The organism is Flavobacterium notoginsengisoli, from assembly GCF_014207905.1.
Classification (GTDB): Bacteria; Bacteroidota; Bacteroidia; order Flavobacteriales; family Flavobacteriaceae; genus Flavobacterium; species Flavobacterium notoginsengisoli_A.
The window spans coordinates 634,386-692,056 of sequence record NZ_JACHLB010000001.1 but is presented as its reverse complement, the minus strand read 5'-3'; the positions used below and the strand labels follow the sequence as shown (position 1 = coordinate 692,056).

Below are 57,671 nucleotides of genomic sequence, written 5' to 3'. Positions count from 1 at the left end.
TGAAAAAAATTATTTTTTCTTTCCTTTTGCAGGAGCTTTTGCAGCTTTTGCAGCCTCTTGAGCAGCTTTCATTGCAGCACGAGAGATTCTCACTTGACAAACAACAGTGTTGTCTGGGTGCATAATTTTGTATTCTGGTTTTCCAACTTTAGTAACGTATAATTTGTTACCCATTTCAAGTGGAGTGATGTCAGCTTCAACAAAATCAGGAAGATTTGATGGCAAAGCTTTAACTTTTAATTTACGTTGGTTCAAACGTAAAACACCTCCTGCAAGAACACCTTTAGATGTACCAACAATTTTCACAGGAACTTCCATTGTGATTTCTTTATCATCAAATAATTGGAAGAAGTCAATGTGTAAAATTTTGTCAGTAACTGGGTGAACTTGGATATCTTGCAAAATTGCATTGAATGATTTTCCTTTTCCAAGCTCAATCACAACTGTGTGTGCATTTGGAGTGTAAACCAAGTTTTTGAACGCTGCAGCGTCTGCTGAGAAGTGTACTGCCTGATTTCCTCCGTATAACACGCAAGGAACCGCTCCAGCATTACGTAAGGCTTTAGTTGCCACTTTGCCCACGCTTTCTCTTTCTGATCCTTTAATTGTAATCGATTTCATTGTAAAAAAAATATAGTTATTAATATAAATATTCTTAATTTGCTTTAAGCTTTAGGCCATAGGCTCTAAGCTTTTTTTAAAATGAGAAACAAAGCTTACGGCCTAAAGCCTACAGCTTCTACATTATAAATTTTCCACTGATGGAATTGTTGTGGTGAACCATTTGCATTACCTCAGCAAATAGAGGCGCACAGCTTACCACTTTTATTTTCTTTGATTCTCGCTTTAACGGAATAGAATCTGTTACGATCAATTCTGTTAATTTCGAATTTTCAATTTTTTCGTATGCTCCGCCAGATAAAATAGCGTGCGTACAAATTGCTCTTACACTTAGCGCTCCTTTTTCGATCATAAGGTCTGCCGCTTTTGCTAAAGTTCCTCCAGTATCGATCATGTCATCTACTAAGATTACGTTACGTCCTTTTACTTCACCAATTAGCTCCATAGTATCGATAACGTTGGCTGCTTTTCTTTGTTTGTAACAGATTACTACATCTGATTCTAAAAACTTAGAGTAAGCATATGCTCTTTTTGAACCTCCCATATCTGGAGATGCAATAGTCAGATTTTCTAAATTTAAACTTTCTACGTATGGTAAAAAGATTGTAGATGCAAATAAATGATCTACTGGTTTTTCAAAGAATCCTTGAATTTGATCTGCGTGCAAATCCATTGTCATGATTCTTGTTGCTCCTGCAGCTGTTAGTAAATTCGCTACTAACTTTGCTCCAATCGGAACTCTTGGTTTGTCTTTTCTATCTTGTCTTGCCCAACCAAAATAAGGCATTACAGCTGTAATGTGTCTTGCTGATGCACGTTTTGCTGCATCAATCATTAACAACAATTCCATCAGATTATCTGCACTTGGAAAAGTTGAACATACGATAAATACTCGTAAACCTCTAATTGACTCTTCGTAAGATGGCTGAAATTCTCCATCGCTATACGTTGACATCGTTACTTTTCCTAACGGAATTCCGTAGTCTTTTGCAATTTTTTCTGCAAGATAAACACTTTGTGAACAAGCAAAAATTTTAGCTTCTGGTTCTAGGTGCGACATTATATTGTTGTTTTTGCTTCGCTACATTTATCTAATTTTATTTTTATTATTTCTAATAAAGAGAAAACCTTATAAATGCCTCGAATGTAGTTAGTTGTGTGTGCTTCGTTTTAACGAGGTGCAAATTTATAAAATTTATTGGACACTGAAAGGAAAAATTTAAGTATTTTTAGTAGTTGGTTTAATTTTATTTTTTACATTTGCACCGTGTTAAAGGAATGACGCCATTTATGACTTCATTCTATTGCGTTAAAATAGTCTTTTATGATTATTTTTTCGTCTGCTACGCCCGGATGGCGGAATTGGTAGACGCGCTGGTCTCAAACACCTGTGGGAAACCGTGCCGGTTCGACTCCGGCTCCGGGTACATAAAAACCTCTTCTTAACGGAAGAGGTTTTTTTTATGCTTTTTTTTTCACCATATAATTTATATAAGTTCATTTAATTGGAGCGTTTTCATTCCAACATTAATATTTACTTATGTAACTTATATGTTTAAACCTCACAACTCGCGTCATGCAAAACAGGAAAATTGCAAGAATTAGCAATAAAACACAATTTATTTGCTTTTTGATGCAGTTCTAAAGCTAATCCAATTTGATCTGAATTTGAGATTTTGACTTTTGGATATAATCGAACTTGTGTAAAACGTCCGCTTCCATCTGGATTTACTTCTAAAGTTGCTTCTGCATTGTCTGAATATTCGAGAACTTCTATTCCGTTTTGAGAGCAGACATATAAGTATGACATCATGTGGCAGGAAACTAAACTACTCAATAATAAATCTTCAGGATTATATAATGACGGATCGCCTTTGAAGGCTTTTGCTGCAGAAATATCTAAAATTGGTTTTCCCTCGATTTGAATCTGATGAGTTTTATTATAAATTTTTGAGGATGAATCTTCTTTTTTTGAAGTCCAGTTTAATACTGCTTTGAATAGATGTTTGAATGCCATAATTTCTTTAGCCACGAATTCACGAATTTATATAAATTGAAATATACATAAAGTATAATTTCACAAATTTTCAAAATCTAAAATTCGTGAATTCGTAACGAAAAACAAATAAAAAACCTCGAAAGTAATGCTTTCGAGGTTTTTCGGAATTAAAATTAATTAACAAATTCTAAAAAATTACTTTTTTACAGAAAACTTAAAAGTTGTTTTCGTTTTATAATTTTCTCCTGGGTTTAAAACCGTCGTCGGGAAGTTTTTCTGATTTGGAGAATCTGGATAATGTTCTGTTTCTAAACATAATCCTGTTCTGTGTGCATAAGTTTTTCCATCACGTGTTGGCAAAGTTCCGTCTAAGAAATTTCCAGAATAGAACTGGATTCCAGGTTCGTCTGTTGTCATTTCTAAAACTCTTCCGCTTGCTGCGTGGTATACTTTTGCAATGATTGTTTTTCCTTTTTCAGGATTGTTCAAAACCCAGCAGTGATCGTAACCTTTTCCTTTTTCCAACTGATCATTTTTAGCATTGATGTCTTTTCCAATTAATTTTGGCGTTCTGAAATCGAAAGGCGTTCCTGCAACATCTTCTAATTTTCCTGTTGGAATTAAAGTTGCATCAACTGGAACTAATTTATCAGCATTTAAAGTCAATTCGTGATCTAAAATTGTTTTGGTGAAATCTCCTGATAAATTGAAATAAGAATGCTGTGTCAAGTTAACAACCGTTTTTTTGTCTGTTGTTGCTTCGTATAAAACTTCTAACTGATTATCATTTGTTAAAGTGTAAGTCACAAAAACTTTCAAGTTTCCTGGATAACCTTCTTCCATATCTTTGCTTAAATAAGACAATTTTAAAGAAGCTGTATCTCCTGATTTAACCTCATCGGCTTTCCAAACCACATTAAAAAGTCCTTGCGGTCCACCGTGTAAAGCATTTGGTGCATTGTTGATTGCTAATTGATATTCTTTTCCATCTAAAGAAAATTTCCCTTTAGCAATTCGGTTTCCATATCTTCCGATTAAAGCTCCGAAGAAAGGATTCTCTTTTTCATATTGTGCCAAAGAACTAAATCCGATTACGACATTTTCTGAAACACCTTCTTTGTTTGGTACTTTCAAATCTGTAATTCTGCCGCCAAAAGTGATGATGTCAACTTCCATCCCATTTTGGTTTTTCAGTTTATAACTTTCGACATTTTCTCCTTTTGCCGTTTTTCCGTATTCCGATTTTTCGATTGTAACTAAATCTTTTCCTTCAGTTGCAACTTTTTCTGTATCAGCTTTTTTATCGCCTTTACATTGAACTGAAACTATAGCAATACCGAGCATGCTTAGTATGAAAAGAGAGCGTTTTAATACATTCATAAATGATAATTTTTTGGTTTTTAAAAAAAGTAAAATGTTAGATGTTAAAAGTTAAAAGTACAAAAAACTTAGAACCTTAGCATCTCAGAATCTTAGCATCTTTATTTAAAGTCCGTGTTGAAACAAATGAAAATAGGCTTCGTTGGCGTTAATTTTATCTTTAAACTCTCTTACCGTAGTTTTTTCATCAATTACCAATAATTCGATTCCAGCGATATCTGCGAAATCTTCCATATATTCTGTTGTAATTGACTGGCTGTAAACTGTATGGTGCGCTCCACCTGCTAAAATCCAAGCTGTTGCTGCAACTTCTAAGTTTGGTTTACAATCCCAAAGAACGCGTGCAACTGGAAGTTTTGGTAATTCCGCCATTGGTTTAACCGCTTCTACTTCGTTTACAATTAAACGGAAACGCGTTCCCATATCCACCAAAGAAACATTGATTGCATCTCCAGCTGGCGAATTAAATACTAAACGAGCAGGATCTTCTTTTCCTCCAATTCCTAATGGATGAACTTCGCAAGAAGGTTTTCCGTCAGCAATAGATGGACAGATTTCCAACATGTGAGATCCTAAAACATACGATTTTTGTGGTGTGAAATGGTACGTGTAATCTTCCATGAAAGAAGTTCCACCTTCAAGACCAACACACATAACTTTTAAAGCTCTTACCATTGCGGCTGTTTTCCAATCTCCTTCTCCACCAAAACCATAACCATCGGCCATTAATCTTTGTGTTGCGATTCCTGGTAATTGTTTCCAAACCCCAAGGTTTTCAAATGTATCTGTGAAAGCGCCAAATCCTCCTTCTTCAAGGAAAGCTCTTAATCCTAATTCGATTTTTGCAGCTTCAACCAAAGAACTTCTTTGTGCTCCGCCTTCTTTTAAAGAATCAGTTAAGTTATAAGAAGACTCATAAATTGCTAATAAATCAGCTAATTGTTTGTCTGTTACTTTTTCAATATGTTTTGTAACATCTGATGAATCATATCCATTTACTGACATTCCGAAACGAATTTGAGCCTCAACTTTATCGCCTTCTGTAACGGCAACTTCACGCATATTATCTCCAATACGAGCTACTTTTAAGTTTTGAAGTTCGTCCCATCCCAAGACAACTCTTGACCAGATTCCTAGTTGTTTTTGAACTCTTTGATCTTCCCAATGTCCTACAACAACTTTACGTTTTTTACGTAATCTAGACATGATAAAACCAAATTCACGATCTCCGTGAGCCGATTGGTTTAAGTTCATGAAATCCATATCGATGCTTCCCCACGGAATTTCAGCATTATATTGTGTATGCAAATGGCATAATGGTTTTTTAAGGATATTTAATCCGCCAATCCACATTTTTGCTGGTGAGAAAGTATGCATCCAAGCAATAATTCCGATACAGTTTTTAGCTGAGTTTGCCGCCAAACACACATCTAAAATCTGCGAAGGCGATTTTACCACATCTTTGTAAACCACTTTTACAGGAATTGAAGACGAAGCATCTAATCCTTTTGCAATAATTTGTGAATGTTCTGCTACTTTTCTAAGCGTTTCTTCACCATATAATTCTTGGCTTCCTACTACAAACCATACTTCTTTTTGAGATATATCTATCATTTTTGTTGTTTATTTTGTTTCAAGTTTCAGGTTTCACGTTATTGGAATCTGAAAAACTTGAATTGTTATGTTTTTTTGTTTCAAGTTTTCTTTGTTTCAAGTTTCAAGTTCAACGCTCCAACAACTTGAAACAAAAAAAACCTGAAACCTGAAACAAAAATTCTATTGTCCGTAATACGAATCTTTTCCGTGTTTACGGTTGTAATGTTTCTTTATTAATGAATCTTTTAATCTTGGTGCGTTTGGATTTATTTGTAAAGTCAAGTAAGCCATTTCTGCAACTACTTCTAAAACTTTGCTGTTGTAAACCGCTTTTGCAGCATTTTTTCCCCATGCAAACGGACCGTGATTTCCAATTAAAATCATTTCTACTTCTTCGTATGAAAGATTTTTTTCTTTGAAACAATCTAAAATCTGAATTCCGGTATTGTGTTCGTAGTTGCCTTCAATTAAATGATCTGCCATTGGCGGCGCACATGGAATATCTGCTGTTAAATGGTCGGCATGCGTAGTTCCAAAAATTGGAATATCTTGCTGAGATTGTGCCCAAGCTACAGAATAAGTTGCGTGTGTATGCGCAACACCTCCAATATTTGGCCAATGTTTGTATAAATAAGCGTGCGTTTTAGTGTCTGATGACGGACGCAGATTTCCTTCAATAACATTATTATCAAAGTCGACAATTACAATATCTTCTGGTTTTAAATCTTCGTAAGGAACACCGCTTGGCTTAATGGCAAAAACACCATTTTTACGGTCAACGGCACTTACATTTCCAAAAGTGTATACCACCAAATTCAATGCATTTAACTGCATATTGGCTTCGTAACACTCCTGTTTTAAATCTTTATAAAGAGAGCTCATGTTGCGATATTTTAAGGTTTGGATCTGCAAAAGCGCTTAGTTTTTCATAACCTAAAAGCAGTTTATGATACGCTTCTACTTTATCAGTTTGAGGGAAATATTCTCCATCAAAATCACTTCCGATTTTCTGGCTTGCTTCGATTACGTTTGGATAAATTCCTGCTGCTACGGCTGCATAAATTGCTGCCCCTAAAGCAGGAGTTTGGTCTGAAGCTGCGATTTTAATTGGCTTGTTTAAAACGTTAGCCAAAGTCTGCATGATAAAAGGAGATTTACGAGCAACACCGCCAATTCCGATTACACTGTCGATTTTTACGCCTTCTTCTTCAAAACGGTCTACAATTTTTTTCGCTCCAAAACAAATTGCGTTTACTAAAGCTTTGAAAATATGTGGTGCTTTTGTTCCTAAAGAAAGGTTCGAAATAGCACTTTTTAATTCTTGATTTGCATCTGGAGTTCTTCTACCATTAATCCAGTCTAAAGCAATTGGAAGACTTTCTGAAACTGGAATTTTCTCTGCTTCTTTCGTCAATTCTACAATTAACTTATCGCTGAATTCTTCTCTTAATTGTTCTTTTTGAGCATCATTTAAAACAGATGAAGAACCTAGTAAATGTTCTGTTGGCCACATCAATAATTCTTTGTACCAAGCTAATAAATCTCCAAAAGCAGATTGTCCCGCTTCAAGTCCAATATAACCTGGAATTACAGATCCATCAACTTGTCCGCAGATTCCGCGAACGGTTTTTGTTCCCACTTCATCATAAGAACCAACCAGAATATCACAAGTTGAAGTTCCCATAACACGAACTAAAGTGTTTTCTCCAATTTTAGCTCCAACTGCTCCAGAATGCGCATCGAAAGTTCCAACAGCTACAACTGTATCTGTAGAAAGTCCTAGACGATCTGCCCATTCTTGGCTCAATTTTCCGGCAACTAAATCTGATGTATACGTTTCATCATATAAATTTCCGCGAAGCTGTGCTAAATACGGATGTAATTTTTCTAAGAATTCAACTGGCGGCAATCCGTTCCAGTCTTCGTGCCACATTGCTTTGTGTCCTGCTGCGCAACGGCTTCTTTTGAACGTTTTTAAATCTTTATCTTCAATTAACAAATACGTCATTAAATCGCAGTGTTCCATCCAAGTGTGGGCTGCATTTTGAACCGCTTCGTCTTGTCTTGCGATGTGAAGGATTTTTGCCCAGAACCATTCAGAAGAATAAATTCCTCCCACATATTTTGTAACGTCTTCTCCGCCCCAGCTTACTGCCAGTTCGTTGATTTCGTTTGCTTCGTTTATCGAAGTATGGTCTTTCCATAAAACCATCATCGCATTTGGATTTTCTTCAAAACCTTTTGTCAAAGCCAATGGAGTTCCATCTTTTGTAACCGGAACAGGAGAAGATCCTGTTGTATCGATACAGATTCCTTTTACTAATGAAGGATCAACTTTACTTTCTTTAACTACATTTTGAATTGTAATTTCCAATCCTTCGATGTGATCCAAAGGATGCTGACGAAATTGGTTTATAGAGGCATCACAATATTGTTTGTTTTTCCATCTTTTGTAATGAGAAACATTGGATGCCAACTCTTGTCCATTTTCAGCGTCTATTAGCACCGCGCGAACAGAATCTGTTCCGTAGTCCAATCCTATTACATAATTTTTCATTCTATTTCTTTTTTAAATATTGACAAATATAGAGATAATTATTTTATAAGTGTACAAAAAACACTTAATTGAAATTGCATGATTCATTTTTGCTATAAATGCATCAAAACAGCATTTTAGCATTCAATCAAAAAATAAATGTTAACAATACATTTATAACATTGCGATTATTTCAGCTAAATCTTCAAATCGTTATCGAACTGTACTTTAAAATCGTACTGAATTTTATTTTATTTAAAGTTTGTTTCTAATTTTTGCCTCTCGTGATATCTATCGGGACGAAAGAATTTTTCTTCGATTGTCTCCCTGAGCGAAGTCGAAGGGCGCTCCAATTGTACTCGGGCTTCGACTTCGCTCAGCCTGACAAAAACAATAAAGAATCATTTTTATATCTATGAAATCTTGTTTTTACAATCTATTTTCAGTTCTTATAATCCAACCAAACTTTCATTTTTCCAACTCCTCGATTTGACCAAGAATAATATGGAATTGCTTTCAATTTTGAATTCTCAATTACATTCACTCCCTGCAATAAATTGGCTTCTTTTTTCACTTTAAAAGTATCAGAAGCGCTTACATCAATTTTATCGAAGTTGTTTTTGTTATCCATTTCTTCAACCGCATAAACAAGTGGTCCATATTCTAAAGAAACTTTATTTGCATTTGTTAGAACTTTAGAACTGGTTTGCACTTCCTGAACTTCCATCGGAAGATTTAAATTGATTTTATCTCCTTTTTTCCACTTTCTAGAAATATTGAAATAACCATTTTCTGGTTGAATCGCTAAAGTTTCTCCGTTTAAATTAATCGTCACTTTTTGAGCCGAAGCTTTTTTATAACTGTACAAATCTCCAGGTAAAACCTCATTTCTTGCCCAGCCTGGAACACGCAGTTTAATTGTAAACTGACTTTCTTTTTTAGGATTTACCGAAATCGCAATTTTGCCGTTCCAAGGATAAGATGTCTGCTGTGAAATCTGTAAATCTGTTTTTCCTAATTGGAAAGATGCATTATTTGAAGCATACAAATTGACATACAAAACATCATTTGTTTTAGAATAAATCAATCCCGGAATTGACGGAATAAAACGAATCAAATTGGTTGGGCAGCAAGAACAGTCAAACCAACCTTGTCTTGTGCAAGAACCGCGATTTGATTTGTAAACGCCATCTGCCTCCAAAGCATTTGGGTAAAAAAATTGTTTTCCGTCAAGCGAAATACCCGATATTAATCCATTGTACATCGTTCTTTCGATAACATCAAAATATTTTGAAGCTCCGTATAAATTATGCAATCTGTGATTCCAATAAACATCGCCGATCGCAGCGCAAGTTTCATTATAAGCTGTTAAGTTGGGCAATTCGTAATTTGCGCCGAAAGCTTCTCCGTCATGCCTAGAACCGATTCCGCCTGTGATATACATTTTTTTGTTGACCATGTTTTCCCACAGATTGTTCACGGCATTTTCATAACCTTTATCTTTCATCAAAGCTGCAATATCTGTCATTCCTGCATACATATAAACCGCTCTTACTGCATGACCAACTGCTTCTTTTTGTTCCAAAATCGGCATGTGATCTTGCGCATATTCTCCATACAATTTGTGATTGTTCGGATTTCCACGATTATCCAAATAGTATTTTGCCAGATTTAGATATTCTTTTTTTCCAGTTATCTGATACAATTTCAGCAAACCTGTTTCCACAATCTGATGCCCCGGAACGCCTTTTACTTGTCCCGGATTATCGCCAAAAGTTCGAACTAGCATATCGGCAGCTTTTATAGCGATTTCCAGAAAATTGGTTTTTCCTGTTGCTTCATAATGCACAATTGCCGCTTCGATTAAATGTCCTGGATTGTATAATTCGTGACTAATCTGTAACGATTCCCAACGTTTTCCTTCAATTACTGGAACCCAAGTTGCAGGCGGTTTTGCCGGATTTATAGTTCTCCAAGTTGTAATATAGCCGTCTGTTTCCTGACCAATTTTTACAATCGCAATCATCGAATCTAGAACTCTTTCCAGTTTCGGATTCGGCGCACTGATTAAAGTATTCGAAGCGCCTTCGATAATTTTGTAAACATCGGTGTCATCAAAAGGCATTTCGCCTCTTGTTGTACCGCTTTTTTGTTTTCCAGCAATTAAAAAATTCTCAAAACGTCCTTCTTCATCACATTTTTTAATGGCATATTCGATTGTAATTTCCTGTACTCTTTTGATAATTGGAAGCCAAAAAGAATCGGTCAATTTTACATTTTGAATGTTAACCGGTTCAATCTGACAACCTGCTTTTAAAGCAGAAGTTTTATCATCAGATTGCACCAAATTGTTTTTGGTTTCTTTACAGGAAACCAAAATCAACAAGCAGAAAATCAATAAATAAAAAATATACTTTTTCATTCTATCGCATTATTTTCCTTCTAAAACCAATACAGAAAAAGGAGGAAGTGTTATTTCTAGCTTTCCTTTTTTGTTTTCAAAACCTTTAAAAGCAACTGGAACAATTTTATTCGGATTTTCGAAAGAATTATAATCTTGTAATTTTTGAGATGTTATAATTGTTCCAGTAAAGTTCTTCACGCCAAGGTCTTTAGTGTCGATTTCGATTTTGTTTTTATTTACAGCATCAATATTTACCAACGAAATATGAATCGCTCCATTGTTATCTTTTGAAACCGAAGCCGAAACTGCTGGAATTGTTTGTCCATTATAAGTATAAGAAGGCGATTTGAAATCTACAGGAAGTAATTTTGCATCTTGATGCACGTTGTACATTTTCATAACGCTGTAAGTCGGCGTTGTAATCATTTTGGCTTTATCTGTCAGAATTACAGCCTGAAGTACATTTACACATTGTGCCAGATTTGCCATTTTAACTCTGTCCGCATGATTATTGAAAATATTCAATGTAGCTCCAGCCAAAACAGCATCTCTCATTGTATTTTGTTGATATAAAAATCCAGGATTTGTTCCTTTTTGAACTTCGTACCAACCTCCCCATTCGTCTACAATCATGGCAACTTTTTTCTCTGGATCGTATTTATCCATAATTGCGGCATGTTTAGTTACCAATTCTTCCATTTTCAAAGCAGACTGCATCGTCAGGAAATATTCTTTTTCTGTGAAATCAACATCTGAACCTTTTTTGTCCCAATTGATTACAGCATAATGATGAACGCCTAATCCGCCTAACATATGTAGCGGAATATTTTTCATTAAAACTTCTGTCCAATTATAATCTGAACTATTTGATCCAGAAGCAATTCTTGTAATTCCGCCCGTATTACTCCAATCTGACATAAAAGTGGCAAACTTGCGGTATTCATTTGCATAATAATCTGCAGTCATATTTCCGCCGCAACCCCAAGCTTCATTTCCAATTCCCCAATATTTTACTTTCCAAGGCTCTGTTCTTCCGTTTTTTCTACGTAAATCACTCATCGGACTTTTACCTCCAAAATTCGTATACTGAACCCAGTCTGCTAGCTCTTGAACGGTTCCGCTACCAACATTTCCAGACAAATAGGGTTCTGCTCCAAGCAATTCACACATATTTAAAAAATCGTGTGTTCCAAAACTGTTATCTTCCGTAACTCCTCCCCACCATTGATTTACAATTGTCGGACGCTGTTCTTTTGGACCAATTCCATCTTTCCAATGGTAAGTGTCTGCAAAACATCCGCCAGGCCATCTTAAATTTGGAATTTTTAAATCTTTTAGTGCTTTAATAATATCATTTCGAACTCCGTTTGTATTTGGAATTTTAGAAGTATCTCCAACAAAAAATCCACCGTAAATACAATGTCCTAAATGTTCTGCAAAATGTCCGTAAATATTTTTATTGATAGTTGGCGCCGCTGCATCGTTTTTGACAGCAATAACGACAGCTTCTTTCTGGGCGGTTATAATTTGCATACAAAACGCCATCACTAGTAATAATAGTGGTTTTTTCATAAGGTTTTTGTGGTTTTTGGTTGTTAAAAAATATGGTGGTTTACATATTTTATAACGGTTTGTGATTTTTAGATTTTATAAGTGTTTGTTTAACATTTGTAAATTTAAAGAAAAAAAAGTCTCATAAAAAAATTAAAATCTCAGAACAACTGGTTGTAAAAAACAGATTTGACAATGAAAAAATTCGAAAGGCAGTATTAACAAAGGAATTTTATTCGATTTATGAAATGTTAGAAACTTCAAAAAATTGACAAAAAAATATAAAACAGTATTGCTTTGTAACAAAAATTGTAACTTTTAGGCAACGAATTACAATTTATACGTTACCAAATAATGCTCTTTTGAAAATGTTTCTACCTTTAACTCGTATTTTTTGAGATGAAATTGATGAAATTTTGGTCTGAAAAAATCAGATTTTATGCGATAAATCAATTAGTACAGCTTCTTATTTGTTTCAATTTTAACATAAGTGTAAAATCAACATTAATATATTATGAAACGTTTTAAGAAGTTTATATATTTACCATCCAAATTAATTATATATGCTAAATAGTTATAGCTCTGCCGATAAAGTTTTATTGGCGGTTGACTGCATCATTTTCGGTTTCGATCATGAAGGCTTGAAAATACTTTTAATTCAGAGGGATTTTGAACCTGAAAAGGGAAAATGGTCTTTGATTGGAGGTTTTTTAAAACGTGACGAAGTGCTGGATGCTGCAGCCACAAGAATCTTAAATACCTATACGGGTCTTAACGATATTTATATGGAGCAATTGTATGCTTACAGTGAAATCGATCGTGACCCAGTTGAAAGAACCATTTCGGTTTCTTACTTTGCTTTGATTAATATCGAAAACCATAATGAAGAATTAATTCAAAATTATCACGCAGAATGGTTCCCGATTAACGATGCGCCAAATTTGATTTTTGACCACAACGAAATGGTTCAAAATGCGATTAAACGTCTTCGTTACAAAACTTCTATTAAACCAATTGGTTTCGAATTGCTTCCTGAAAAATTTACTATGCGTCAGCTTTTAGAATTGTATGAAGCCATTTTGAGCAAAGAATTGGATAAAAGAAATTTCATCAGCAAAATCAATTCTCTTGAAATCTTAAATAAACTGGACGAAAAAGATATGCAGTCTTCTCGAAAAGGTTCTTATCTGTATACTTTTAATAAAGAGAAATACGAAGAAAAATTATTAAACAATTTTGTCCTTAATTTATAATTGACATTATTGTTATAAAGAATTCCTTAATATGAGAGCAGATCTATTTTCGATCTGCTCTTTTTTTCCTGTCAAAACCATATCGGCTAGAATTTTTCCCATCAATTCAAAATTGGTCGAAATTGTCGTAATCCCATTTGCCGCAATTTTTTTCAATGCCGTTTCATTATAAGATATAATTCCGAAATCTTCTCCTAATTTTAAATTTCTCGCCATTGCATTTTCAATTACCAAAAGCAAATCACGATCGTGCGGAACAATGTACAAATCTCCTAATTCAATAGCCTTATTACTGAAATCGGAAATAATTTCATAATCGTATTTGTATTCTTTGCAGAAAGACTCGAAACCAATTTTCATTCCGGGAGGCTCTCTAAAACCTGGGAAAATAAGAATCAGTTTTTTGTATTTTGATAATCTGGATTTTCCTTTTATCAAACCTTCGTAAATATCTCTCTGGTGATTTTGATAAATGGCTGGAAACATTTTTAAGTCCGAATTGGTTTGATCCAAAATAATTACATCACCCACTGGTAGGGTTTTTATCGAATCGACTATATCGTTTAAGTTCGTCGGCATGATAATATATTTGGTGTAATTTCCATTACTGTCATTGATCAGTTTTTTGAAAACTTGAACATTAAAATGATGAAAGAAAATATCGACCTGAACATTTTTTCCGATGTTCTGCAAAAACGAATTATAAATATCTTCTTTAAAAATATTCAGCTCATCAAAAAGCAAGAAAACCTTCTGAGTTATAGTGATTTCAATACTTTTAACATAATATCCCTTTCCAGGAATGGCATAAATAATTCCTCTTTTTTTCAGTTCATCGTACGCTAATAAGACCGTATCTCGAGATAGCGAAAACGCCAGACAAACTTTATTCACCGACGGAAGTCGATCGCCTTTTATTAATTTTCCTACTTCTATAGCTTTTTCTATTGAAAGAATAATCTGCTTATATTTTGGAAGACCAATATTATTTTGAATTGAAATGATGTTCATAATAAAGTCATTTTGACTATTAATATTAAAAACTGGTAGGTACTGGTATGCAAATATAGAGAATGTTTCTATTTTTGGATTTCATTTTTGGTAAAAATTATATGGAAATAAAACACATATCGCATTTAAAGGATATACATAATTGCAAATTATTCGGTTTAATGCCCAATAAAGAAGAAATTTATTCTTTTGAATTAGTCAATAAAAACGGAATGAAAGTTCAGATCATCAATTATGGTGCAACGGTAACTTCAATCCAAATCCCAGTAAGTGGAAAATTAACGGATGTTGTATTAGGGTTTGACAATTTAGAAGCGTATTTAGAATCGTATAATTTACCAAGTGCTCCTTATTTTGGAACAACTGTTGGGCGTTATGCCGGACGTATTCATAAAGGAACTTTTAGTTTAGATGGGAATAAATTTCAGCTTGACGGAAACAATAACGGCAATACGCTTCATGGCGGAGTTATGGGATTTGGAAGAAAAGCTTGGAGTGTTGTAAATGCAACTTCTGGTGAAAATCCATCGATTACTTTTGGACTTTTGAGCGCACATTTAGATGAAAGTTTCCCTGGAGAAATGACGGTTTATTTGACCTATACTTTGACAGAAGAAAATGAATTAAAGTTAGAATACAAAGCAACCTCAACAGAAGATACGGTTATTAACTTGACGCATCATAGTTATTTTAATCTTGATGGACACGATGGAAATGTTCTAGAACAGCAAATGTTTATCAAATCGGCAAAAATGTTGGAAACAAATTCTGATAATATTCCGACTGGAAATTATACCGATTTAAGCAATCATGATTTTGATTTTAGAACACCTAAAAACTGTCCGTTTCCTATTGACAATTCTTTTGTGGTCAATTCTAAAACAGAAATTGTTGCGCAATTAATCAGTTTAAAAAATAATTTAAGAATGAATGTTTATACCGATCAACCAAGTGTACATATATATGTAGGCGGAAATTGTTTCGGAAAATTAAAAGGAAAAGAAAATGTCGATTACAATGCGCAAAGCGGAATTTGTTTTGAAACACAAAATTTCCCAGACGCACCAAATCATGCTCATTTTCCAAATGCTGTTTTGAGAAAAGGCGAAGAATATGCGCAAAAAACGCTTTACAAATTTGAAAGTTTAGATTAATATAAAACCGTTGGATGGAATAAAATATAAATACTTTCATCCAACAAGTAAAATCTAATTGAATCTGCCGAAATCTTTTAAAATCTGCGTGAAATAACTTTTGCCAAGATTTTTTCACGCAGATTTACACAGATTAAAGCTGATTTAGAAAGATTTTAATTTAAACTAATAAGTAATAGAAAAAATAGTTTCACTCAACACATTAATAAAAATCCAAAACCACAATACACTAACTATATAATGAATGATATTTTAATACAAAACACCGTTGCTTTTTTTGAGAAATCTTTTGGTTCTTCTCCAGAAAAAACGGTTCTTTCTCCAGGTAGAATCAACATTATCGGAGAACATATTGACTACAACGACGGTTATGTTTTACCTGCAGCAATTGACAAAGTAATTTGTTTTGCTTTTTCAAAAAACAACACTAAAACTTCTAAAATAATTGCGATTGATTTGAATGAAGAGTTTGAAATCGATTTAACTCAAGAAGTAAAATTGAGCGATGTCGTTTGGACAAATTACATTCGTGGCGTTATTAAACAATTGCAAGACAACGGTTTTTCTTTTGAAGGTTTCAACTGTGTTTTCAGCAGTAATATTCCGGTTGGTTCTGGATTATCTTCTTCTGCGGCTTTAGAATGCGGAACGATTTTCGGAATCAAATCTCTTTTTGATTTAAAAATTGAGAAAAAAGACATTTCATTATTAGGACAAAAAGCCGAACATTGGGTTGGTATCAACTGCGGAATTATGGACCAGTTTTCGAGCGTACATGGTTTGGAAAACAAAGTAATTAAACTGGATTGCAATACTTTAGATTTTGAATACCACAACGCCGATTTCAAAGATTATTCTTTGATTTTGTTTGATTCTAATGTAAAACACTCTCTTTTCACTTCTGAATACAATACGAGAAGAATTGAATGTGAAGAAGGTTTATCTATTATAAAAAGTCATTTCCCTGAAGTAAAAAGTTTTAGAGATTCTTCTGTAGAACAAGTTTTAAGTCTGAAAAACAAAATGAGCGAGAAAGTTTTTGATAGAGTTCATTTTGTTGTGAAAGAAATTAATCGTGTTATTAAGGCTTGTGAAGCTTTAGATGCAGGAAATATTGAACTTTTAGGCGAATTGCTTTTTGAAACACATTATGGTTTATCTAAAGAATATGAGGTAAGCTGCGAAGAATTGGATATGCTAGTTGATACAGCAAAAGAAGACGACGCCATTGTTGGTTCCCGACTTATGGGCGGTGGTTTTGGCGGCTGTACTATCAATTTAGTTAAAAAAGGACATGAAAATGATGTTAAGCGTAAGTTCTCTAAGCTTTATTTAGATACATTTGGAATTGAATTAAAATTCTATGATGTAAAAATCTCAAACGGAACAACGCTACTTTAATACCACAACACACTACAATGAAAAATTTTGACATTAACGAAGATCCGCACAGACGCTTCAATCCATTAATTAACGAATGGGTATTAGTATCGCCACATCGTGCAAAACGTCCTTGGCAAGGGCAAAATGAAACAATTTCAACAGAACAGCTTCCAAAATATGATCCGACTTGTTATTTGTGTCCGGGAAATGTTCGCGCTAATGGTGTAAATAATCCAGCATATGAAAGCAGTTTTGTTTTTGAAAATGATTTTGCTGCCATGAAACAGGACGAAATTATTTTTGAAGACGATATCAAACATACTTTCTTTAAAGCAAAACCAGAACAAGGAATTTCGAGAGTGGTTTGTTTTTCTCCAAGACACGATTTGACTTTACCAGAAATGGAGATTGCAGATATTGAAAACATTATTAAAACGTGGCAGAAAGAATACACTGATTTAGGAAATATAAAATTCATCAATCACGTTCAGATTTTTGAAAATAAAGGAAGTGTAATGGGATGCAGCAATCCGCACCCGCACGGACAAATTTGGGCTCAGTCTTCGCTTCCGACTCAGGTTGAAAAAACACAAAACAGCTTAAAATCTTACTACGATAAAAACAAAAGAACGCTTTTGGAAGATTATGTTACTGCTGAATTAAAAGCTGGAGAACGAATCGTTATCGAAAATGATCATTTTGTGGCTTTAGTTCCTTTTTGGGCAATCTGGCCTTATGAAACGATGATTGTGAGCAAAAGGGCGGTTAACAAAATCACGAATTTTACAGCTGAAGAAAGCAAATCTTTCGCTAAAATCTTAAAGCAATTGACTACGAAGTATGATAATTTATTTAATACTTCTTTCCCGTATTCATCAGGAATTCACCAATCTCCAACAGACGGTTTGGATCATCCAGAATGGCATTTCCACATGCATTTTTACCCGCCATTGTTAAGATCGGCAACGGTAAAGAAATTCATGGTTGGGTACGAAATGATGGGCGAATCGCAGCGTGATATTACACCTGAAAAAAGTGCCGAAATTTTGAGACAATTATCAGAAGTGCATTATAAAAGTCTGGTTAAAGCTTAAGAATTATAAGATGAAAGAAGTCAAAAAAGTAAAAATTTAACAGAATTACCGTCAGATAAATGTAAAAAACACATTTGCTGATAGTTGATTTCTAAATTTTTATTTTACATTTGGCTTCCACTTTTATTTTCATAAAAAAATAACGGAAATAAAACACATCTTGCATTTTTAATAAGATTATAAAGCATAAAACCAAATAAACAAATTTAACCCTATAATAATTATTTAAAATACTACTAACAATGAACCAAAACCTCGCTTTCGCAGATTATGCGGTTTTTATTATCTATTTTATCGTAGTTTCGGTCTACGGTTACACGGTTTACCGCAAACGTAAACAAGACGAACAAGATGCTAAAGCTTACTTTTTGGCTGAAGGAAATTTAACATGGTGGGCAATTGGAGCTTCTCTTATTGCTTCTAACATCTCTGCAGAACAATTCATCGGTATGAGTGGTGAAGGTTTCTTCTTAGGAATCGCTGTTGCTGCTTACGAATGGCTTGCTGCTATTGCGCTTATTATCGTAGCTGTATGGTTTATCCCTGTTTATCTTAAAAACAAGATTTACACGATGCCTCAGTTCTTAAAAACACGTTACAACGAATCTACTGCTTTGATTATGGCAGTTTTCTGGTTGTTTTTGTATGTTTTTGTAAACTTAACTTCAATCTTATATTTAGGAGCAGTTGCTATTAATGGTCTTGCTGGTGGAGAATATCTGCACGCAATCATGATCGGTCTTGCAGTTTTCGCATTATTTATTTCTCTTGGAGGAATGAAAGTTGTGGCTTACACAGACGTTATTCAGGTTGCTGTATTAATCATTGGAGGTTTGGTAACTTCTTACATTGCATTGGTAACTGTTGGAGAAAAATTAGGAATTAGCAGCAGTGCTATTGAAGGTTTTAAAGTGTTAATGACAGAAGCTCCTGAGCATTTCAAAATGATTATTCCAAAACCAACTGCAACTTCTACACAGCTTGAAATCGATAAATATTTAACTTTCCCAGGATTGTTATCTTACGCTGCTGGTATCTGGATCATCAACTTAAACTACTGGGGATGTAACCAATACATTACGCAAAGAGCTCTTGGTGCTGACTTACAAACGGCTCGTACAGGAATTTTATTTGCTGGTATGTTAAAATTATTAATGCCTCTTATCGTAATGCTTCCTGGTATTGCAGCTTACGTTTTATATACAAACGGACATTTACCACAATTAGTTGGAGGAAAAGACGGAGCTTACTCTGCTGTATTAACATTCCTTCCAACTGGATTAAAAGGACTTTCTGTTGCTGCCTTGACTGCTGCAATTGTAGCGTCTTTAGCGGGTAAAGTAAACAGTATTTCTACAATCTACACATTAGACGTTCATAAAAAATACATTCAAAAAGATGCTGGTGAGAAACAACAAGTAAACATTGGTAGACTTGCCGTTTTTGCTGCAATGCTTTTAGCTGTTCTATTTACATGGAATGACGTTCTTGGAATTGGTGGTGTTGGTGGATTTACATACATCCAAAAATACACTGGATTCATTAGCCCTGGAGTTTTTGCCATGTTCTTCTTAGGTATGTTCTGGAAAAGAACTACAGGAACAGCTGCAATCGTTGGGGTAATCTTAGGATTCTTATTATCTGTTTTATTCAACGAATATGCTCCAGCTTTATTTGGACACGATACACTTTTATACACAGCTTACCCTAACGGAAAAGGAGCTTTCGAAATTCCTTTCCATATCTGTATGGGATTATCATTCTTCTTCACAATGCTTGCGATGATCTTGATAAGTTTTGCTGGGCCAAAAGTAAACCCTAAAGCATTCGAGACTGAGCCTGGAATGTTTAAAGTTAAACCGCAAACAACTGTCTTAATCGTAATTACGATGTTGATTATTGTTGCGCTTTACGTTAAGTTCTGGTAATAAATTATCAGTTCTATTCTCTCTATTTTTACAGCTGTTGTTTGTCATGAACAACAGCTGTAAATTTTTAAAGAGAAATCTATTCAATAAAATATATGACACAGATTTAAAAGATTAATGAATTACATTGTCACCCTGAGCGAAGTCGAAGGGCGCTCCAATTGGAATCGGGCTTCGACTTCGCTCAGCCTGACAAACAGTAGAGTAACAATCTTTTTAATCCTTATAATCTGTGGCAAAAAGAAATAAACAGAATTTCAAATTATAATACATAAATACCATGCAGTTATCATTAACCCAAAAAATCATTATCGTTACGGGAGGTGCAAAAGGAATCGGTTTAGGAATCGTTAAGGTTTTAGCCGAAGAAAATGCAATTCCGTTTATTGTTGGACGTAACGAAAATGACAACATCAAAGCCGTAGAAGAATTAAAAGCCATTGGAAAAGAAGCGCACCAAGTTGCTGCCGATTTAACCAAACCTGAAGACTGCAAAAAAGCCGTTGAAGCCGTAATCGCAAAATTCGGAAGAATCGACGGATTGGTAAACAATGCCGGCGTTAATGACGGTGTTGGATTAGAAAGCGGAAATTATGAAGATTTCGCTGCTTCGCTTCATAAAAATTTAGTGCACTATTATTTAATGGCACAACATGCTCTTCCATATTTGAAAGAATCAAAAGGAGCAATTGTAAACATCGGTTCAAAAACTGCCGAAACCGGTCAAGGCGGAACCTCAGCTTATGCTGCTTCAAACGGTGGAAGAAATGCTTTAACCAGAGAATGGGCGGTTGAATTGCTGAAATACAGCATTCGTGTAAACGCTGTAATTGTAGCTGAATGTTACACTCCACTTTACGAAACATGGATTAATACTTTTGAAAACAAAGAAGAAAAGCTAGCTGCAATCACTAAAAATATTCCGTTAGAAAACAGAATGACAACCGCTGAGGAAATCGCAAATATGGTGGTTTTCTTATTATCTGAAAAATCAAGCCACACTACTGGACAGATTATTTATGTTGACGGAGGTTATACACATTTAGATAGATCTATTTAATTTTTTAGCCACAGATTATAAGGATTAAAAAGATTTGTTTTAGTTTGTCACCCTGAGCGAAGTCGAAGGGCGCTCCAATTGGACGTGGGCTTCGACTTCGCTCAGCCCGACAAAACAGGATTTTAAAATCATTTCTAATCTTTATAATCTGTGGCAAAACTAACCTTAGCGTTATTTTTAAAATCCGAAGGAGTAATTCCCTTAACCTTTTTGAAGAGTTTATTAAAATCCGATGCCGTTTTATAACCACATTCATACGCAATCTCAGACATACTTTTATCGGTTTCCAACAGCAATTTACAGGCATTCGAAATTCGGATTTCGTGCAAATAGTCCACAAAATTTTTCTTTGTTTTTACTTTAAACATTCGGCAGAAAGAAGTCGGCGTCATATTCGCGACAGCGGCAATTTCGCTTAAAGCTATATTTCGTTTGAAATTTTTATTTACATATTGAAAAACCTCCGACAGACGGTCAACTTTTGCATCCTTCTGCATCAGAGAATAAATTTCATCATTAATGTAAATCGTATCCTGACTTTCAGAAAGAATAGACAAAATCTCAAAAAGTCCGACGATAACTTCAAAGTCTTTTTTAGCAACTAATTTCTCCAGTTTTTTCGCAATCTGTTTATTGGTCTTTCCGATAATCGAAATTCCCTTTCCTGCCTGAAAAAAAAGTTCGTTGATTTTTTGAGTTTCTTTTAATTCGTAAAAAGTCGGACCAAAAATATCTTTATGAAAATATACAACAATCGAATTGGCTCTTAAATCTTCAATTCCCTGATAATATTTTTCATCATTCAGCCAAACATGCGGAATATCCGAACCTAAAAAAACCATATCACCAGGCTCAAACGGCATTACCGAATTTCCGATAATTCGTTTTCCGTAACTCTCTTTCACATAAACCAATTCCAATTCCGGATGCGAATGAAACGGCGCTTGAAAAAAAGGTTCAATACGATTCAGCACCGAAACTTTGGTGTTGAGATAAGACGCTATTTTGGTTTGTTCCAATTTCATTCTGCAAAGATAATTAAAGATTAGATACAGATAATATTAGACTATTAAGGAATAGGTAAAAAGGCTAATTTTATTTTTCGTTAAATGCCCGAATTCTATACAAAATCAGAAGATTAAAATGTTATAGAATGAAAGCAACGACATCAAAAAAAAGAAAAAAACAACAACACAATGTCTGAGAATAACACAAAAAAACTGGTTGTAAAACTGCATCCAGATGATAATGTATTGGTTGCCTTAACCGACTTACAAAAAGGTGAAACCATACATTTTGAGAACGAATCTTACGTTTTACAAGACCTCATCAAAGCCAAACATAAATTCTACATGCAAGACATGAAGCAGGGAGAAGAAGTGAATATGTACGGCGTTTTGGTTGGAAAAGTGCAAAACGATGTGGCAAAAGGAAGTTTAATGACGACCGAAAACTTAAAACATGCTGCAGATCCTTATGCCTACAGAAATGCTTCTTATGAATGGAATGCTCCTGATGTTTCTAAATTTGAAAACCGAACTTTTAAAGGTTACAAAAGAAAAGACGGACGCGTTGGAACGGCTAATTACTGGCTTTTTATCCCGACTGTTTTTTGTGAAAACAGAAATTTGGACGTAATCAAAGAGGCTTTACACAAGCAATTGGGTTATGCTGTAACAGACAAATACAATCAATTTACGCACGAATTACTTCAGGGTTATTTGAACGGAAATGATATAAACGATATCAATATTGAATTGAATCCGACTCCAAAAAACAAACGTGTTTTTGAAAATGTGGACGGAATTAAATTCTTAAATCACCAAGGTGGTTGCGGCGGAACGCGTCAGGATGCTTCTACTTTGAGCGCTTTATTGGCTTCTTATGCGAATCACCCGAATGTTGGCGGAATCACGCTTTTGAGTTTAGGATGTCAGCATTTACAAGTTCAGGATTTTGTAAATGATGTAAAAAGACAAAACCCTGATTTTGATAAACCGTTGTTTATTTTTGAACAGCAACAAACAGAAAGCGAAGAAGTACTGATTACAAATGCCATCAAAAAAACTTTTGAAGGTTTAATTGAAATCAATCAATACGAGAGAACCGATGCGCCTTTAAGCGATTTATGCATTGGTGTAAAATGTGGTGGAAGCGATGGTTTCAGCGGTGTTTCTGCAAATCCTGCTGTGGGTTATACTTCTGATTTGGTTGTCGCTTTAGGCGGAAAAATTCTTTTGGCAGAATTTCCAGAATTATGCGGTGCCGAACAAAATTTAATTGACAGATGTATTACTGAAGATAAAGCTAGAAAATTTATTGATTTAATGGAATCTTATGATGAACTAGCGCATAAAGTAGGCTCTGGTTTCCATATGAATCCTTCTCCGGGAAATATAAAAGATGGATTAATTACGGATGCGATCAAAAGTGCAGGAGCAGCCAAAAAAGGCGGAACTTCACCTGTTGTTGATGTTTTGGATTATACCGAATTGGTTACAAAACCTGGATTAAGTTTGGTTTGTACGCCAGGAAATGACGTAGAAGCGACGACTGGAAAAGCGGCTTCTGGAGCGACTTTAATTTTGTTTACAACGGGATTAGGAACTCCGACAGGAAACCCGGTTTGTCCAGTTATTAAAGTAGCTACAAATTCGGTTTTGGCAACCCGAATGAAAGATATTATCGATATTGACTGCGGACCAATTATCAGTGGTGAAAAGTCTATTGAAGAAATGGGCGAGGAAATTTTAGAATATTGCATCAAAGCGGCAAGCGGCGAAATTATTCCGAAAGCAGTACAATTAAATCAAGACGATTTTATTCCGTGGAAACGCGGCGTATCTTTGTAAAAGACTCAATTAAAAATAACTTTAAAAAAATTATATAAAATGTTTTCATTACAAAATAAAAAAGCAATTATCACTGGAGGCGGAAGCGGAATCGGAAGAGCGATTTCTGTTTTATTTGCTAAACAAGGTGCAGAAGTTCACGTTTTAGAATTAACAGAAGAAAGCGCAAAAGAAACGGTTGAAGAAATTAAATCTGCTGGCGGAAATGTTTTTGCTCACGCTTGCGATGTTTCAAACCACGAGCAGGTAAAATCAACTTTTGAGAAAATCGGAAATATCCATATTTTGGTAAACAATGCAGGAATTGCTCACGTTGGAAAAGTAGACACAACGGCTGAAGCTGATTTTGATCGTATTATGAATGTAAATGTAAAAGGAGTTTACAACTGTCTTCACGCTTCGATTCCAGCGCTTAGAAGTTCTGGCGGAGGAGTTATCCTGAATTTAGCTTCTATTGCAAGCTGGGTTGGAATTCCAGATCGTTTTGCTTATTCTACTGCAAAAGGAGCGGTTATGGCAATGACTTTATCGGTTGCAAAAGATTATTTGAATGATAAAATCAGATGTAATTCTATTTCTCCAGCGAGAGTTCACACGCCTTTTGTAGACGGATTTATTGCTAAAAATTATCCTGGAAAAGAAGAAGAAATTTTCGAAAAACTATCACAATCACAGCCAATCGGCCGTATGGGAAAACCAGAAGAAATTGCAACTTTAGCTTTATTCTTATGCAGTGACGAATCGTCTTTCATCACAGGTTCAGACTACCCAATTGATGGTGGTTTTATCAAATTAAACAACTAAAAATTTATTTTGCCACAGATTTAAAAGATTAAAAGGATTTTTATATCATAAATGCTGTCAGGCTGAGCGAAGTCGAAGCCCACGTCCAATTGGAACGCCCTTCGACTTCGCTCAGGGTGACAACCTAAAGAAATCATTTTAATCTTTTAAATCTGTGGCTAAAAAAAAATACACATTACTAAAAAATTAAAATATGAAACTTATTAGATTCGGAGAAGAAGGAAAGGAAAAACCAGGAGTTTTACTAAATGAAAAAAGATACGATGTTTCGTCTATTGTAACAGATTACAACGAAGCTTTTTTTGAAAATGACGGTTTAGCAAAATTAGAAGAAGCCTTAAAAAATAATCCATCTTTACCAGAAGTAAGCGATTCAGTACGTTTAGGTTCGCCAGTTGCGCGTCCATCAAAAATTATCTGCATTGGATTAAATTACGTAGATCACTGCGAAGAAACTGGTGCTGCAATTCCAGAAGAACCAATTATTTTCTTCAAATCAACCACTTCTTTATGCGGACCAAATGACAATTTGATCATTCCAAAAAACAGTGAAAAAACAGACTGGGAAGTAGAATTAGCATTTGTTGTAGGCAAAAAAGCAAGCTATGTTTCTGAAGAAGATGCACCAAACTATATCGCAGGATATTGCCTTTTGAATGATTACAGCGAAAGAGCATTCCAAATCGAAAGAGGCGGACAATGGGCAAAAGGAAAAGGTTCTGATACTTTCGCTCCTCTTGGACCAATTATGGCAACTCCAGACGAAGTTGGCGATGTAAACAATCTAAAAATGTGGCTTACGGTTAACGGAAAAACTTTCCAAAACAGCAATACTTCAAATTTAATTTTCAAAATTCCATTTTTAGTGCATTATTTAAGTCAGTTTATGACATTGCTTCCTGGCGATGTAATCAGTACAGGAACACCTCCAGGAGTTGGATTAGGAATTAAACCAGATCCAATTTACATTAAAGCGGGTGACGTAATCGAATTAGGAATTGAAGGTTTAGGTACAAGCAAACAAACTGCTGTAGCTTACCAAGGATAAATTTAGATTATGGCAACACAAAAATTCTATCTGGCTTTAGATCTAAAAGATGATGCAGATTTAATTGCAGAATACAAAGAACTGCATGAAAATGTATGGCCAGAAATTAAAAAAAGCATTCAAGATTCTGGAATTGAAGTTCTGGATATTTACTGCACCGGAAACCGATTGTTCATGATTATCGAAGCGGACGCCGATTTTACTTTCGAAAAGAAAGATATGGCTGATGCTGCAAACGAAAAAGTTCAGGAATGGGAAACATTAATGTGGAAATTCCAACAAGCTTTACCTTGGGCAAAACCGGGACAAAAATGGATTTTAATGGATAAAATATTTGGATTGTAAAATTCAACTGTTCATTCAAAAAATAAAAAAATAGGATTTCAAAATTGAAATCCTATTTTTGTTTTACTACCAAATGGTAATTTTATTTTAACACGTAATATGTTGTTTATTAATGTTTTTAATTAATTTTAAATTATTGAAAATTAACCTTAATTAATCAACAAATGAAAAAACTAATTATCGCATGCTTTTTTATTTCAGGAGTAATATTTGCTCAGGATATGAATGTTGTTCAAGGAAATTTTGACTTTTTAAAAGACCAAAAAGAAGTCAATGTAATATTCGATTATAGTGATTTTACTATGATGAAAGAAAAAATGCCTGAAGCACAATACGTTCAAGAACACAAAGCCGATTTAGATAAAAAAGCAAAAGGAAACGGTAATATCTGGGAGAAAAAATGGATCGCAGCAAAAGACCAAATCTGGACACCTAAATTTTTAGAAATTGCAAATACCGTTTTAACCAAAGAGAAAAAAGATTTAAATTTTCAAGAAGGTTTAAAAACGCCTTATACACTTATTGTAAAAACAGTTTGGCTTTTCCCTGGCTGGGACGCAGGAATTATGAAACAACCTGCAAAAGTTACAACAAACCTAAAATTTGTTGACTCCGCTAATAAATCAAATGTGTTGTTAGAAATTACAAGTGATGAAGCTCCTGGAGACCAATGGGGAAGCAACTTTAGCAACGAATCTCGACTTGGAGAAGGTTATGCAAAAACGGCAAAATCGATGTCTAAACTTATTATAAAGAAAACGAAATAAAAATATTATTTCATATTCCGTAGGAATATCTGGTCGGTAGAAAAAAATATTGCCATTTTGCATTATGTCCTGTAGGGACATTTGATATACGGAAATAATATACATATCCATTAATCAAACTTTCCTACGGAACGTATTATCACAATTCAAATTTAATTTCTACCGACCAGACATTCCTAATGGAATGAATTCACAAAATAAATTGTTTTTATAAAAAAAAGCCCTGATTATTCAGGGCTTTGTTCTTTTTGCATATTTAATAAATACGCCATATTCGCAATTACATGATCATGTTTTTTGACAAACGAATTTTCTTCGTTCCAAACATAACCTGCTAAAACAGCACATATTTTTTCTTTTACTTCAGGATTTTCAGGCTGGTGGAAAAACAGCGTTTGTAAATTCCCTGTGTACCATTCTTGTACATAAGTGGTGAAAACAGCAATTCCGCGTTTCATATATTGCGTAAACTCCACTTCCCAATCAACAGGAATTCCTTGTGATTCTTTTAAATATAATTTTGCTGCCAACATTCCTGATTCTGTTGCAAAAGCTACTCCTGAAGAGAAAACTGGATCTAAAAATTCAGAACTGTTTCCTGTTAAAGCAAAACCATCTCCATACATTCTTTTTACAGCTCTAGAATAGTTTTCTAATTTAACTGGCTCAAACAAAAATTCTGTTCCTGCGAATCTTTTAATATAATAATCAGACTTCTGAATCGCATTTTTCAAAGCCTCGGCATTGTCTTTATTTTCAGAAAGTGAATTGATGAAATCTGTCGGACCAACAACTCCTAAACTTGTATTTCCGTTAGAAAATGGAATTACCCAAAGCCAGACTTCAGTTTCTAGAATATCAAAAGAAATTTGAGTTCCTTCTACACCTTCTTCTCTGTTTATATCCTTAACATGCGTAAAAATAGAAGAATGCGGATCTAATTTTGATGGCGTATCCAAATCTAAAAGTCTTGGCAAAACACGTCCGTATCCGCTTGAGTCGATAATAAATTTAGCGTGAATTTCTTTCAGATTTCCATCTTTATCTTTTACAATGGTTTTTGAATTTTTTCCTTCAAAAGAAACTTCCAAAACTTCTGATTCAAATTCCAAATCAATTCCTTTTCTGATAATTTCCTGCGCCATTGTGTTATCAAAATCAGCTCTTGGAACTTGCCAAGTCCAATCCCAGCCTTCTCCAAATTTCTTGCTAAAATCGAAATTGCAGATTTCTTCGCCTCTAATAAAACGAGCTCCTAATTTTTTCTCGAAGTTCATGGCATCAAGCGCTTCAAACAATTCTGCCTCAGCAAAATGGTCCATTACACGCGGAATAAGGCTTTCACCAACAACAAGTCTCGGGAACTTTTGTTTTTCTACAACCTTAACCTTAACATTGTTTTTAAACAAGTAAGATGCCGAAACACATCCAGATGGTCCTGCACCAATCACTAAAACATCAACAAACTCCTTTGTCATATTAGAATTATTATCATTAATTAACCTACATTTGCCATCATCAAAATAACTACAATTATTTTGATAAATAAAATTAAATTAGCGCAACCAAAATAGATTTGATGAATACAATAAATGAATATTTAAGTTTAGCAGAATTTGAAGCCATAATTTTTGGTAAAAATAAAGTTGCCATAAGCGATGTGGTTTTAAATCGAGTGAACGAAAGTTTTAATTTCTTGAAAGAATTCTCAGGAAACAAAGTAATCTACGGAGTCAATACTGGCTTTGGTCCGATGGCTCAATACAGAATTAAAGAGTCAGATCAAATTCAACTGCAATATAATTTAATTAGAAGCCACTCTTCTGGAACAGGGAAACCTTTAAATCCAGAATGTGCAAAAGCGGCCATTTTAGCAAGATTAAATACTCTTTCTTTAGGAAATTCAGGAGTTCATTCTTCTGTTATTCATTTAATGGCAGAATTAATCAATAGAGATATTACGCCTTTAATTTTTGAACATGGTGGCGTTGGAGCAAGTGGTGACTTAGTGCAATTATCGCATTTAGCATTAGTTTTAATTGGCGAAGGCGAAGTTTTTTATAAAGGAGAAAGAAGACCAACTCCAGAAGTTTTCGAAATCGAAGGTTTAAAACCAATTCAAGTAGAAATTAGAGAAGGTTTGGCGTTAATCAACGGAACTTCTGTAATGACGGGAATTGGCGTTGTAAATGTGCATTACGCACAAAAATTATTAGACTGGTCGTTAAAAGCTTCATGTGCAATCAACGAATTAGTACAAGCTTACGACGATCATTTTTCTGAGGAATTAAATCAAACGAAACGTCATAAAGGACAGCAGGAAGTGGCAGAAAGAATGAGAAAAAATCTTTCTGACAGTACTTTAATCCGTAAAAGAGAAGACCATTTATATTCTGGTGAAAACACCGAAGAAATCTTCAAAGAAAAAGTTCAGGAATATTATTCACTAAGATGTGTTCCTCAAATTTTGGGTCCGGTTTTAGAAACCATTAATAATGTCGCTTCTATTTTGGAAGACGAATTTAACTCAGCAAACGACAACCCAATTATTGATGTAAAAAACCAGCACGTTTACCACGGAGGAAATTTCCACGGAGATTATATTTCGCTAGAAATGGATAAACTGAAAATCGTTATCACTAAATTAACGATGTTGGCAGAACGTCAATTGAATTATTTATTAAATTCAAAAATTAATGAATTGCTTCCTCCATTTGTGAACTTAGGAACTTTAGGATTCAATTTCGGAATGCAGGGTGTTCAGTTCGTTGCAACTTCAACTACTGCAGAAAGTCAGACATTATCAAATCCAATGTACGTTCACAGTATTCCAAACAACAATGACAATCAAGACATTGTAAGTATGGGAACAAATGCTGCGGTGATGACAGCAAAAGTAATTGAAAACTCATTCGAAGTTTTAGCAATCGAATTAATCACAATCGCTCAGGCAATTGATTATTTAGATCAAAAAGGAAAAATTTCATCTGTTACTAAAAAATGGTACGATGATATCAGAAATATAATTCCAACATTTAAAGAAGATCAAGTAATGTATCCTTTTGTTCAAAAAGTTAAAGATTATTTGATCAACAGTTAAAAATTGATATACAAATTTGCCCCAAAGAGTTTTAGTTTTTTAATCGTTAAACATTGAATTTTTAAAATCATGAAAAAGACACTTATTTTTTTGCTGCTGGTAAGTATTCAATTTGTTAATAGTCAAGAATTGGCATTAGTTAAAAAGAACTCCAAAATTGGATATCTTTCTAAAGACGGATCTTTTAAAATCGAACCACAATACAAATCGGCTAGAAGTTTTTCTGAAGGTTTGGCTGCTGTAGAAAATGGCGGAAAATGGGGTTTCATCGATACTAAAGGAACTTGGGTAATTCCAGCAGACTTTAAAGATGCTAAAGATTTTAACAACGGAATTGCTGTTGTACAAAAAGATAAAGAGTGGGTTTATATTAATACTAAAGGTGAAATCCAAAAAGCGCCTACCTCTGACAAAGTTTTTGATTTTAATGACGGTGTTGCGTTCATCAGACAAAACAATAAAGTGGGTTTAATTAACAACAAAATGACTGTTGTTCTGGAACCAAAATACGATCAAATCAAACCTTTTGAAAATGGTTACGCAAGAGTAGAATTAAACAAAAACTGGGGAATTATCGATACTAACGGAAAGGAACTAGTTGAACCTGCTTATGCTGAAATCGGAAATTATTTTAAAGGAACAACTTGGGCTAGAAAAGATAAAACTTTCGGATTAGTAAGTGGAGGAAAATTTACTCCGGTTGATGGAGCTGAAAAAATCTGGGATTTCGAAACTCAAGATTTAACTTATGCTAAGAAAAACGGAAAAATTGGTTATATCGATTTGAAAGGAAATTGGGTAATTCTTCCTATTTATGATAAAGGAAAAGCTTTCTCAAAAAATTTAGCTCCAGTTTTAGTTGGAAAAAAATGGGGATTTATTAATCCAGAAGGAAAATTTGTAATTGAGCCAACTTACAGCGATGCAGAAGTTTTCAGTACAAACGGATTAGCTCCAGTTAAAGAAAGCAATTGGGGATTTATCAACGAATCTGGAAAATTGGTCATTCCAACACAATACGGTATTACTACCAATGCCATTATTGCGATGTTTACACAACAAGACAAAGGATTTATCAGTGGTGTTGCAAGAGTTAAAAACGAAGGAAAATGGGGATTTCTTAAACCAGACGGAACAGTTTTAGCCAATCAATGGTTTGAAAATGCTGAATTATTTTCTAAGAGTACAGAAAAACCTCAGCCAGTTGCAGCTCCTGCTGAAAAACCAAAAGAGGAAACTAAAGCTGTTGCAAAAAAACCAGCGGCAAAACCAGCACCGAAAAAAAAGAAATAATATTTACCTCCAAATAAATTATAAAATTTGCATAAATGAAATTGCGTTCTGTAAAGCGGTTTCATTTATGACAAATAAAAATAAAACCTACATTAAATGAAATGTGTATTAGTAACAGGCGGTTCGAGAGGAATTGGAAGTGCTATTTGTAAAAAATTAGCCGTAGAATCCGATTATCATATTCTGATCAATTATCATTCGAATAAAACAGCTGCCGAAGAAACATTACAAGAAATTGAGAAATTAGGTGCAACAGGAGAAATTTTAGGTTTTGATGTTGCCGATTTCGAACAAGTGCAAAACGTTCTAACCAAATGGCAGGAAGAAAATCCTGAAAAACTGGTTGAAGCGATTGTAAATAATGCAGGAATTACAAAAGACGGTCTTTTTATGTGGATGACACCGCAAGACTGGAACAGCGTAATGAATACAAGTACAAACGGATTCTTTAATGTAACGCAATTTTTTATTCAAAAAATGCTTCGCAATAAATACGGCCGAATTGTAAACATCGTTTCTGTTTCTGGAGTAAAAGGAACTGCAGGACAAACTAATTATTCGGCTGCAAAAGGCGCTATTGTTGCCGCTACAAAAGCATTGGCGCAAGAAGTTGCCAAAAGAAATATTACGGTAAATGCTGTTGCTCCAGGTTTTATTAAAACGGATATGACTAGTGAATTGGACGAAAAAGAATTACTAAAACTTATTCCGGTAAATCGTTTTGGCGAAGCCGAAGAAGTTGCAGATTTGGTAAGCTTTTTGATTTCTAAAAAAGCAAGTTATATTACAGGAGAAATTATCAATATTAACGGCGGAATATATTCTTAAAGAATACTACGTTTACGAGATTATTTTAAGTTTTTTAAACATAGAAAATTGCTCGCAAAGACGCAGAGTCGCAAAGGTTTTATTAATTAAAACTTAAAAAAAGAAGAAACTTTGCAACTCTGCGTCTTTGCGAGATTAAAAAAATAACACTTTAAGGATAAAAAATTACTTTTGAAAGACCATGAATAGACGAGTTGTAATTACTGGAATGGGAATTTATTCTTGCATCGGAACTTCTTTAGACGAAGTAAAAGATTCGTTATATGAAGGAAAATCTGGTATTCAGTTTGATGCTGAACGTAAAGAATTTGGTTTCCAATCTGCTTTGACCGGAATGGTTCCAAAAGCCGATTTAAAAAATTTATTGACAAGAAGACAACGTATGAGCATTGGTGAAGAAACCGAATATGCTTATATGGCTACTATAGAAGCGCTAAAAAATGCTAATATTGACGATGCTTTTTTCGATGAGCACGAAGTTGGTATTATGTACGGAAATGATAGTGTTTCTAAAGCCATTATTGACGCTACTGATATTGTCCGCGAGAAAAAAGATACTGCCTTAATTGGTTCTGGTGCGATTTTCAAGTCAATGAATTCTACCGTAACCATGAATCTTTCTACGATTTTTAAACTTCGAGGAATCAATTTAACGGTTAGTGCGGCTTGTGCCAGCGGTTCTCATTCTATCGGATTGGCTTATTTTTTAATCAAAAGCGGTTTTCAAGATATTATAATTACTGGTGGTGCTCAGGAAATTAATAAATATGCCATGAGCAGTTTTGACGGATTAGGCGTTTTTTCTAATCGAGAAAGCGATCCCGAAAAAGCTTCAAGACCTTTTGATGCCGGTCGTGACGGATTAATTCCGAGTGGCGGTGGTGCAACATTAATTTTAGAAAGTTACGAATCTGCTATTGCTCGTGGTGCCAATATTATTGCAGAAATTGTCGGTTACGGATTTTCATCTAACGGTGGCCATATTTCTACTCCAAACGTTGAAGGTCCTGCAACAGCGATGAAACGAGCTTTAGACGAAGCCAACTTAAAAGCATCAGATATTGAGTACATAAATGCTCACGCAACCTCAACTCCTGTTGGTGATGCCAACGAAGCAAAAGCCATTTTTGAAGTTTTTGGTGAAAGAAATCCTTATATAAGTTCAACAAAATCGATGACAGGACACGAATGTTGGATGGCGGGAGCAAGCGAAATTATTTACTCTATCTTAATGATGCAGAACGATTTCATCGCGCCAAACATCAATTTAGAAAATCCTGATGAAGATGCTTCAAAATTAAATTTAGTTAAAACTACGTTAAACAAAAAATTTGACATATTTTTGTCGAATTCTTTCGGTTTCGGAGGAACCAACTCTGCGTTGGTGGTTAAAAAGTTTAAATTGAACGATGAATAAAGAAGATATTATAGCAAAAATAAATGGTTTTTTAGTTGATGAATTTGAAGTAGACAATGACGACATTGAACCAAATGCTAATTTAAAAGATACACTTGGGTTAGATAGTCTTGATTATGTTGACTTAGTTGTTTCAATTGAAGAAAACTATGGTGTAAAACTAGTTGAAGCAGATTTTGTTGGAATTTCTGATTTTCAAAGTTTCTACGACCTTATCGAAACCAAAATAAAAGCCAAATCAGCTTAAATGAGTCAATGGGATGGTAAATCCAAAGGAACTGTTTTAGGTTATAGAATATTCGTTTTTTTAATTCAGAAAGCGGGTGTAAAAGCAGCCTATACCTTACTTTATTTTGTAGCTTCCTATTATTTTTTATTTCTAAGAAAAAGCAACAAAGCCATCTTTTATTATTTTAAAGAAAGGCTACAGTATTCCTATTTTAAATCAAAAAAAATGGTTTTCAAAAGTTACTACACTTTTGGACAAACCATTATTGATAAAGTTTCGATTTCTGCTGGTTTACGAAACAAATTCACTTACGAATTTGACGGAATCGAAACACTCAAAAAATTACTTGCAGAAAAAAAAGGTGGCGTATTAATTAGTGCGCATGTCGGAAATTTTGAAATTGCAGAACATTTTTTTGCAGATATTGATTTAGACTTTCAAATCAATTTGGTCACTACAGATTTAGAACATTCTGCCATTAAGAATTATTTGGAAAGCATTTCTAAAAAACCAACCGTAAAATTTATCATTATCAAAGAAGATCTCTCTCATATTTTTGAGATCAACGCTGCTTTGGCTAATAATGAATTGATTTGTTTTACAGGCGATCGTTATTTTGAAGGAACAAAATCTTTATCAGAAACCATTTTGGGTAAAGAAGCCAACTTTCCGGCTGGTCCATTCTTAATTGCATCAAGACTTAAAGTTCCGGTTGTTTTTGTTTATGTAATGAAAGAACCAAATCTTCATTATCATTTATACGCAAGAGAAGCAGAAGTAAAACACCGCGACGAAAAAGGACTTTTGAAAGAATATGTAAAAAGTGTAGAAAGCATTTTAAAGCAATATCCTTTGCAATGGTTTAATTATTTTGATTTTTGGAACGACATTAAAAATTAAGTTTTTCTTCTACGCTATTTTTAGCTCCGCCCCGAATTGATGAAGCAATTCACGAATTCTACTGCCGTTTTTGAGCGAATATTTTCACCGATAATTTTTCTAATTCTTTTTTCGTAAAATTATATCCTTACCTGAATGACAATTTGTGGAACTTTTTGTAGATATAATTTAAACAAAATTGTTCATCACTGCTATATTTTGAATAATTCGTGAATTTGTGGCTAAAAAAACGTTAGTCAAAATAAGAAAATTCGTTTAAATAAATTTACCTATTTTTGCTAACCACCAAAGTCAGACACCCAAATGAAAAATGTCCTCGTAATTTATTATACTCAATCTGGACAATTAGAATCTATTGCAAAAAACATTGCAAAACCGTTTCTAAATTCAGATGAAATAAATATTACTTTTTACGAAATACAATTAGAAAAACCTTTTCCTTTTCCTTGGAACAAAGATTCTTTTTTTGATGCTTTTCCAGAATCTTTTTTACAGATTCCAACAGCATTAAAACCAGTTCCGGAGGAAATCTTAAATACAAAATTTGATTTGGTTTTATTTCATTATCAGGTTTGGTATTTATCTCCTTCAATTCCGATCAATTCATTTTTGAAAAGTGACGATGCCAAAAAACTATTGAACAATACTCCTGTTATTACCATAAGCGGTTCTAGAAACATGTGGATTATGGCGCAGGAAAAAGTCAAAGTTTTACTGAAAGAAGCCAACGCTAATTTAGTTGGAAATGTAGCTTTGGTAGATCGTGTTGGAAATTTAATCAGTGTAATTACAATTGTAGAATGGATGTTTTCTGGAGTTAAGAAAAAATATTTAGGTATATTTCCGCTTCCGGGAGTTTCTGAAAAAGATATTCAAGAATCAAGTCAGTTTGGAGAAATCATGCTCGATTCTTTCAACAATAATAATTTAGCCGATTTACAGCCAAAATTAGTAAACGCAGGAGCTGTAAAAATTAGTTCCTATTTGGTGACTGTTGACAAAACGGCCAATAAAATTTTTGATAAATGGTCAAACATCATTTATAAAAATCAAAAAAACCGAAAACAGCTGCTTAAAGTATTTAATGTTTATTTATTCCTTGCGATATGGTTAATTTCACCAATAGTGTATATATTGCACCTTATTACCTATCCGCTTAAGTTAAAATCTATAAAAAAGGAAACTCAATATTATCAGGGAGTTTAGAAGACGAAATTTAAATTATGTTTGAAGTATATATTACAAAAGCTGCAAAATATTTGCCAAACGAAGCTGTTTCAAATGACGAAATGGAAGCCTATTTAGGTCTTATCAACGATACTGCTTCAAAAGCAAGACGTATTATTTTGCGCAATAATAAAATTACAAGCCGATATTATGCTGTTGATAAAGATGGAAAAAGTACTCACAGCAATGCCGAATTAACTAAAAATGCTATTTTACCGTTATTCGACGAAAATTTTACGCCTCAAGATTTAGAGGTACTTTCATGCGGAACTTCAACTCCGGATATTTTTCTTCCTTCGCACGCTGCGATGGTTCATGGTTTGCTAAAAAATAAATCTGTCGAATTAAATTCTTCAACAGGGGTTTGCTGTGCGGGAATGAACTCTTTAAAATTCGGTTATCTTTCTATAAAATCTGGAAACTCAAAAAATGCAATCTGCACAGGATCTGAAAAAGTTTCAACTTGGCTGAATGCTCAAAAATACAATCACGAAGCAGAAAACTTAAAAAGTCTTGAAGAACAACCTATTATCGCTTTCAAAAAAGATTTTCTTCGTTGGATGCTTTCAGACGGCGCTGGAGCTTTTTTATTAGAAAATAAACCACGCGGACCAATTTCACTAAAAATCGAATGGATGGAAGCTTTTTCGTATGCTTACGAATTAGAAACTTGCATGTATGCTGGAGGTGATAAATTAGAAAACGGCGAAATCAAAGGTTGGAGCGATTATGCACCAGAACAATGGTTAAACGAATCTGTTTTCTCTATTAAACAAGATGTAAAATTATTAGATGAATTTATCCTTTCGAAAGGTGCGGAAAGCATGAAAGACGCAATGGATAAAAACAACATAAAATCTGGAGATATTACTTATTTCATTCCTCACGTTTCTTCTAATTTCTTTGTGGAAGGATTAAAGAAAGGATTAACAGAAAAAGGAATCGGAATGAGCGATGATAAATGGTTCATGAATCTTTCTAGAGTTGGAAATGTAGGTTCTGCCTCAATTTATTTGGCTTTAGAAGAATTAATGAATTCAGGAAACTTGAAAAAAGGAGATCACATTCTTTTATCTGTTCCAGAAAGTGGAAGATTTTCTTTCGCGTATGCGTATTTAACTGTTTGCTAATGGAAACAATGGCGCTTTTAGAAAAAGAAACGGTCGAAAATTTATTGCCTCAAAAGTTTCCTTTTGTAATGGTTGATGCTATGCATTCTTACACGGAAACTTCTTTGGTTTCAGGTTTAAAAATTCAGCAGGAAAATATTTTCGTAAAAAATGGCATTTTTCTAGAAGCAGGTTTAATCGAACATATGGCACAATCTGTCGCTTTACATACAGGTTATCAGTTTTTTTTAAGAAACGAAATTGCGCCAACTGGCTATATCGGGTCAATTAAAGAAATTGAAATTAAAAAATTGCCACGATTAAACGACACGATTCAATCTGAAGTAACCATTTTACAAGAATTTGCTGGAATTACTCTGGTGAATATCGTGACAAAATTAAATAACGAAGAAATTGCAAACGGACAAATGAAAACCGTTTTAGCCAAATAAGATATGATTTTGAACAAGGGAGTTGACATACAAAATTATTTACCGCACCGAGCGCCAATGCTTATGGTGGATTTGATTTTGGATATTGATGCTAACTTTGTAGAAACCATATTTTTGATAAAAGAAGACAATATTTTTGTTCAAAATAATGTTTTTATCGAAGCAGGTTTAATAGAAAATACGGCACAAACTTGTTCTTCTATAGTTGGAAAAAAGTATTTTTTTGACGAAGATGGAACAGAAAATGAAAACGTAAATGTAATTGGATTTATAAGTGCTTTAAAAAATGTAAAAATTCATTCGTTGCCAAAAGTCGGCGAAACTATAATTACAAAAGCAACTTTAGTTTCAAAATTTGTAGGCGACGATTACACTTTATGCACAATGAGCTGTAACAGTTCTGTTGAAGACCAAATACTCTTGGAATGCGAAATTAATTTGTTCATTCAAAAAACAGTTTCAATTGTTGAGTAATAAATTTCAAAATGTATATAAAAAAGCCTCTATATCATTTACTAATTCGAATAGGAATATTTGCATTGCTATTTATAGGGATTTTTGCATATAGTTCTTATACATACGATCCGAATCCATATAATAGACATTTAAATCCAAAAATTGGCTTTTTCGGTTTAGCCTTCTTTTTAATTCAAGCTTATTCTTTATTTCTACTTTTAGAAATGATTTATTTCTTTATGAAAAAACACAAGAATTTAGCCTTCATAAATCTCGCCTTTTTAATTATAATAGAAATAGCACCTGTTTTGGTTTTACTACAATTATTCGTGTAGTTTTAATAATTATGCATTATGGAAAAAGAAAATGTGCCTCAGGATAAAAGTAATTTAACGAAAAACAACGTAAAAGAACTTTTGTACGCAACCGATGAAAATGGCAATTATACCACAACCTTAAGTACAGGTTGGGAACCAAAAACAATAGCACTTTCTAATTCTATTGATGAAATAAACGAAAGAATTGCCGATGCCAAACAACAAGTTTTAAATGGCGAAGTAAGTCCGATTGTCTATTTTATGGAAGTAAATAAAATGGATCTTACAATTTTGTCAAGTTACGTCGGATTCTGGAAATGGCGTGTAAAAAGACATTTTAAACCAAGTGTTTTTGCAAAACTAAACGATAAGATTTTAAAAAAATACGCTGATACTTTTGAAGTATCAATTGAAGAATTAAAAAACAGCATTACCAAATAAATGGAATTAACTTTCACACATCATCAGTCTGCTCATTGCGAGAATGGAGTAGCGTCAAATCTGCTAAAAAATAGCGGACTAAACATTAGCGAACCGATGGTTTTTGGTATTGGCTCAGGGTTATTTTTTGTATACCTGCCATTTATAAAAGTAAATTATGCTCCGGCAATTAGTTACAGAACTTTGCCTGGACAGATTTTCAATAAAGTTGCTACACGTTTAAATTTAAAAATAAAAAGACAAAAGTTTTCATCGGTTTCAAATGCAACTAAAGCATTAGATGAAAATCTAAAAAATAATATTCCGACGGGTTTACAAGTTGGAGTTTACAACTTAAGTTACTTTCCAGACGAATATCGTTTTCATTTTAACGCACACAATTTAGTCGTTTACGGTAAAACCGATAAAGATTATTTAGTGAGCGATCCTGTAATGGAAACCGTTACAACTTTAACGCACGAAGAACTGGATAAAGTTCGTTTTGCCAAAGGAGCTTTTGCACCGCGCGGTCAAATGTATTATCCAATTCAGATTCCAAAAGACATTGATTTAAAATCTGCTATCATTAAAGGAATCAGAAATACGTGCAGAGATATGTTGGCGCCAATGCCAATTGTTGGTGTTCGCGGAATCAAATTTGTTTCGAAACAGATTAGAAAATGGCCGATAAAACACGGAACTAAAAAAGCCAATCATTATTTGGCGCAAATGGTTCGTATGCAGGAAGAAATTGGAACTGGAGGCGGTGGTTTCCGTTTTATTTATGCGGCATTTTTACAGGAAGCTTCTGTTATTTTAGGTAATGAAGAACTGAAAGAGCTTTCTAAAGAAATGACAAAAATTGGCGATTCATGGCGAGATTTTGCTGTTGAAGCTTCGCGAATTTACAAAAACAGAAGTGCCAAAGAAGATGCCTACAATACTATTGCCGATGAACTTTTGGACATTGCCAATAGAGAAGAAATCTTTTTCAAAAAATTAAAAAAAGCGATTAGCTAAGAATATATTTTGCAGTCTATCATTCAAATAGAATCCCTTTCGAAAAAGTACAAAAATGCAGAAATGTATTCTTTGAACAACGTTTCGCTAAACATAAACGAAGGTCAGATTTTTGGTTTATTAGGGCCAAACGGTGCTGGAAAAACCACTTTAATTTCCATGCTCTGCGGATTGGTAAAACCAACTGACGGACATTTCACAATTGATGGTTTAGATTATCAGCATCATGCTTCAAAAATTAAAAAAATCATTGGTGTTGTTCCTCAAGAATATGCTTTATATCCAACTTTAACTGCTAGAGAAAATCTGCATTATTTTGGAAGCATGTACGGTTTAAAAGGCTCTGTTTTAAAAGATAAAGTAATCGAAGCTCTGGATCTTTTAGGTTTGTTGAAATTTGCAGATAAACAAGTTCAGACTTTTTCGGGCGGAATGAAACGACGCGTTAATCTAATTGCGGGAATTCTGCACCAACCAAAAGTTTTGTTTTTGGATGAACCGACTGTCGGTGTCGACGTGCATTCGAAAGCAGCGATTATCGATTATTTAAAAGTTTTAAACCAAAACGGAACGACCATTATTTATACTTCACATCATTTGGCTGAAGCCGAAGATTTTTGTTCTCAAATCGCCATCTTAGATCAAGGACAGATTTATGCGCAAGCAACTCCGTCGGCATTAATTGAAGCTACAAAAGATGCTAGAAATCTCGAAGATGTTTTTATTTCATTAACCGGTAAAGCGTTGAGAGATGATATATAAAATTTGGATGTCGGTAGTAAAAGAATTCCTTTTACTAAAGAGAGATTTAGGCGGATTGATTATTTTATTTGTCATGCCTTTGGTTTTGGTGATTACGGTAACTTTAATTCAGGACAGTACTTTTAAAGCCGTAACCGATTCTAAAATTCAGATTCTAATTGTGGATAACGATAAAGGTTCTGTTGCAAAAACGGTTTTTGAAAATTTAGAAAAAAGCAATTTGTTTACTGTTGTAACACAAATTGACAATAAACCCGTAACAGAAGAAATTGCCAAAGAAAATGTCTACAAAGGAAAGTTTCAATTGGCAATCGTGATTCCAGAAAATCTAAGTTCTGATTTACAGGCAAAAGTAGATCAGAATGTAGAGAAAATTGTGAGCAATTTGGGTTTGACAGATAGCACTGCAACAACAGAACCTCAACGTATTATAAAAGAAAAAGAAGTAAAACTATATTTTGATCCAGCGGTTCAAATGAGTTTTAAAAATGCTGTTATGAGTTCGATTGACAAAATGATTTCGCAGATTGAAACCAAATCAATTTACAGCACTTTTCAAAAACAATTAGGAGAAGAAACTATCGATTTTGAGCAAAAAAGTTTCATAAGTTTCAAAGAAATAATTCCGCGAATCAACAACAAAGAAGTTCGTCCGAACTCTACGCAACATAACGTTCCAGCATGGACACTTTTTGCGATATTTTTTATCGTGATTCCGTTATCGATCAATATTGTAAAAGAAAAATCGCAAGGAACTTTTGTTCGTTTGAGAACGAATCCAGTTTCTAATTTGGTTGTCATTATTGGAAAAACCATTACCTACTCTATCATTTGTATGATTCAGTTTTATATGATGGTTGCCGTTGCGGTTTTCTTATTTCCATCAATAGGATTACCTTCTTTAAACATCGAAGGACATTTATTGATGACAAGTGTTGTTGCTTTATTTTCTGGTTTTGCGGCTATCGGATTCGGAATTTTATTAGGAACCGTTGCAAGCACACAAGAACAATCTGCTCCTTTTGGTGCAACAAGCGTTATTATTTTAGCGGCCGTTGGAGGTGTTTGGGTTCCTGTTTTTGCAATGCCGAAAATCATGCAATTTATTGCTAAATCTTCTCCAATGAACTGGGGATTAGAAGCTTTTTACGATGTTCTTTTGCGTAGCGTTTCTTTCCTAGAAATCATTCCAGAAATAAGTTTATTATTTTTGTTTTTCATTATTACAACTTCCATCGCATTATTTTATGATAAAAAGAAAAGAGCAGTTTAACGAAGCGACAGACTTAACCGTTTCACACGAAATCAGAATTCGTTTTAACGAAACAGATCCGCTTGGAATTGTTTGGCATGGCAATTATATTACCTATTTTGAAGATGGACGCGAGGCATTCGGACGCCAGCACGGACTTACCTATTTGGATATTGCCGCAACTGGATATACGACACCAATTGTAAAATCGACTTGCGAACATAAATTGTCTTTGCGTTATGGTGATGTGGTAACAATAGAAACAACTGTTGTAGACACACCGGCAGCAAAAATGATTTATCGTTTTAAAATTATTGATGACAAAGGAGAAGTAGCGTGCACAGGCGAAACAACTCAGGTTTTTTTAGACAAAGAAGGAAATTTAATGCTGACGAATCCTCCTTTTTATGAGGAATGGAAACGAAAAGTGGGTTTACTAAAGTAAGCTTCTCTCCTGCAAGGTTTCCAAAACCTTGTAGGTATTTAATAAATAGAACTTAAAAATTTAAACCTACAAGGTTTTGGAAACCTTGCAGGAGAAATCGAGAATCATAAAATGTTAAGAGAAATATACATTACAGAAACAAATTGTATCACTCCTTTAGGTTTTGATGTCGAATCAAATGTTGAAGCGATTCTTCGTGGCGATTCTGGCATTCAGCTTCATAATGATATTTCTTTAATGCCGAATTCATTTTATGCTTCGATTATTTCTGATGAAAAAATAAATAGTGCTTTTGCAAAAATAAGTGCTGAAACCCAATATTCTCGTTTAGAGAAAATGATGATTATGGCTTTAGAGCCAATTATCAAAAATTCTGGTGTTGAATTGAATTCAAAAACCGCTTTTATACTTTCTACAACAAAAGGAAATGTAACGGCTTTGGAAAATGATTCTGAAGAAAGTTTTAACAACGCGCATTTAGATGTTTTAGCTCAAAATATTGCCGATTTCTTCAAGTTTCAAACACAGCCAATTGTCGTTTCAAATGCTTGTGTTTCTGGAATTTTAGCGGTTTCAATTGCTAAAAGAATGATTCAGTCTGAACTCTACGATAATATTTTTGTTGTGGCTGGCGACGAAGTTTCTGAATTTGTTTTATCAGGTTTTAATGCTTTTCAGGCGATGAGTGAACTGCCTTGTAAACCATATTCTAAAAACAGAACCGGCGTAAGTTTAGGCGAAGCAACAGCAGCTGTTTTAGTTTCGGCGGAAGCCAAAAACGCTAAAATAAAAGTAATTGGCGACAGCTCTATAAACGATGCGAATCATATTTCTGGGCCATCAAGAACTGGTGAAGGTTTGTTTAGAAGTATTCAGAATGCTTTGAAAGAAGCTCAAATTGAAGCCAACAAATTAGATTATATTTCAGCGCACGGAACTGCAACTCCTTACAACGACGAAATGGAAGCGATTGCTTTAAATCGTTTGGGTTTACAAAATGTTCCTATAAATAGTTTGAAAGGATTTTACGGTCATACATTAGGCGCTTCAGGATTATTGGAAACTGTAATTGCAATTGAATCTGCCAATCAAAATATGCTTTTTGAATCAAAAGGTTTTGATGAAATTGGAGTTAGTGAAACTATTAATGTGATTGAGAAAAATGAACAAAAGAATATTGAATATTTTTTGAAAACAGCTTCTGGATTTGGAGGTTGTAATACTGCTGTCGTTTTTGAAAAGATAGAATGAGAGCTTTAAAAAATTTAAACATTGAAAAAAGCATTGAATTAGGTAAATTAGTTTATACCGAAAGTTGGTATGATAAACTTGATGCAATATTTGTTTATATTTTCTTTTGTTGGGGATTTACTCTTCCTTTTTTAATTTATTTCGATCCGTATAGAAACAACTTAAAAACTGGATCTGAATATAATTTCCTTTTTATAGCAAGCTTTTTTTGTGCTTATGCAATTTACAGAAAAGCAATTGAAAAACGGCTAGTTAAAATTGAAGGTAAATACGATGCCGAAAAACACAAATTAATTATCGATGAATATTGCAAAAAGTTAGGGCTAGAAAAAAACAGAAGTTCAAAAAACATCATAATTTACAATAAAGAGATGCCATATCAATTCAATACAAATTATGAAACAAGTAGAATTTTCCTTTTAAAGGATCAAAATATTTATTTTACAATGTTAAAATCAAACCGATTAAATTCACCTGTTTTATTTTCACAAATATTTTTAAAATTCGATATTAAAAAATTATGTCAATAAAGCTTTAAACATATAAAATACTAAATGAAAAATCTAATCATTTTATTTTTGGCAATCTCATCATTGAGCTGTGTCAAAAAAGTAGAAAAAATTAAAACTCCAACTTTCGTTTTTAATTATCAAGACGCAAAGAGCAATTACACGCTAAGATATATAGGAAAAGACTCTTTATATTTGAATGATCTGAAAACAAATAAAAATTATGGCACATCCATAAATTCGGTTTTAGGAAATGAGGTTTCAAGAACCATCAATAAAATTGACAAACCGGAATATGCAGACGCCTACCAAAGTAAACCCGGAAGTGATATTACTTTCAAAATTTTAATCTTAAACGCACGTCTTTCGCCTGAACCAGCCGCTAAAAATAAGAATGCAGAAAAAGATGTTTACGAGGCTGCCAAAAAATTAAATGCTCTAAAAAACGAATTGAATTTTGTTCCGTCCAAAAAATAAAATTAGTTCTGATTGCTGAAAGAAAATGATTCAAAATAAAACTTACATACAAAATTATTGTACAATCGAAAACAACGAAATTGTTCTCAACGGAACTTCTGTTTTCAAAATCGAGCCAACAGATTTTGCAGATTTTGCCAAACAAGCATATCGTAGTTTTGAAATGCAGTATCCGAAGTTTTTCAAAATGGATGCTTTAAGCAAACTGGCTTTTTTAGGTTCAGAATTGCTTTTGAGTCCGATTACCTCAGCAACAGAAGAAAATAATATCGCTTTAGTTTTAGCCAATAAATCTTCAAGTTTAGATACCGATGTAAAATATCAGGAATCTATTTCAGATAAAGAAAACTATTTTCCGAGTCCAGCAATCTTTGTTTATACACTGCCAAATATTTGTTTGGGAGAGATAAGTATCCGTCATCAGCTAAAAAGTGAGAATTCTTTCTTTATATTTGAAACTTTTAACGCTGAATTTATGTCCAATTATTCTAACATCCTTCTGAATACGAATAAAGCAGATATAGTTTTATGCGGATGGGTAGAATTTTTTAATGACAATTATAAAGCTTTTCTTTGTACAATTAGTACACAAGAAAATACAGAATATACAAACGAAACTATCAATACATTATATAATAAATAATCATGGAAGCATTAAAAGAAGAATTAAAAAATAAAATCATAACTACTTTAAACCTAGAAGATATCGCAGTTGAAGATATTGCTGATAACGATCCTTTGTTTGGAGACGGTTTAGGTTTAGACTCGATTGATGCACTTGAATTGATCGTGATTTTAGATAAAGATTACGGAATTAAATTAGTAGATCCGAAAGAAGGAAAAACAATTTTCCAGTCAATCGAAACTATGGCAGCGTATATCAGCGCGAATAGAACTAAATAAATTTTAGATTTTAGACTTTAGATTTTAGATTCCAATTGGAAATCTAAAATCTAAAAAGGTTTAAAAATCCGTCAACTTTGTCAAAGTTTGAAACTTTGACAAAGTTCTAAGAATCTAAAATCAAAACTCTAAAATCTAAAATGGCAAAAGGTGTTGCAATAACGGGAATGGGAATTATCTCCGCAATCGGGAATTCGGTTGAGGAAAATTATATTTCTTTAATTGAAAATAAAATCGGTGTTTCTCGTATTCAAAATATTTCGACGGTTCATGCGGACATCATCAAAGTTGGCGAAATAAAAAAAACCAACGATGATCTTATTAGCGAATTGAAATTAAACGAGAATAATAATTTCTCTAGAACCGCTATGATTGGTACTTTGGCAGCAAAACAAGCTGTCGAAAATGCCGGCATAACCTCTATTAATGAATTTAGAACGGGACTTATTTCGGCTACAAGTGTGGGCGGAATGGATATGACGGAGAAACATTATTACGATTATTTCGAAAAACCAGAATTAGTAAAATACATCACTTGTCACGACGGCGGCGATGTTGCCGAAAAAATTGCTGAAGAATTAGGTTTAAAAGGAATGGTAACCACTATTTCTACAGCTTGTTCTTCTGCTGCAAATTCGATTATGTTGGGCGCAAGATTAATCAAAACGGGAAAATTGGATCGTGTAATTGTAGGCGGAGCAGATGCTTTGGCAAAATTTACCATTAACGGATTTAAAACCTTGATGATTTTATCTGATGATTACAACAAACCTTTCGATAATAATAGAAAAGGATTAAATCTTGGAGAAGCTGCAGCATTTTTAGTTTTAGAATCGGATGAAATTGTCGAAAAACAAAATAAAAAAGTCTTGGCAAGAGTTTCAGGTTACGGAAATGCGAACGATGCTTATCATCAAACTGCTTCTTCAGAAAACGGAGACGGTGCTTTTCTCGCAATGCAAAAAGCGTTTGAAATTTCAGGATTAAAACCTTCTCAAATTGATTATATCAACGTTCACGGAACCGCAACTCCAAACAACGATTTATCTGAAGGAAGAGCTTTACGAAGAATTTACGAAGACGAAAAAGTACCAGATTTTAGTTCTACAAAACCATTTACGGGACATACATTAGCGGCAGCAGCGGCAATTGAAGCCGTTTATAGCGTTTTGGCAATTCAGAACAATGTTGTTTATCCGAATTTGAATTTTGAAACACAAATGGAGGAATTCAATTTGACTCCGCAGACTACTTTAAAAAATAAAAACATCGAACACGTTTTATCTAATTCTTTCGGATTTGGAGGAAACTGTTCAACCCTTATATTTTCAAAAAGCTAATGAAAAAAACATATATAAATGGAGTAGGCTGTATTTCGACTCAAAAAACATTTGATACTGTTTTTTTGGAAGAAGCTGTTGTAAATCATGACGAAAATGTACTGTCGATTGTTCCGCCAGCCTACAAAGAATATATTTCGCCTGCTGCCAGCAGAAGAATGGCAAAAGGTGTAAAAAACGGAATTGTGGCTTCTGCTTTAGCGATGAAAGACGCAAACGTAGAAAGTGTTGATGCTATAATTACCGGAACTGGTTTGGGTTGTATAGAAGATTCTGAAAAATTCCTGAAAAGTATTTTAGATAATAAAGAAGAGTTTTTAACGCCGACTTCTTTTATTCAATCGACTCATAATACCGTTGGCGCGCAAATTGCACTTTTACAGCAATGTAAAGGCTACAATTTCACTTACGTGAATGGTGCAGTTTCTTTTGAATCGGCACTTTTGGATGCTAAAATGCAGATTGAAGAAGACGAAGCGAATTCAATTTTAGTGGGCGGTGTTGACGAAAACGGAGATTATACTACTTCGCTTTTTAAATTAAATGGTCGAATTAAAGCCGATAATACTGCTCCTTATGATGTTCTAAATTCTAAAACAAACGGTGCTGTTTACGGAGAAGGTGCCAGTTTTTTTGTTTTAGAAAATGAAAAAAAAGACAATACTTATGCTGAACTTTTAGATGTTAGTATTGTAAATACTTTGGAAGTAACCGAAGTGGAATCTGAAATTAAATCTTTTTTGAAATCTAATAATTTGGAAATTTCAGATATCGACGCTTTAGTTTTAGGTTTTGATGGAAACGCTAATTTTGAAAATTATTACAGCAATCTGACCGAAAATGCTTTCGCGAAAACTCCTGTTTTGTATTACAAACATTTGAGCGGTGAATACGATACGGCTTCGGCTTTTGCTTTTTGGATGGCTTCTAAAATTTTAAAAACACAGGAAATTCCCGAAATCGTAAAAGTAAATTCGGTTACAAAACCAACTTACAAAACCATTTTATTGTACAATCAATTAAGCGGAAAAAATCATAGTTTTACGTTACTGTCAAAATGATAACGCATAAAAACATATCATTGTTTTTTATTTTTTTATTGCTTCTTATAAATGTTCTAAACTTTTATTTGACAATAAATTTTCTGTGGTTTTTGGGAATAATTATAATATGGATTGGAATAAATGCTTTTGGCTCTTCCAGAATTTCATCCAATTATCATGTAAAAGCATTTTGTAATAATCCGTTAGAAAAAGAGAAAAAAATCGCTTTAACTTTTGATGACGGACCAAGCATTTATACGTTAGAAGTTTTAGAACTTTTGAAAAAACACAATGCCAAAGCAACTTTTTTCTGCATTGGAAAAAATATCGAAACGCATCCTGAAATTCTTCAAAAAGTGATTGAGGAAGGTCATTTAGTTGGAAATCACTCTTACAGTCACTCGAAATTTTTTGATTTTTATAATGCTGATAAAATAAAAGAGGAAATTCAGAAGACAGATACACTTCTGGAAAAATTCACTTCCAAAAAAATAAACTTCTTTCGTCCGCCTTATGGAGTTACAACACCATCGATTCGAAGAGCATTAGAAAAAACAAATCACAAAGTTATTGGCTGGAATATTCGTTCGCTTGACGGAGGAACAAAAAATCAAGAATTGATTTTAAACCGAATTACAAAACGGGTTTCTCCCGGCGGAATTGTACTTTTGCACGACACTGCTCCACATTCTGTTTTAGTACTGGAACAGTTTTTGCAATTTTTACAGCAAAATAATTATCAAGTCGTTTCGATCGAAGAACTTTTGAATCTTAAAGCTTATGTAGATTGAACGCGAATGAAACAGATTAGCTTTCGCAAAGACGCGGATAAAACGGATTTTATTAAATTAAAAATTCGCGAAAATTGGTGCAATTCGTGGCGAAAAAACAAAACACAATTTTAAAAATTATGAAAACTAAAATAGCTCTACTAATTCTTTTTATTTCAGGCAGTTTGTTTGCGCAAGAACAAAAAATGACCGCTTCAGAAATTGCTCAATTTAAAGAAGACGTAAATGTTGTAGCCAAAAAAATCAAAACTTTAACGACCGATTTTGTTCAGTACAAACATTTAGATTTTCTTTCGAAAGATATTGAAACGTCGGGAAAAATGATTTTTAAAGAACCTGCACTTTTACAATGGCAATACAAAAAACCATACAATTACAGCATTACTTTTAAAAACGGAAAAATCCTGATTAACGACGAAGGAAAGAAAAGTGCCGTTGATATTGGAAACAGCAAAATCTTTGCTCGCATCAATAAATTGATTGTGGGAAGCGTAAGCGGAAATATGTTTGACGATAAAGAATTTACGATTTCGTATTTCAAAGTAAAAGGTCAGAATCTGGCGAAATTTATTCCGAAAGATGCGACGCTGAAAAAATACATCAAACAAATTGAACTGACTTTTGACAAAGAAGAAGCAACTGTTGTTCAGGTAAAATTATTAGAATCTTCTGAAGATTATACTCGAATTGTACTTAAAAATAAAGTGATCAATGCAAAAATCGACGATTCAGTTTTTACTAATTAATTTCGTTTTAGCTCTTGTATTCGTTTCTTGCGGTTCGGTTACAAAAGACTATACGTCTAAAAAATTAGACAAAACTTCTTATACGGTTCCCTATTTCTCCGATTCAAAAACCGATTATGTTTATAAAACTAATATTAGTGTTTACGGAAATGAATTGTCGGGAATTTTCATTGCTAAAAAAATAAACGACACCACGCACCGAATTGTGTTTACAACCGAATTCGGAAATAAATTAATGGATTTTGAAATTTCTGAAAATGATTTTAAAGTCAATTCGATTGTTTCAGAATTAGATCGCAAAATATTGATTAATACTTTAAAAGAAGATTTTCGTTTACTTCTAAAAAAGGAATATGCGATTCAGGAGCAGTTTGAAAATGGAACTTCTGACATTTATAAATCGAAAGATGGCAAACGTGATAATTATATTTTTATCTCCAAAAAAGATCAAAAATTAGAAAAGATCGTTCATGCTTCTCAAACAAAAGAAAAATTTACACTGCTTTTCAAATCAGAAAACAATATTTTTGCTGAAAATATTCAGATAATTCATCAGAATATCAAATTGAAAATTGAGTTAAATTACTTTAAATCAGAATAGAAAATTAAACTAATCATAAACTTTAAAACCATTTAAAATGAGAAAATTTGCTGTAATTGCGTTTGTTTTGTTCTTTGGAATTCAATATTCTCAGGCGCAAGTAAGAGTTAGTCCAGGTCTTAGAGGCGGATTAAATATCTCAACCTTAACCAATATTGATGATAATAGCTCTAAAACTGATTTTTATATTGGTGGATTGGTAGATATTAGATTTAATAAATTTTTCTCGCTTCAACCAGAGATAAATTATTCAAGACAAGGTGATGAAGGAAGATATTTTGAAAACGGCCGTTATTATTCTGAAAAGTATGAGCTAAATTATATAACACTTGGAGCAGTTGCAAAGTTTAACTTTAACGGCGGTGGTTTTCATCTATTGGCTGGACCTTCTTTAGATTTAAAAGTTGATGATAATTACATCAATTCAAGACCTGAAGATTTTGACTTGGCAATTGTTGGAGGCGTTGGTTATACATTGCCGAATGGTTTGACATTTGAAGCAAGAATTAAACAAGGTTTAGTAGATATTTATGGTTATGATTATTATGATAACGACGGATATTACACTAATGATGCAATCTTAAATCAGGTTTTTCAGATTGGTATTAGCTATAGATTTAAAACAAAATAATGCATGAAAAAAAGAATTCTTTTCTTTATTGCTGTTTTTACAGTTTTAAATCTGCAAGCTCAAATAAGTGTTAAACCAGGTTTACGAGGTGGATTTAGTTTTTCGACCATTTCTGAAATGCATGCCGATTATAAAACCGATTTTTATGTAGGTGGATTTTCTGAAATTAAGATTACAAAAATTTATGCGCTTCAGCCAGAATTGAATTACACTAGACAAGGTTCTAATAATGTTGCCCGTAATTATTATGATGAAAGAACTCGAAGTGAACAAGTTGAATATCTGGATCTTGAAATAAATTATTTGTCGCTTTCTGTAATGAATAAATTTACTTTGCCTCAAGGAATTCAATTTCAGGCGGGACCAACATTAGATATTTTATTAAATGATAATCTTGCGGTTAGAAAAGCACAAAATGATCTTGGTTTGGTTTTAGGAGTTGCATATGCATTGCCTTCTGGTCTTACATTTGAAGCAAGATTTAAAAAAGGATTGCTTGATATTTTAAGCAGCGATTATTATCAAAACGATTCGAATAATTATTATTTATTTGGAGATTATAATACCAATATTAATTTTCAGTTAGGAATTTCCTATTCATTCGGAAAATAAAAAATATGATTTTAGAAGATTTTTACAAAGTCCTATCGGAGGAAAAAGTTTCCGATTCAAAATATAATGTTACCATTTTGGTTAATGAAAAACATGAAGTTTTTAAAGGTCATTTCCCTGGAAATCCAATTATGCCGGGAGTTTGCATGATTCAGATTATCAAAGAACTGACAGAAAAATTCACACAAGAATCTTTGTTAATTCAAACATTGACAAATGTCAAATTCATGGCGCTTATTAATCCTGAAGCTACGCCAGAATTACGCTTAGAATTAGACATAACATTGAGTGAAGATAATTTGGTAAAAGTGAAAAACACGACTTACTTTAATGATACCACTGCTCTAAAATTGAGTACGGTGTTCAAAAAAATATAATTATGAAAGCATTACTCACATTATTTTTATGGATTAGTTTTGCTGTGACGCCAGATTTGGCCTCAATACGCAAAATGTATTCTGATGTTGCAAAATCAGAAGCAAATGCCAAAGAGTTTACAGCAAAACTTGCTGCCGTTTCTAATAATGACGATAAGATTTTAGTGGCTTACAAAGCCGCTTCAATTTTAGTAGATTCTAAATTTGAAAAAAAATTAGGGGAAAAAATTGAGCGTTTTAAAGAAGGCGCAAAACTTCTTGAAGCAACAATAAAAAGTGATCCTAGTAATATTGAAATGCGAATGATTCGTCTAAGTGTTCAGGAAGATGTTCCTGCTATTACGGGCTACAAAAAAAATATAAAAGAAGATAAAAAGTTTATCACAACGTATTATGCAGGACAAGGTGCAACTTTAAAAGAGTACCTTAAAGATTTTGTTTTACAATCAAAAAGTTTCTCTGAAAAAGAGAAACAATTCGTGAAGTAAGCCCAGCCCAAAAGACACCTCATGAAATCACATCAGGAATTACTTAATTCAATCAGCTTTTGCGTTATTGTACCAACTTACAATAATCCTAAAACACTGAAAAAAGTACTGGATTCTATTTTAGATTTCACTCCAAATATTATTATTATTAATGACGGTTCGACAGATTCTACTCCTGAAATTTTAAAACAGTATTCGCAGCTCACACAGATTCATCATCCTAAAAATTTAGGAAAAGGACGTGCGCTGAGAAATGGTTTTAGAAAAGCTTTAGAATTGAATTTTGAATACGCCATTACAATCGATTCTGACGGACAGCATTTTGCTTCTGATATTCCTGTTTTCTTAGAAGAAATTCAAAATCAGCCTAATTCATTGTTGATTGGAAGCCGAAATATGACTCAGGAAAATGTTCCTAAAAAGAGTAGTTTCGGAAATAAGTTTTCTAATTTCTGGTTCAAATTCGAAACCGGAATAAAATTAGACGACACACAATCTGGATTTAGAATGTATCCGCTTCGATTATTGCCAAAACGATTTTACACCAATAAATTTGAGTTTGAAATTGAAGTAATTGTGCGTGCAGCATGGAAAGGAATTGTAGTTAAAAATATTCCAATTCAGGTTTTGTATGATCCTACGGAAAGAGTTTCACATTTTCGACCATTTCAGGATTTTACGCGAATTAGTATTTTAAATACGGTTTTGGTAACCAACGCATTACTGTACATTAAACCTAGAGATTTCTTTAGGAACGCAAAAAAAAAAGGATTTAAAAAATTCTTCCTTGAAGATATTTTAGAAAGTTCCGATTCTAATTTTAAAAAATCAGCGGCAATTGCGTTAGGTATTTTTATAGGACTTTCGCCTTTCTGGGGATTCCAAACGATATTGCTTTTTTCTTTAGCGGCTTTGTTCAGGCTTAATAAAGTCATTGCTTTTCTGACTTCTAACGTAAGTTTTCCGCCTTTTATTCCGTTTATAATTTTCGGTTCTTTAAAAATTGGAAGTTATTTTGTGTCTTCAGATGCACCGCTAATTTTAGACAGCTCGATGACGTTTGACGATATTCAAAAAAATGCAGCTCAATATATTGTGGGAAGTCTTATTTTAGCAACCGTTTCAGCACTATCAGTTGGTCTTGTAAGTTATTTGCTTTTGACGGCTTTTAGTTCTAAAAACAAAACGAATATTTAAGTTAAGTTTGCCACAGATTAAAAGGATTAAGATGATTTTTATATCCAATTTGTCAGGCTGAGCGAAGTCGAAGCCCACGTCCAATTGGAACGCCCTTCGACTTCGCTCAGGGTGACAAACTAAAGCTAATCTTTTATCCCGATAGCTATTGGGAGTGATAAAAAAAAATAAAATTACCATGCATCAGTACTTTTACGCCATTCATTTATTTGTAAACCGAAGAAAATCTCTTTCGGTTCTTTTGGCAGTTTTGATGCTTCTTGTTTTTGGATTTTTTGCTTCGAGATTAAAATTTGAAGAAGACATTACCAAACTTATCCCAACAAACGATAAGACCGATGTTACGGCAAAAGTTTTAAAACAACTGAATTTTGCCGATAAAACCACAGTTATTTTCAAACTCGAAAAAAATGGTTCTGCCGATGATTTAAAAGAAATGGCAACCGCTTTTTCAGACAGTGTTTCTAAATCCTGCAAACCTTACATAACAGGAATTCAAGGAAAAGTTGACGAAGAAAACATTCAAGAAACCATTGATTTTGTTTATAACAATCTGCCACTTTTTCTCGATGATAACGATTATAAAAACATCGAACAAAAACTGCAAAAAGACAGTATTGCAGCAACTGTTCAAGGAAATTACAAATCGATTATTTCTCCTTCAGGATTTATTACCAAAGATTTTATTCTTCAAGATCCGTTTGGAATTTCTTTTATTGCTTTAAAAAAATTACAGCAATTAAATATTGGTGACGATTTTACGCTAGAAAATGGTTTTGTAATGACGAAGGATAAAAAGAAATTACTACTTTTTATTACTTCGAATATTCCGTCAAGCGAAACAGAAAAAAATACCCTTTTTGCTGAAAAACTGAAATCGATTCAGGAAAATTTAAATCAGCAATTTAAAGGAAAAACTTCCATCAGTTATTTTGGTTCGGCTTTAATTGCTGTTGCGAATGCCAATCAGATTAAAGGCGATATTATTTTGACAACATCCATCGCGATGTTTACTTTAATGCTGATTTTAATTTTATTCTATCGCAAAGTTTTAATTCCGCTAATTATTTTTCTGCCGACAGTTTTTGGTGGTTTATTTGCGGTTGCATTTTTATATTTCGTTAGAGAACAAATCTCAGCCATTTCATTAGGAATTGGTTCTATTTTGTTGGGAATCACGATCGATTATTCCATTCATATTCTCACGCATTACAAACATAATAGCGACGTAAAAACATTGTACAAAGACATTACAATGCCGGTAATTATGAGCAGTTCTACAACTGCTGTTGCCTTTTTATGTCTGCTTTTTGTAAAATCAGACGCGTTGAATGATCTTGGAATTTTTGCTGCCGTAATCGTAATGGCTTCGGCAATTTTCTCTCTTTTAATTGTTCCTCACTTATACAAACCAAAAGAAAATCCAGCCGATCACAAAAAGAATGTGATCGATAAAATGGCTCATTTTTCTTTTCACAACAATAAAATCTTAATCGGACTTTGTGTTATTATTACCATCGTTTGCTGTTTCACTTATAATGATGTTGGTTTTAATAATGATTTATCACAACTGAATTTTATTCCGAAAGAAATTAAAGCTGCCGAAAAACAATTGGAAGAAAGTACGAGTTTAACTTCCAAAACCATTTATGTTGCTTCTTACGGAAAAACCATGGAAGAAGCTTTACAACATAACAGCAAACTTTTTGGAGATTTATCAAAAGAAAAACAACAGCATAAAATTCTGAATTTTAGTTCTGTTGGAGGCATTGTTCTTTCGCAGCAAGCGCAAATTGAAAAAATTGAAAAATGGAACTCATTTTGGACTTCGCAGAAAAAACAATTCGTAAAATCGGAATTGATTTCTGAAGGTTCAAAACTTGGCTTCAAACCTACAACTTACAATCTCTTTTTTGACCATTTAGATTTTGATTTCAAACCTGTTTCTTCAGCTGAATTTTTAAAAATTAAAGCGCTTCAATTACAAGAATTCATTACCGAAAAAAATGGTTTTTATACGGTTTCTACTTTAGTAAAAGTAGCGCCAGAGCAGCGAGATGCATTCGTAAAATCGACTTCAACACAAGAAAATGTAGTTGCAATCGATCGTCAGCAAATGAACGAAACGTTTTTCAGCACTTTAAAAACAGATTTTAACTCGCTTGTTAATTATTCGTTTGTTGCCGTAATTCTGATTCTTTTTTTCTTTTTCCGAAGAATCGAATTGGTTATCATAAGCTGTATTCCAATTGCATTAACGGGAATTGTAACCGCTGGAATTATGGGCATTTTTGGCATTCAGATGAATATTTTCAGTATGATTGTCTGCACGTTAATTTTTGGTCACGGAGTTGATTTTAGCATTTTCATGACAAGCGCTCTTCAAAAAGAATATACTAACGGAAAAAATGAAATTGCCATTTACAGAACCTCGATTATTCTAGCAGTAATTACAACTATTCTAGGAATTGGCGCGATGATTTTTGCCAAACATCCTGCTTTAACATCCATTTCATCGGTTTCATTAATTGGAGTTTTTGCTGCTTTGATAATCACTTTCATTTTTTATCCGATTCTCTTCAAAGTATTTCTTTCGAATAGACCGAAAAAAGGAAATCCGCCTTTTCAGTTACGCACATTTCTTCACGGAGTAATTTCTTTTGCTTATTACGGTTTGGGTGGAATTGTAATGTCGATTTTCAGTTTTACCATTATGCCAATTTTGCCGTTTAGCAAAAAAGCAAAAATGAAAGCTTTCCGATATGTGATTTCAAAATTTATGAAATCGGTATTGTATTCGAATCCGTTTATTCGCAAAAAAGTCGTTAATAATTTCAATGAAACTTTCGAAAAACCAGCCGTAATTATTGCCAATCATTCTTCTTTTTTAGATACCCTTTCGATCGGAATGCTGAGTCCGAAAATCATATTTCTTGTAAATGATTGGGTGTATAATTCTCCGATTTTTGGCGGTGTAGTTAGAAAAGCAGGTTTTTATCCCGTTTCTGAAGGTCTTGAAAATGGGGTTGAACATTTACGCAAAAAAATAAACGAAGGCTATTCTTTAATGGTTTTTCCAGAAGGGACACGTTCTGAAAACAATGTGGTAAAAAGATTTCATAAAGGTGCGTTTTTCCTTGCCGAAGAATTTAACTTAGACATTATTCCTGTTGTCATTCACGGCGCTTCAGAATTAATTCCGAAAGGCGATTTTGTCATTCATCACGGAAAATTAACGGTTACAATTTTAGAAAGAATAACTCCTGAAAATCTTTCATTTGGAAATAATTATGCCGAAAGAACAAAATCGATAAGTTCTTATTTTAAAACCGAACATCATAAAATCCGCGAACAGCTTGAAGGTCCAGATTATTTCAAAACCATGCTGATTAACAGTTACGATTACAAAGAAATTGAAGTTGGAAACAGCGTGAAAAAAGATTTAAAACAAAATCTTGAAACGTATTATAACCTAAATAAACATATTCAGCCAAAAGCAAAAGTCCTTCATTTAGGAAATGATTTTGGGCAACTTGATGTTTTATTGGCTTTACAAGAACCACAACGAAAAATATATTCTTTCTTAAATGATGAAGAAAAATTGTTGGTAGCCAAAACGAATTATATTGTTTCAAAAAGAAAAATAGTTTATTTGGATCAATTGGAATTGGCACTTGAAAATCATTATGATGTTCTTTTGATTTCTGACGAAAGTTATAAAGGTGATATTGAAAAAGTAATTCAAGTCGCTTCTTTAATCATTTTAGTAAATTGTGCAGATTTAAAAAGTCAATTTTCAGATTTAGATTTTGAAATGGTTTCTGAAGAAAATGCATTAGTTATTTTAAAGAAAAAATAATGAAAAACGAGTACGATGTAGTCATTATCGGCAGCGGTCTGGGCGGATTGGTTTCTGCCGTTATTCTGGCAAAAGAAGGCTACAGCGTTTGTGTACTCGAAAAAAACAATCAATACGGCGGAAATCTCCAGACTTTTGTTCGCGATAAAACCATTTTTGATACCGGAATTCATTATATCGGAGGTTTGGGCGAAGGTCAAAATCTGCATCAATATTTCAAATATATTGGAATAATGGATCATTTAAATCTAAAGAAATTAGACGAAAATGGTTTTGATATTATTTCTTTTGATGACGATAAAATAGAATATCCGCATGCGCAGGGTTTTGAAAATTTCGTTGAAAAACTGACCCATTTTTTTCCTGAAGAAAAAGAAAATCTGGAAAAATATTGTCAAAAAATAAAAGAGGTTTGCAAAGCTTTTCCCCTTTATAATCTGGAATCTCAAGGCAGATATGATGATCAAGTTTTAACGCTTAACGCGAAAGAAACAATCGATTCTTTTACTGAAAATGAAAAGCTAAAAGCTGTTCTTTCGGGTTCTAATTTTCTGTACGCCGGAATTGCCGAAAAATCGCCTTTTTATGTTCATGCCTTAATTGTCAACTCTTATATAGAAAGTTCGTGGCGTTGCATCAATGGCGGAAGTCAGATTACCAAACAGCTTCTGAAACAGCTTAAAAAATACGGCGGAGAATTTTTCAAACATAAAGAAGTTACCAAAATCGAAGTTGAAAATCATAAAGTGAATTCGGTAAAAATGAAAGACGGAACAGAAGTTTCTGGAACTTATTTCATTTCTAATATCGAGCCCAAAACCACTTTGAAACTT

General features: G+C 33.6%; 55 protein-coding genes and 1 tRNA gene (1 of these 56 only partly in view). 44 read left to right on the top strand and 12 right to left on the bottom strand.

Annotated features, from left to right (window positions below):
• Positions 1 to 9: 9 nt before the first annotated feature.
• A complete protein-coding gene (locus tag HNP35_RS02960) occupies positions 10 to 621 on the bottom strand; it encodes a 50S ribosomal protein L25/general stress protein Ctc (RefSeq protein WP_184158601.1) in 612 nt (203 codons plus the stop codon).
• Between the two features lie 118 nt (positions 622 to 739).
• A complete protein-coding gene (locus tag HNP35_RS02955; RefSeq protein ID WP_008465976.1) occupies positions 740 to 1,681 on the bottom strand; it encodes a ribose-phosphate pyrophosphokinase in 942 nt (313 codons plus the stop codon).
• A gap of 287 nt (positions 1,682 to 1,968) precedes the next feature.
• Between HNP35_RS02955 and HNP35_RS02950 the strand changes: the two genes are divergently transcribed.
• Positions 1,969 to 2,048: transfer RNA gene (locus HNP35_RS02950), tRNA-Leu, on the top strand.
• Between the two features lie 128 nt (positions 2,049 to 2,176).
• Here the strand turns inward: HNP35_RS02950 and HNP35_RS02945 are convergent.
• The 7 genes from HNP35_RS02945 to HNP35_RS02915 all read right to left on the bottom strand — a co-directional run bounded on the left by HNP35_RS02945 (position 2,177) and on the right by HNP35_RS02915 (position 12,108).
• Positions 2,177 to 2,638, bottom strand: a complete 462-nt coding sequence (locus HNP35_RS02945; RefSeq protein WP_184159720.1) for an OsmC family protein — start codon at positions 2,636 to 2,638, stop codon at positions 2,177 to 2,179.
• Positions 2,639 to 2,815: 177 nt separating this feature from the next.
• The gene (locus HNP35_RS02940) at positions 2,816 to 4,000 is read right to left on the bottom strand and encodes an aldose epimerase family protein (protein WP_184158603.1); all 1,185 of its coding nucleotides are present in this window, start codon (positions 3,998 to 4,000) and stop codon (positions 2,816 to 2,818) included.
• Positions 4,001 to 4,105: 105 nt separating this feature from the next.
• Positions 4,106 to 5,614, bottom strand: a complete 1,509-nt coding sequence (araA, locus tag HNP35_RS02935) for an L-arabinose isomerase (RefSeq protein ID WP_184158605.1) — start codon at positions 5,612 to 5,614, stop codon at positions 4,106 to 4,108.
• Between the two features lie 162 nt (positions 5,615 to 5,776).
• On the bottom strand, positions 5,777 to 6,478 hold the full coding sequence (locus HNP35_RS02930) for an L-ribulose-5-phosphate 4-epimerase (RefSeq protein WP_184158607.1): 702 nt from the start codon (positions 6,476 to 6,478) through the stop codon (positions 5,777 to 5,779).
• Complete coding sequence (locus HNP35_RS02925; protein WP_184158609.1) at positions 6,462 to 8,153, bottom strand: ribulokinase; 1,692 nt, start codon at positions 8,151 to 8,153, stop codon at positions 6,462 to 6,464. Before HNP35_RS02925 ends, HNP35_RS02930 begins: the two co-directional genes overlap by 17 nt.
• Positions 8,154 to 8,574: 421 nt before the next feature.
• A complete protein-coding gene (locus HNP35_RS02920) occupies positions 8,575 to 10,554 on the bottom strand; it encodes a glycoside hydrolase family 127 protein (RefSeq protein ID WP_184158611.1) in 1,980 nt (659 codons plus the stop codon).
• A 9-nt stretch (positions 10,555 to 10,563) separates the two neighbouring features.
• Entirely contained in the window at positions 10,564 to 12,108 is a 1,545-nt protein-coding gene (locus HNP35_RS02915; protein WP_184158613.1) for an alpha-N-arabinofuranosidase, read from the bottom strand.
• A 542-nt stretch (positions 12,109 to 12,650) separates the two neighbouring features.
• On the opposite strand from HNP35_RS02915, the gene HNP35_RS02910 reads away from it, so the two are divergent.
• Positions 12,651 to 13,340: an NUDIX hydrolase gene (locus tag HNP35_RS02910; protein ID WP_184158615.1), complete on the top strand. Its 690-nt coding sequence runs from the start codon at positions 12,651 to 12,653 to the stop codon at positions 13,338 to 13,340.
• Positions 13,341 to 13,352: 12 nt separating this feature from the next.
• Here the strand turns inward: HNP35_RS02910 and HNP35_RS02905 are convergent, their stop codons facing one another.
• Positions 13,353 to 14,351, bottom strand: a complete 999-nt coding sequence (locus HNP35_RS02905) for a GntR family transcriptional regulator (protein WP_184158617.1) — start codon at positions 14,349 to 14,351, stop codon at positions 13,353 to 13,355.
• 101 nt (positions 14,352 to 14,452) lie between these two features.
• Between HNP35_RS02905 and HNP35_RS02900 the strand changes: the two genes are divergently transcribed.
• From HNP35_RS02900 to HNP35_RS02880, 5 genes are all read left to right on the top strand, one after another.
• Positions 14,453 to 15,505: an aldose epimerase family protein gene (locus HNP35_RS02900; protein WP_184158619.1), complete on the top strand. Its 1,053-nt coding sequence runs from the start codon at positions 14,453 to 14,455 to the stop codon at positions 15,503 to 15,505.
• Between the two features lie 240 nt (positions 15,506 to 15,745).
• Positions 15,746 to 16,906, top strand: a complete 1,161-nt coding sequence (gene galK / locus HNP35_RS02895) for a galactokinase (protein ID WP_184158621.1) — start codon at positions 15,746 to 15,748, stop codon at positions 16,904 to 16,906.
• A gap of 17 nt (positions 16,907 to 16,923) precedes the next feature.
• Positions 16,924 to 17,982 (top strand): UDP-glucose--hexose-1-phosphate uridylyltransferase, encoded by a 1,059-nt coding sequence (locus HNP35_RS02890; RefSeq protein WP_184158623.1) that lies wholly within the window; start codon positions 16,924 to 16,926, stop codon positions 17,980 to 17,982.
• A 242-nt stretch (positions 17,983 to 18,224) separates the two neighbouring features.
• Entirely contained in the window at positions 18,225 to 19,910 is a 1,686-nt protein-coding gene (locus HNP35_RS02885) for a sodium/sugar symporter (protein ID WP_184158625.1), read from the top strand.
• Between the two features lie 280 nt (positions 19,911 to 20,190).
• Positions 20,191 to 20,970: an SDR family oxidoreductase gene (locus HNP35_RS02880; protein ID WP_184158626.1), complete on the top strand. Its 780-nt coding sequence runs from the start codon at positions 20,191 to 20,193 to the stop codon at positions 20,968 to 20,970.
• A gap of 134 nt (positions 20,971 to 21,104) precedes the next feature.
• Here HNP35_RS02880 and HNP35_RS02875 read toward each other — a convergent pair whose 3' ends face one another.
• Positions 21,105 to 21,995, bottom strand: a complete 891-nt coding sequence (locus tag HNP35_RS02875; RefSeq protein WP_184158628.1) for an AraC family transcriptional regulator — start codon at positions 21,993 to 21,995, stop codon at positions 21,105 to 21,107.
• A gap of 171 nt (positions 21,996 to 22,166) precedes the next feature.
• On the opposite strand from HNP35_RS02875, the gene HNP35_RS02870 reads away from it, so the two are divergent.
• The 5 genes from HNP35_RS02870 to HNP35_RS02850 all read left to right on the top strand — a co-directional run bounded on the left by HNP35_RS02870 (position 22,167) and on the right by HNP35_RS02850 (position 26,786).
• Positions 22,167 to 23,822 (top strand): UxaA family hydrolase, encoded by a 1,656-nt coding sequence (locus HNP35_RS02870; RefSeq protein WP_184158630.1) that lies wholly within the window; start codon positions 22,167 to 22,169, stop codon positions 23,820 to 23,822.
• A gap of 39 nt (positions 23,823 to 23,861) precedes the next feature.
• A complete protein-coding gene (locus HNP35_RS02865) occupies positions 23,862 to 24,626 on the top strand; it encodes an SDR family NAD(P)-dependent oxidoreductase (protein WP_184158632.1) in 765 nt (254 codons plus the stop codon).
• A 193-nt stretch (positions 24,627 to 24,819) separates the two neighbouring features.
• Positions 24,820 to 25,674 carry a fumarylacetoacetate hydrolase family protein gene (locus HNP35_RS02860; protein WP_111423052.1) on the top strand — a complete coding sequence of 285 codons (855 nt, stop codon included), beginning with the start codon at positions 24,820 to 24,822 and terminating at the stop codon, positions 25,672 to 25,674.
• A 9-nt stretch (positions 25,675 to 25,683) separates the two neighbouring features.
• A complete protein-coding gene (locus tag HNP35_RS02855; protein ID WP_184158634.1) occupies positions 25,684 to 26,019 on the top strand; it encodes an L-rhamnose mutarotase in 336 nt (111 codons plus the stop codon).
• A 164-nt stretch (positions 26,020 to 26,183) separates the two neighbouring features.
• Positions 26,184 to 26,786, top strand: coding sequence for a hypothetical protein (locus HNP35_RS02850; RefSeq protein WP_184158636.1), 603 nt, complete (start codon positions 26,184 to 26,186; stop codon positions 26,784 to 26,786).
• 227 nt (positions 26,787 to 27,013) lie between these two features.
• Here the strand turns inward: HNP35_RS02850 and HNP35_RS02845 are convergent, their stop codons facing one another.
• Positions 27,014 to 28,264, bottom strand: a complete 1,251-nt coding sequence (locus HNP35_RS02845; protein WP_184158638.1) for an NAD(P)/FAD-dependent oxidoreductase — start codon at positions 28,262 to 28,264, stop codon at positions 27,014 to 27,016.
• 101 nt (positions 28,265 to 28,365) lie between these two features.
• On the opposite strand from HNP35_RS02845, the gene HNP35_RS02840 reads away from it, so the two are divergent.
• The 32 genes from HNP35_RS02840 to HNP35_RS02685 all read left to right on the top strand — a co-directional run.
• Positions 28,366 to 29,886 (top strand): HAL/PAL/TAL family ammonia-lyase, encoded by a 1,521-nt coding sequence (locus HNP35_RS02840; protein ID WP_184158640.1) that lies wholly within the window; start codon positions 28,366 to 28,368, stop codon positions 29,884 to 29,886.
• A 69-nt stretch (positions 29,887 to 29,955) separates the two neighbouring features.
• Entirely contained in the window at positions 29,956 to 31,179 is a 1,224-nt protein-coding gene (locus HNP35_RS02835; RefSeq protein ID WP_184158642.1) for a WG repeat-containing protein, read from the top strand.
• Between the two features lie 96 nt (positions 31,180 to 31,275).
• A complete protein-coding gene (gene fabG / locus HNP35_RS02830; protein ID WP_184158644.1) occupies positions 31,276 to 32,007 on the top strand; it encodes a 3-oxoacyl-ACP reductase FabG in 732 nt (243 codons plus the stop codon).
• 181 nt (positions 32,008 to 32,188) lie between these two features.
• A complete protein-coding gene (locus tag HNP35_RS02825; protein WP_184158645.1) occupies positions 32,189 to 33,424 on the top strand; it encodes a beta-ketoacyl-[acyl-carrier-protein] synthase family protein in 1,236 nt (411 codons plus the stop codon).
• Positions 33,417 to 33,671 (top strand): acyl carrier protein, encoded by a 255-nt coding sequence (locus HNP35_RS02820; RefSeq protein ID WP_184158647.1) that lies wholly within the window; start codon positions 33,417 to 33,419, stop codon positions 33,669 to 33,671. Before HNP35_RS02825 ends, HNP35_RS02820 begins: the two co-directional genes overlap by 8 nt.
• Positions 33,672 to 34,553, top strand: coding sequence for a lipid A biosynthesis acyltransferase (locus tag HNP35_RS02815; protein ID WP_184158649.1), 882 nt, complete (start codon positions 33,672 to 33,674; stop codon positions 34,551 to 34,553).
• Between the two features lie 303 nt (positions 34,554 to 34,856).
• Complete coding sequence (locus tag HNP35_RS02810) at positions 34,857 to 35,759, top strand: dialkylrecorsinol condensing enzyme DarA (RefSeq protein ID WP_184158651.1); 903 nt, start codon at positions 34,857 to 34,859, stop codon at positions 35,757 to 35,759.
• 17 nt (positions 35,760 to 35,776) lie between these two features.
• Positions 35,777 to 36,910 carry a beta-ketoacyl-ACP synthase III gene (locus tag HNP35_RS02805; RefSeq protein ID WP_184158653.1) on the top strand — a complete coding sequence of 378 codons (1,134 nt, stop codon included), beginning with the start codon at positions 35,777 to 35,779 and terminating at the stop codon, positions 36,908 to 36,910.
• Positions 36,910 to 37,341: a hypothetical protein gene (locus HNP35_RS02800; RefSeq protein ID WP_184158654.1), complete on the top strand. Its 432-nt coding sequence runs from the start codon at positions 36,910 to 36,912 to the stop codon at positions 37,339 to 37,341. Before HNP35_RS02805 ends, HNP35_RS02800 begins: the two co-directional genes overlap by 1 nt.
• Before the next feature lie 3 nt (positions 37,342 to 37,344).
• Positions 37,345 to 37,815, top strand: coding sequence for an ABC transporter permease (locus tag HNP35_RS02795; RefSeq protein WP_184158656.1), 471 nt, complete (start codon positions 37,345 to 37,347; stop codon positions 37,813 to 37,815).
• Positions 37,816 to 38,150: 335 nt separating this feature from the next.
• The gene (locus HNP35_RS02790) at positions 38,151 to 38,555 is read left to right on the top strand and encodes a hypothetical protein (protein WP_184158658.1); all 405 of its coding nucleotides are present in this window, start codon (positions 38,151 to 38,153) and stop codon (positions 38,553 to 38,555) included.
• A complete protein-coding gene (locus tag HNP35_RS02785; protein WP_184158660.1) occupies positions 38,556 to 39,554 on the top strand; it encodes a BtrH N-terminal domain-containing protein in 999 nt (332 codons plus the stop codon). It abuts the gene before it with no gap.
• A gap of 63 nt (positions 39,555 to 39,617) precedes the next feature.
• The gene (locus tag HNP35_RS02780) at positions 39,618 to 40,316 is read left to right on the top strand and encodes an ABC transporter ATP-binding protein (RefSeq protein WP_184158662.1); all 699 of its coding nucleotides are present in this window, start codon (positions 39,618 to 39,620) and stop codon (positions 40,314 to 40,316) included.
• Entirely contained in the window at positions 40,306 to 41,589 is a 1,284-nt protein-coding gene (locus tag HNP35_RS02775) for an ABC transporter permease (RefSeq protein ID WP_184158664.1), read from the top strand. The genes HNP35_RS02780 and HNP35_RS02775 overlap by 11 nt, the downstream gene beginning before the upstream one ends.
• Positions 41,564 to 42,013 carry an acyl-CoA thioesterase gene (locus tag HNP35_RS02770; RefSeq protein ID WP_184158666.1) on the top strand — a complete coding sequence of 150 codons (450 nt, stop codon included), beginning with the start codon at positions 41,564 to 41,566 and terminating at the stop codon, positions 42,011 to 42,013. The genes HNP35_RS02775 and HNP35_RS02770 overlap by 26 nt, the downstream gene beginning before the upstream one ends.
• A gap of 111 nt (positions 42,014 to 42,124) precedes the next feature.
• The gene (locus HNP35_RS02765; protein ID WP_184158668.1) at positions 42,125 to 43,264 is read left to right on the top strand and encodes a beta-ketoacyl-[acyl-carrier-protein] synthase family protein; all 1,140 of its coding nucleotides are present in this window, start codon (positions 42,125 to 42,127) and stop codon (positions 43,262 to 43,264) included.
• Positions 43,261 to 43,794 (top strand): hypothetical protein, encoded by a 534-nt coding sequence (locus HNP35_RS02760; protein WP_184158670.1) that lies wholly within the window; start codon positions 43,261 to 43,263, stop codon positions 43,792 to 43,794. Before HNP35_RS02765 ends, HNP35_RS02760 begins: the two co-directional genes overlap by 4 nt.
• Before the next feature lie 24 nt (positions 43,795 to 43,818).
• A complete protein-coding gene (locus tag HNP35_RS02755) occupies positions 43,819 to 44,250 on the top strand; it encodes a hypothetical protein (protein ID WP_184158672.1) in 432 nt (143 codons plus the stop codon).
• Positions 44,251 to 44,275: 25 nt separating this feature from the next.
• The gene (locus HNP35_RS02750) at positions 44,276 to 44,893 is read left to right on the top strand and encodes a 3-oxoacyl-ACP synthase (RefSeq protein WP_184158674.1); all 618 of its coding nucleotides are present in this window, start codon (positions 44,276 to 44,278) and stop codon (positions 44,891 to 44,893) included.
• A 2-nt stretch (positions 44,894 to 44,895) separates the two neighbouring features.
• Positions 44,896 to 45,153, top strand: coding sequence for a phosphopantetheine-binding protein (locus tag HNP35_RS02745; RefSeq protein ID WP_068841663.1), 258 nt, complete (start codon positions 44,896 to 44,898; stop codon positions 45,151 to 45,153).
• 140 nt (positions 45,154 to 45,293) lie between these two features.
• On the top strand, positions 45,294 to 46,493 hold the full coding sequence (locus HNP35_RS02740) for a beta-ketoacyl-[acyl-carrier-protein] synthase family protein (RefSeq protein WP_184158676.1): 1,200 nt from the start codon (positions 45,294 to 45,296) through the stop codon (positions 46,491 to 46,493).
• On the top strand, positions 46,493 to 47,554 hold the full coding sequence (locus tag HNP35_RS02735; RefSeq protein ID WP_184158678.1) for a beta-ketoacyl synthase N-terminal-like domain-containing protein: 1,062 nt from the start codon (positions 46,493 to 46,495) through the stop codon (positions 47,552 to 47,554). The genes HNP35_RS02740 and HNP35_RS02735 overlap by 1 nt, the downstream gene beginning before the upstream one ends.
• A gap of 92 nt (positions 47,555 to 47,646) precedes the next feature.
• Positions 47,647 to 48,327: a polysaccharide deacetylase family protein gene (locus HNP35_RS02730; protein ID WP_246453311.1), complete on the top strand. Its 681-nt coding sequence runs from the start codon at positions 47,647 to 47,649 to the stop codon at positions 48,325 to 48,327.
• Between the two features lie 119 nt (positions 48,328 to 48,446).
• Positions 48,447 to 49,073 (top strand): outer membrane lipoprotein carrier protein LolA, encoded by a 627-nt coding sequence (locus HNP35_RS02725; protein ID WP_184158682.1) that lies wholly within the window; start codon positions 48,447 to 48,449, stop codon positions 49,071 to 49,073.
• The gene (locus tag HNP35_RS02720; protein ID WP_184158684.1) at positions 49,039 to 49,674 is read left to right on the top strand and encodes a hypothetical protein; all 636 of its coding nucleotides are present in this window, start codon (positions 49,039 to 49,041) and stop codon (positions 49,672 to 49,674) included. The genes HNP35_RS02725 and HNP35_RS02720 overlap by 35 nt, the downstream gene beginning before the upstream one ends.
• A gap of 37 nt (positions 49,675 to 49,711) precedes the next feature.
• Entirely contained in the window at positions 49,712 to 50,305 is a 594-nt protein-coding gene (locus tag HNP35_RS02715) for a porin family protein (RefSeq protein ID WP_184158686.1), read from the top strand.
• Between the two features lie 3 nt (positions 50,306 to 50,308).
• On the top strand, positions 50,309 to 50,917 hold the full coding sequence (locus HNP35_RS02710) for an outer membrane beta-barrel protein (protein ID WP_184158688.1): 609 nt from the start codon (positions 50,309 to 50,311) through the stop codon (positions 50,915 to 50,917).
• A 5-nt stretch (positions 50,918 to 50,922) separates the two neighbouring features.
• Positions 50,923 to 51,294, top strand: a complete 372-nt coding sequence (locus HNP35_RS02705; RefSeq protein WP_184158690.1) for a 3-hydroxyacyl-ACP dehydratase — start codon at positions 50,923 to 50,925, stop codon at positions 51,292 to 51,294.
• Between the two features lie 2 nt (positions 51,295 to 51,296).
• Complete coding sequence (locus HNP35_RS02700; protein WP_184158692.1) at positions 51,297 to 51,782, top strand: hypothetical protein; 486 nt, start codon at positions 51,297 to 51,299, stop codon at positions 51,780 to 51,782.
• Between the two features lie 21 nt (positions 51,783 to 51,803).
• Positions 51,804 to 52,979: a DUF2062 domain-containing protein gene (locus HNP35_RS02695; protein ID WP_184158694.1), complete on the top strand. Its 1,176-nt coding sequence runs from the start codon at positions 51,804 to 51,806 to the stop codon at positions 52,977 to 52,979.
• Between the two features lie 178 nt (positions 52,980 to 53,157).
• Complete coding sequence (locus HNP35_RS02690) at positions 53,158 to 56,838, top strand: 1-acyl-sn-glycerol-3-phosphate acyltransferase (protein WP_184158696.1); 3,681 nt, start codon at positions 53,158 to 53,160, stop codon at positions 56,836 to 56,838.
• Positions 56,838 to 57,671: the 5' portion of a phytoene desaturase family protein gene (locus HNP35_RS02685; protein WP_184158698.1), read on the top strand. It continues 684 nt past the right edge of the window; the window shows 834 of its 1,518 coding nt (coding positions 1-834); its start codon is at positions 56,838 to 56,840; its stop codon lies off the right edge, out of view. The genes HNP35_RS02690 and HNP35_RS02685 overlap by 1 nt, the downstream gene beginning before the upstream one ends.

Excerpts from the sequence above, each read along its gene's own strand:
- HNP35_RS02785 (WP_184158660.1), top strand. The coding sequence starts at position 38,556 with ATGGAATTAACTTTCACACATCATCAGTCTGCTCATTGCGAGAATGGA.
- HNP35_RS02915 (WP_184158613.1), bottom strand. The coding sequence starts at position 12,108 with ATGAAAAAACCACTATTATTACTAGTGATGGCGTTTTGTATGCAAATT.
- HNP35_RS02840 (WP_184158640.1), top strand. The coding sequence starts at position 28,366 with ATGAATACAATAAATGAATATTTAAGTTTAGCAGAATTTGAAGCCATA.
- HNP35_RS02850 (WP_184158636.1), top strand. The coding sequence starts at position 26,184 with ATGAAAAAACTAATTATCGCATGCTTTTTTATTTCAGGAGTAATATTT.
- HNP35_RS02735 (WP_184158678.1), top strand. The coding sequence starts at position 46,493 with ATGAAAAAAACATATATAAATGGAGTAGGCTGTATTTCGACTCAAAAA.
- HNP35_RS02910 (WP_184158615.1), top strand. The coding sequence starts at position 12,651 with ATGCTAAATAGTTATAGCTCTGCCGATAAAGTTTTATTGGCGGTTGAC.
- HNP35_RS02780 (WP_184158662.1), top strand. The coding sequence starts at position 39,618 with ATGTATTCTTTGAACAACGTTTCGCTAAACATAAACGAAGGTCAGATT.
- HNP35_RS02805 (WP_184158653.1), top strand. The coding sequence starts at position 35,777 with ATGTTTGAAGTATATATTACAAAAGCTGCAAAATATTTGCCAAACGAA.
- HNP35_RS02705 (WP_184158690.1), top strand. The coding sequence starts at position 50,923 with ATGATTTTAGAAGATTTTTACAAAGTCCTATCGGAGGAAAAAGTTTCC.
- HNP35_RS02775 (WP_184158664.1), top strand. The coding sequence starts at position 40,306 with ATGATATATAAAATTTGGATGTCGGTAGTAAAAGAATTCCTTTTACTA.
- HNP35_RS02955 (WP_008465976.1), bottom strand. The coding sequence starts at position 1,681 with ATGTCGCACCTAGAACCAGAAGCTAAAATTTTTGCTTGTTCACAAAGT.
- HNP35_RS02905 (WP_184158617.1), bottom strand. The coding sequence starts at position 14,351 with ATGAACATCATTTCAATTCAAAATAATATTGGTCTTCCAAAATATAAG.
- HNP35_RS02900 (WP_184158619.1), top strand. The coding sequence starts at position 14,453 with ATGGAAATAAAACACATATCGCATTTAAAGGATATACATAATTGCAAA.
- HNP35_RS02760 (WP_184158670.1), top strand. The coding sequence starts at position 43,261 with ATGAGAGCTTTAAAAAATTTAAACATTGAAAAAAGCATTGAATTAGGT.
- HNP35_RS02690 (WP_184158696.1), top strand. The coding sequence starts at position 53,158 with ATGCATCAGTACTTTTACGCCATTCATTTATTTGTAAACCGAAGAAAA.
- HNP35_RS02855 (WP_184158634.1), top strand. The coding sequence starts at position 25,684 with ATGGCAACACAAAAATTCTATCTGGCTTTAGATCTAAAAGATGATGCA.
- HNP35_RS02700 (WP_184158692.1), top strand. The coding sequence starts at position 51,297 with ATGAAAGCATTACTCACATTATTTTTATGGATTAGTTTTGCTGTGACG.
- HNP35_RS02865 (WP_184158632.1), top strand. The coding sequence starts at position 23,862 with ATGTTTTCATTACAAAATAAAAAAGCAATTATCACTGGAGGCGGAAGC.
- HNP35_RS02800 (WP_184158654.1), top strand. The coding sequence starts at position 36,910 with ATGGAAACAATGGCGCTTTTAGAAAAAGAAACGGTCGAAAATTTATTG.
- HNP35_RS02870 (WP_184158630.1), top strand. The coding sequence starts at position 22,167 with ATGTCTGAGAATAACACAAAAAAACTGGTTGTAAAACTGCATCCAGAT.
- HNP35_RS02795 (WP_184158656.1), top strand. The coding sequence starts at position 37,345 with ATGATTTTGAACAAGGGAGTTGACATACAAAATTATTTACCGCACCGA.
- HNP35_RS02940 (WP_184158603.1), bottom strand. The coding sequence starts at position 4,000 with ATGAATGTATTAAAACGCTCTCTTTTCATACTAAGCATGCTCGGTATT.
- HNP35_RS02810 (WP_184158651.1), top strand. The coding sequence starts at position 34,857 with ATGAAAAATGTCCTCGTAATTTATTATACTCAATCTGGACAATTAGAA.
- HNP35_RS02845 (WP_184158638.1), bottom strand. The coding sequence starts at position 28,264 with ATGACAAAGGAGTTTGTTGATGTTTTAGTGATTGGTGCAGGACCATCT.
- HNP35_RS02885 (WP_184158625.1), top strand. The coding sequence starts at position 18,225 with ATGAACCAAAACCTCGCTTTCGCAGATTATGCGGTTTTTATTATCTAT.
- HNP35_RS02745 (WP_068841663.1), top strand. The coding sequence starts at position 44,896 with ATGGAAGCATTAAAAGAAGAATTAAAAAATAAAATCATAACTACTTTA.
- HNP35_RS02770 (WP_184158666.1), top strand. The coding sequence starts at position 41,564 with ATGATAAAAAGAAAAGAGCAGTTTAACGAAGCGACAGACTTAACCGTT.
- araA (WP_184158605.1), bottom strand. The coding sequence starts at position 5,614 with ATGATAGATATATCTCAAAAAGAAGTATGGTTTGTAGTAGGAAGCCAA.
- HNP35_RS02750 (WP_184158674.1), top strand. The coding sequence starts at position 44,276 with ATGATTCAAAATAAAACTTACATACAAAATTATTGTACAATCGAAAAC.
- HNP35_RS02755 (WP_184158672.1), top strand. The coding sequence starts at position 43,819 with ATGAAAAATCTAATCATTTTATTTTTGGCAATCTCATCATTGAGCTGT.
- HNP35_RS02695 (WP_184158694.1), top strand. The coding sequence starts at position 51,804 with ATGAAATCACATCAGGAATTACTTAATTCAATCAGCTTTTGCGTTATT.
- galK (WP_184158621.1), top strand. The coding sequence starts at position 15,746 with ATGAATGATATTTTAATACAAAACACCGTTGCTTTTTTTGAGAAATCT.
- HNP35_RS02920 (WP_184158611.1), bottom strand. The coding sequence starts at position 10,554 with ATGAAAAAGTATATTTTTTATTTATTGATTTTCTGCTTGTTGATTTTG.
- HNP35_RS02720 (WP_184158684.1), top strand. The coding sequence starts at position 49,039 with ATGCAAAAATCGACGATTCAGTTTTTACTAATTAATTTCGTTTTAGCT.
- HNP35_RS02765 (WP_184158668.1), top strand. The coding sequence starts at position 42,125 with ATGTTAAGAGAAATATACATTACAGAAACAAATTGTATCACTCCTTTA.
- HNP35_RS02930 (WP_184158607.1), bottom strand. The coding sequence starts at position 6,478 with ATGAGCTCTCTTTATAAAGATTTAAAACAGGAGTGTTACGAAGCCAAT.
- HNP35_RS02790 (WP_184158658.1), top strand. The coding sequence starts at position 38,151 with ATGGAAAAAGAAAATGTGCCTCAGGATAAAAGTAATTTAACGAAAAAC.
- HNP35_RS02820 (WP_184158647.1), top strand. The coding sequence starts at position 33,417 with ATGAATAAAGAAGATATTATAGCAAAAATAAATGGTTTTTTAGTTGAT.
- HNP35_RS02890 (WP_184158623.1), top strand. The coding sequence starts at position 16,924 with ATGAAAAATTTTGACATTAACGAAGATCCGCACAGACGCTTCAATCCA.
- HNP35_RS02875 (WP_184158628.1), bottom strand. The coding sequence starts at position 21,995 with ATGAAATTGGAACAAACCAAAATAGCGTCTTATCTCAACACCAAAGTT.
- HNP35_RS02960 (WP_184158601.1), bottom strand. The coding sequence starts at position 621 with ATGAAATCGATTACAATTAAAGGATCAGAAAGAGAAAGCGTGGGCAAA.
- HNP35_RS02945 (WP_184159720.1), bottom strand. The coding sequence starts at position 2,638 with ATGGCATTCAAACATCTATTCAAAGCAGTATTAAACTGGACTTCAAAA.
- HNP35_RS02835 (WP_184158642.1), top strand. The coding sequence starts at position 29,956 with ATGAAAAAGACACTTATTTTTTTGCTGCTGGTAAGTATTCAATTTGTT.
- HNP35_RS02710 (WP_184158688.1), top strand. The coding sequence starts at position 50,309 with ATGAAAAAAAGAATTCTTTTCTTTATTGCTGTTTTTACAGTTTTAAAT.
- HNP35_RS02715 (WP_184158686.1), top strand. The coding sequence starts at position 49,712 with ATGAGAAAATTTGCTGTAATTGCGTTTGTTTTGTTCTTTGGAATTCAA.
- fabG (WP_184158644.1), top strand. The coding sequence starts at position 31,276 with ATGAAATGTGTATTAGTAACAGGCGGTTCGAGAGGAATTGGAAGTGCT.
- HNP35_RS02815 (WP_184158649.1), top strand. The coding sequence starts at position 33,672 with ATGAGTCAATGGGATGGTAAATCCAAAGGAACTGTTTTAGGTTATAGA.
- HNP35_RS02740 (WP_184158676.1), top strand. The coding sequence starts at position 45,294 with ATGGCAAAAGGTGTTGCAATAACGGGAATGGGAATTATCTCCGCAATC.
- HNP35_RS02925 (WP_184158609.1), bottom strand. The coding sequence starts at position 8,153 with ATGAAAAATTATGTAATAGGATTGGACTACGGAACAGATTCTGTTCGC.
- HNP35_RS02825 (WP_184158645.1), top strand. The coding sequence starts at position 32,189 with ATGAATAGACGAGTTGTAATTACTGGAATGGGAATTTATTCTTGCATC.
- HNP35_RS02725 (WP_184158682.1), top strand. The coding sequence starts at position 48,447 with ATGAAAACTAAAATAGCTCTACTAATTCTTTTTATTTCAGGCAGTTTG.
- HNP35_RS02880 (WP_184158626.1), top strand. The coding sequence starts at position 20,191 with ATGCAGTTATCATTAACCCAAAAAATCATTATCGTTACGGGAGGTGCA.
- HNP35_RS02860 (WP_111423052.1), top strand. The coding sequence starts at position 24,820 with ATGAAACTTATTAGATTCGGAGAAGAAGGAAAGGAAAAACCAGGAGTT.